This is a genomic window from Gilvimarinus sp. 1_MG-2023 (genome assembly GCF_030548285.1).
In genome coordinates this window covers 1-57,671 of sequence record NZ_JAUOSC010000006.1, presented here as the reverse complement: position 1 = coordinate 57,671, position 57,671 = coordinate 1, and the positions used below count along the sequence as shown (strand labels likewise).

Genomic DNA, 57,671 nt, shown 5'->3' with positions numbered 1-57,671 from the left:
ACTAGGGTGATCTTATTGGCGACAATTATAATCTATGCGTATTTAAGAGTATCGCTATCTGTGCGCTCAGGGGGTGAACATGCTTATTGTGGCACAGTAGTGAGTCTGTAAAGCGCTTATACCTAGTTACACCATATCACCGAAATTACACCATATCACCGACACTCTAGCCTCATTGTTTGAGCACCACCAACCATTAAGTTTACGGTTTATGGGTTGAATCTAAGCTGGAAGTATCAAGTCATAAAGGGTCTCTCTCTTCTCCTTTTGGGGCATCACCTTCCGAGCTGTTTGTCGGGGGCATTATCTACGGTTTGTATTGGCCTGGCTTTTGCTCTTCTCTATACAAAACCGTATCTAGCCCCATATTGCTCGAAGTGTGCGCCGCTTTTGTGCGTTGCCGCTATATATTGCACGGAAAGTGACGATCTAGTGTTCTGGCGATTTGTGAAGTTCGGTGCATGGGGCAGGGCGGTGAATTCTTTTAGCACCAAAAGGTGGCATTTTGACTGAAAAGAAGCAAAGCCTTGTGATTGTAGGCAACGGTATGGCGACCGGACGCCTGTTGGACGAGCTGATCAAGCGCGATGTATCGCGCTTCAATATTACGGTGATCGGTGACGAGCGCCAGGGCAGTTACAACCGTATTATGCTCTCGCCGGTACTGGCCGGTGAAACCGATGTGCCCGCCATTATTGGCAAACCCTCGGCATGGTATCGCGACCGGGGTATTCGCTTTGTCAGTGGCGTTCAGGTAAAGGCGATTGAGCGCGAGCAAAAGTGTGTAGTCACCACCGAGGGTAACCGCCTGCGCTACGATCACTTAGTGCTGGCGGTGGGGTCGCGCCCGGCTAAAATTCCCGCCGAAAATCAAGCGCTGGAAAAAATCTACAGCTTTCGTACCTTGCGCGATGTGGATCGCCTGCTCAATGTGGCGCGCTTTCACGATCGCGATGCCCGCCCAACGGACACCGATGCCCTGGTGATTGGCGGCGGGCTGCTCGGGCTAGAGGCCGCCTACGGCTTGGCATTAAAAGGCTTACGGGTAACTCTGGTACACCGCTCTGGATGGCTGCTCAACCGCCAGCTGGATAAAACCGCCGCGGGCTATTTGCAAAAAGTGGTGGAAGCGAAAAATATCCAATTTATCTTGAGCGATGAAGTGGTGCGCTTTACCGGCTCGCACGAATTAAAAGCGGCGGAGTTTAAATCTGGCCGCACACTCAGTTGTAAGCTCTGCGTGATTGCCACCGGCATTACGCCTAACAAAGAGTTGGGCTTGCAGGCGGGCTTAAAAGGCAGTCGCGGGGTAGCGGTCGATGCCTATATGGCCACCTCCGACAATAGCATTAGCGCTATCGGCGAGTGTGTCGAGTTTAAAGGGGCCACCTTTGGCTTGGTAGAGCCTATCTGGCATCAGTGCACCACACTGGCCGAGCGCCTTTGTTATAACCTTAAATTGCCTTTTGAAAATAGCGCCGTTCCCACCAAGCTTAAAGTTTCGGGGGTGAATTTATTTTCCGCCGGTGATTTTCTAACCTCTGACGAGCACCGCGAGTTGCTTTACTGCGATGATAATGCCGGCATCTACCGAAAAATTTTGCTGCGCGATGACCGCATCGTCGGCGCGGTACTGTTTGGCGATACCCGCGACGGGCAAGACTATTTTGCCATGTTACAAAGCAAGCGCGATGTCAGTGATATTGCACCTTTTTTATTAATGGGGCGCGCCTTTTACGGCACCGAGCCCGATCAAACCGCAGCCGCTTAAATCTATGACTTTATCCGCTCAACTGATTGTGTCAGACGCCGACGCCGAACCTAGCCAAACGGTCAACACCACCTGCTGTTATTGCGGTGTGGGCTGCGGTGTTAGTGCCGAGGTAAAAAACAACCAAGTGGTAAGCGTGGCGGGCAATCAGTCGCACCCGGCCAACCTGGGGCGGCTGTGTGTCAAAGGCTCGTCGCTGCACGAAACTCAGGCCTCGCCCGATCGTTTATTAACCCCCATGTTGCACGGCAAGCCCAGCGATTGGGACAGCGCACTGGGTTACGCCGCGCAAAAATTTCAGGCCATTATCGATGAACACGGGCCGGATGCGGTTGCCTTTTATTTGTCCGGCCAGCTGCTGACCGAAGACTATTACATCGCCAATAAATTGATGAAAGGGTTTATCGGCACCGCCAATATCGACACCAATTCGCGCCTGTGCATGGCCTCGGCTGTGGTGGCGCACAAGCGCGCCTTTGGCGCCGATACAGTGCCCGGTTGCTACCAAGATTTAGAGCAAACCGATGTATTGATTTTAGTCGGCTCCAATACCGCTTTCGCCCACCCGGTGGTGTATCAGCGCATTGTTAAGGCCAAAGAGTTGCGCCCCGAGATGAAAATCATCGTGCTTGACCCACGGCGTACGGCCACCTGCGAAATAGCCGATATTCACCTGCCGTTAAAACCGGGCTCCGATGCCTTCTTTTTTAATGGTCTGCTGCAATACTTGCATCAACAGGGCCACACCCATCACGATTACATCACCGCGCACTGCAACGGTTTTGAAGACGCCTTGGCCGCCGCGGCAGAACAGGTGCCGAGCACACAAGTGGCGGCGGATATTTGCCAGCTGCCCGCCGACGATGTCGAGCAGGTGTACCGATTGTTTGCCGAGCACGACAAGGTAGTCACTGTTTTTTCTCAGGGGGTTAACCAGTCATCCTCCGGGGTAGATAAAGGCAATGCCCTGATCAATTGCCACCTGGCGACCGGCAAAATCGGCAAGCCGGGGGCCACACCTTTTTCCATTACCGGCCAGCCCAATGCCATGGGCGGGCGCGAGGTGGGCGGCCTTGCCAATCAGTTGGCCGCGCACATGGGCTACGACAGTGCCGAGAGTGTTAAGCGCGTAGAGCAATTTTGGCAGGCGCCGAACATGGCGCAAAGCGAAGGCTTAAAAGCGGTGGATATGTTCGACGCTATCGCCGAGGGCAAAATCAAAGCCGTATGGGTTATGGCCACCAACCCCGCGGTGACCATGCCCGATGCAGGCAAGGTGCGCGCTGCACTGCAGCAATGTGATTTATTAATGGTCAGCGATTGCATAGGCAATACCGATACCGCCAAGCTGGCCGATGTGGTCTTACCGGCGTCTACCTGGAGTGAAAAAAACGGCACAGTCACTAATTCCGAGCGCTGTATTTCCCTACAGAAAGGTTTTTTAGCGCCCCCGGGCGAGGCACTGCACGACTGGCAAATCATCGCGCGCTTTGCCGCTAAGCTCGGCTATGGGGCGGCGTTTAACTACCGGCACCCGGTAGAGATATTTCGCGAACACGCGGCACTGTCGGCGCTGGGTAACAACCCCGGCGCCGGGCGGCGCGGGTTTAATATCGCCGCCATGGCCAACATCAGTGAGCAGGCTTACCAATCGCTCGCGCCCATTCAGTGGCCCGTAACCGACGCGGCACCCACCGGCACCAAACGCCTGTTTGCCGATGGCAAGTTCTTCACCCCCGATCAGCGCGCGCGTTTTATTCCCGTTAGCGCCCGCTTGCCTGTGCAAGCGCCCGCGCCGGATCAGGTCATCATGAACACCGGTCGCATACGCGATCAGTGGCACACCATGTCGCGCACCGGCACAGCCGCTAAATTGCTCGGTCATGTGGATGAACCTTATATCGACATTCATCCCGCCGATATCGAGCGCTTTGGACTTGTGGCCGGTGATTTGGCCGTGCTGAAAAATCGCGGCAGTGTTTTCTATGGTCGGGTTAAACCCGCAGACACCCAGCGCCCGGGCGAGGTGTTTGTGCCTATGCACTGGAACGGCAAATACGCCTCCGCCAGTTGCGCCGACGCTCTGGTCAATCCGTTTGTCGACCCTATTTGTGGGCAACCGGAATTTAAGCATACCCCGGTAAACATCAAGCCGTTTCGCCAGCGCTGGAACGGTTTTTTACTGACCAGCCAAGACCTTGAGCCCAGGGCCGAGTACTGGGTCAAAATTACCCTGGGTGGCGGTTTTAAATTTCGTCTGGCTGACGGCGAAGTACCGGCCGATTGGTTTGCTTGGCTCAAACCGCAATTCCCGCATATTACCGACTGGGTAAAAGTGCAGGACTCCGGCCAGCAGTTTTTCCGCGCGGCGGGTTTTATCGACGGCGTACTCGCCGTTGTGCTCAGCACCGCCACCGATAAAAAATCCGCCCCTGAAATGCGCTGGCTGGAAGATCAGTTAAACACCGAGGTGGACGCCAATGCCCGCTTTGCCATCTTGGCCGGTACACCCGGCGCCGGGGTGGAGGACGAGGGCAATATTATTTGTTCGTGTTTTTCTGTGGGAGAAAACACAATCAAAAAAGCCATTGCCAACGGTTGTGGTGACGTAGAAGCCCTGGGGAAAAAGCTGCAATGCGGGACCAATTGTGGGTCTTGTATTCCGGAGTTGAAGGGGTTGTTGCGGTAGGTTTGGTTTTTTTGGTTGGACTTTTTTACTTTTGCCGGATTTCGCCCGGCGGGCGATTCATTCCTTCCCCTTATGATTGTGCTGAGTGTAAGTCAATGGTAGTGGTTGAGCGCACAGGACGTGTGCGAAAGGCATAAGCGCGCATGGAAGCGCGATTTAGGCCGACCGCTAGTATTGGCGGTAGCGAAGGTAGCCCGCAGGGCCCAATCTTCGGGCGCGTTTTGACGTGAATGGATTCACTAATGTCGTGGGCGCATGGATGCGCTGGAGCGACCTTGATTCCTTCTTGTCGCGTTACAAGAAGGAATTCGCCTGCCCGGCGACAGAGGGCATCTAAGTTAAATGTTTCGACCTGTTAAAGGAATTAATTTTTCTGTAAATCAGTATCAGCCGCTCCTACGCATGTGCCGGATTTCGCCCGGCAGGCGAGGTACTTCTTTGGTGAGCAAAGAAGTACCCAAGAAACTCACCCCGCACATCGCAGCCCTTCGGGTTCCCGAATTCAAACCAATTTTGAGGGTCGGAAAAGATCGCTTCCCAGCGCTTTTCCTTAATTGCACGTCCATGTGCAATTAACCCACAAAATTAGCTCGAATTCGGCTGGATGTGATGGGGGGAGGGGACTTCGTAGCAGGTTTTGTTTTTGCATCAGACATCAGACGTCCGACCTCAGATGCTCACATCATCCATGTGCAATTAACCCACAAAATTAGCTCGAATTCGGCTGGATGAGAAGGGGAATGGAAACTTCGTAGCGAGCTTGGCTTTTGCGTCAGACACCAGACGTCGGACCTCAGACTGTCTTACCCACTAAAATCAACCTCCACTCGGCGCAGTGGCATGGAGGAGGGTGGCTTCGTAGTCTATGTTTGTGTGGCATCAGACATCAGACATCAGACATCCGCCTTCAGGCTGCAACTACGCCAAATTCAATGCTGAACATGAGACGGCTTACTTTCTGATCCTCGATTTCTAACCATATTTTCGATTTTTCTCTGCTTTTTCATGGGTTTAAGAGCCTAAGTTCACGAGACTTAATAAACATGATACATTGCCGATTGCTGTTCAAATTGGCTTCTTTACCTTTCTGTAAAAATGCGCCAATTTAAAGGAAATAATATAAAATACAGTGAGTTGTAGCGAGTTTCTAAAAGCAATCTAGACGGAATACATTGCCAGGCGCATTTTTCAATTCGCACATTAATAAGCTGTTAGGCATACAGGAAGCAAAATGGAATTGAATCCTATCGAAAGAGAAGCAATAGGTTTATGCATAAGCTTAGAGGCTCTGAACGATATAGTGAATCATGCTCTACTTGATGTAAGGAAAAGCACAAGATCTCCAGGTGAAGCTGAAGTCTATTTTAAGGATTTTGTACATCGCTCATTATTTGTAATTCGATTTTTAGACTTTGCTAAAGAAGCTGGCGATAGCAAGTTAACCGGAGTCTCTGGTTCCTGCATAAATGTTCTTGATGAGGCATGCCAAAGTAAAAGCTTTGATGTGGGCGGTAGTGTAGAACGGCTCGAAGTGGCGCTAGAGGATTTACGAAGCTGGCTTGACTTCAAGTCACCGTTAAAGCTTTGGCTACCAACACTTGATATCGAGGCAAAGATTGAGGTTTCAAGGATGGAGTTCTTGAAGATCTCTGGCAACCATTCCAAACATAATATCTCTAGATTGACTGGGGTATCGAAGGGTATCCATACAATCCTTCTAGAACACAAATATGAGGTGCCAATAGAAGCTATACCGCTCGCTCTCGAAGATTTCCAAGAACACCTAGATGAAAACTATTTTATCTATTATGGAACTTGGATGGCTCAGCTATTAAACGATGTTCGATGGGGAATTCAAAGATATCTAGAACCAGTTTATATTTCATGCTTTAGAAAAGGCAGTGATGACTTTTCATATAGATATGAATATCCCGCAGGGTTTGAGAATGAAGTATCAAAACAATGGTTTTGGCGTCTAATGAATCATATACGCTCTGCCCCGTATGTGGAAAAATTCTCGGCCAATAGAATTTTCAAAGAGCAAAGCTCATTAGAATGGGACGTACAGTGAAAATGCCTAACAAGCGCATTTTGTCGGGGCAAGATCACTGGTTTTCCGCTACGCTCCAAACCAGCCGCAAATGCGGGCGTTATACGGCCAAGTTACCCACGAATAGTAGACACCCTGTATAGTTATATTAGCCCTATATGGAGGTGTCCAAAATGGCACGTAAAAAGCATCAGCATTACACTGAAGAGTTTCGCAAAGAGGCCATCAAACGGTCTGAAAAGCCAGGAGTAACGCAGGCGCAAGTGGCGAAGGAGCTGGGTATTAGTGCTCAGCAAATTTCAAACTGGAAACGCCAATTCAACCGTCTTTCGGATAAGCAGTTTAATACCGTAGATGGTGTTGATTACTCCAAGAAAGAAAGTGAAGAGGTTCGTCGTCTAAGGCGTGAGAATAAGCGTCTTCAAGAGGAGATGGAATTTCTAAAAAAGGTTTCTGCGTACTTCGCGAAAGACCAAGAGTGAAGTACGCGTTAATTTTAGAATACGTGGGCCATTACAGCATCTGTTTGATGTGCGACGTTTTGGGTGTGCACCGATCGGGTTTCTATCGGTGGCGAGATGCTCCACAAAGCAAGCGTGAGGCCCGCAAAGAGCAGGTAACTTCATTGGTTAAAGATACCTTTGAAGCGTTTGAGGCTGCCTATGGCGCTCCCAGGATAGCGCAGGAGCTTAATGCGCTTGGCTACAAATGTTCCGTTAACTTCATCGCTAAAATTATGCAGGAACAGGGTATATTGGCGCGAAACGGTAAAGCGTTTAACTACGGTGGCCACGCCCTAACGATGCACAACGTTGCGGACAACTTGCTGTGGAGAGATTTTTCGACGGATCGCCCCAATCAGAAATGGGTCAAGGATATTACCTATGTATGGGTTCGAAATCAGTGGCTGTACCTGGCGACGGTGATGGACCTCTATTCTCGCCGTATTATTGGCTGGAGCCTCGATACGAGCATGACGGAAACGCTGATTACGCAAGCAATGCAAATAGCCATTGATGCTCGCGGGGTAACCTCAGGGTTGATCGTTCATTCAGATCGGGGCACGCAGTATCGCTCAAACAGCTACGTTAGCTTTCTCGAGAGGCGCAAGATAACACGCAGCATGAGCAGGAAGGGGAATTGCTGGGACAATGCCGTAATGGAATCCTTCTATGCTCGGCTTAAGGTTGAACTCATTTATGCCAAGTGCTATCAGTCGATTGACGAGGCAAGATCAGGTATATTTGGCTACATTGAAGTCTTTTATAATCGCAAAAGAAGGCATTCTGCAAACGACGGGGTAAGCCCTGTTGAGTTTGAAGAGAAGGCAGCGATTGCTGCATAAGTAAGGTGTCTATTTTTCGAGGGGAACACCAACGGTACCGAAATAGTGCTCGTTTTCAACCCAAAGCGAACACAAGGCTAACTCTGAATTAATTCAACCATCAGAATGCAAAGGGATTTTAGAATGCACCTACACAATGTTCATATTAAAAATATAAAGCAAGCTAATGAAAACGATAGATTAGCTATATTTGTCGGTGCAGGTATATCAAAAAGCTCTGATACTGATTATATAAGCCTACCTTTGTGGAGTGATTTAATAACTGAGCTAAAGTCAGATTTAGCAATAATTGAAGAACTAGATTATTTAAAATTAGCTCAACTGTATTATCTTGAGTTTGGCGAGCAGGCATACAACCAAACATTGAGGAAATATTTTCCTGAGGACATCACGCCATCGAGTTTACATCGTACGATTTTGAAGGTAAGCCCTCGCGTAATAATAACTACGAACTGGGACTGCATCATTGAAAATGCAATAGAGCAGGAAGGCTATTTATACGATAATATATGCACGGACAAGGATTTAGTCAGTTCAACCAGTCCGAATAAATTTATTAAAATCCATGGGGATTTCAAAAGCTACAATATAGTTTTCAAAGAAGATGATTATCTCAATTATTCAAGAAATTTCCCGCTAATAGAAAACTACATCAAGTCAATATTTTCAACACATACAGTTCTGTTTTTAGGGTATTCCTATAACGACATTAACCTTAAACACATACTGAAATGGATGCAAAGTCATTCCAGTTCAGCTCCTCCGATGTATTTGGTAAATTTTAAAACAAACAAGTCTCAAGAAAGCTACTTGAGAAATCATGGGATCACCACATTATTGCTAGATAGCGACAGCTATTCTATTGATGAAATTCAGCATTTAGAGAAAAGGTCAGCGCTGACTCAATCATTTTTAACATCTATCATTCAAGATGATAGAGCAGTAGACCCGAATGATGATCAGGAAGTTATCAGTTTCATATACGAACGTATAAAGCACCTAAAACAGCTAAGCTCAATAACTCATAATCAAATACGGGGAGCGATAACAAACTGTGGGTTTCTGTACGATGACGATAGCTTAAATATATTAGAGTTGTTCAAGCCCCAAGGAGTCTTGACTACGGACTACAGTGACACCACCAGGTCACTTCACGAAAAATTCCTGGAGATTCTATCTCGTCTAGAATCGTTTGGTGAAGATGAAAAAGAGAATTTTTATCTAAGAAATCCAACGTTTAAGGACATTCTTTCTATCTTAGCTCTAGCTCATATCAAAGGTATCGTTTTACCCAACGATAATGAAAGTGGCAAAACCATATACTTTGTTAACGAGAAAATCGATTCAGCTCAAGACCTAGAAAAGCAAGAGCGAGAACACATATCTTTTTCAGCATGTGAATGCAAAAGCAATGATTTTATAAAATCTTTGTCATCAGAATCTTATGAGAGCTATAAATATGGCAAGTACGAGTTAGCAATTAAGAAAAATTCTGAACTGATTCAGGCCTGTAAAAAGCATCGAATATATTCGATCCTATTGATTGCGCTATTTAACAAAAATGCGATTTTATGGGTGCTCAAATACTCTTTGTCTACTGAACAGAGAAATGAGTTTGAAAAGGAAGAGGAAGTAGAGCTTCAAGGTGAATTTTTTAAATTTCCAAAGTCGGAGATAAAAAAGAATCAAGCCCTGTATGATTTTTTGTCCTTGCACTCCGTTCATCAGAAAGCAAATGAGTGCACAAAAAAATTACTTGATATCACCAAAGCCGTTGAAACTATAAAAGCTGGAGGAATAAGCATAAACAACAATGCAGATGAGCCAGCCTCTACACACATAAACCTATTAATGTTCGCATTGAAAAACCACATAATGATTGATCAGTGCTCACCATACAAGGCGGCTATGAGAGACTTCGTTAAGATTTCTATGCTCCGTCAATCAGTAAAAGAAAGAGTAAAACTCAATCAATACGAATTTTACTCTGCCATCCAATTCTACTCATCAAAAGAACTTAAATCAGAGCTTAGCGTATTTATTAAAAATGAAGATTCTACTCAACTTCGTCTAGACGCGAGTGATGATTGTTCTGAATGGATTATTTCTACTGTTTTGCCAAACTTAACAGATCGATTAATACAAGATCGAAGTTTATTCACTAGCCATGAAGCTAAGTTTGAAAACACCGTGCGATTACTTGCATTTATCGATTTGAGTGACACTCATATTTCAAAAGTTATGAGCGAGTTTTCCCGATTGATTACTAGTAGTTCAACAACTATCGGGACTTATGAAGCAATAAACGAATTTTTAGCACACCAACATAATTTATTTGGTCGAGAGATCGAAACCGCCGTTTTGATAAAGATATTAAACACCTTAATCGACAAAATCACTTCTCAAACAGCCCATGGTTGGGACCAGCATGCGATACTCAATGGATCTATAAACAATTTATACGGTTATATTGGGGTAGTAAAAGGCGAATACACTGATAATGGCAGGGTCCGCCGACTGGTGTCTGAACTTGAAACCTACAAACCAGAAGAGCAGCGTAGGTTTTCAAGATCTCTGCTTTACAGCATCTTTAACATCTCGAACGCTAATGTTCAAAATATTATTAAGAGATTCATTGAAGGCGTCATTTCTCAACCTAAAACGAAAGGCATAGATGATTGGGAGTTTGAACTTTGGTCAGTCGCAGTGAGCTTTAAAGATTTTGAGGAAGAAGCTGTTGCGAAGCTAGATGAATATTTGGAACAGTTTCGTGATGGAAAAATATTTTCATCGCAGCTATATTCACTCAAAAGCTTAACTCAATATTTGGTAGATAAGAAAGGAATTGACGCGATAGAAGAGCTAAGCAAAGAGTTGGGCGATTTAATACAACAGTACGGGGAGCGTCCAAACATTTCATCAATTTGAGTATGCGCAGAAATAGAAAAATGGTTAAAACTTAGATTCTCGACGTAGTCTAGGTTCGGACAGAGGGAGATGGGTTAAAATGCCGTATAACAAGCGACTGTGATTAAAGTCAAGCTTTCGGCAACGTTATCTTTGGCTAATTTATGCCTCCATCCATGGCTGATTATCACGAACCATGGCGTTTAATATTGTCATCATTTTTCGCATGCAGGCTGTTAGCGAAACTTTTTTATGTTTACCATTAGCGACTAGCCGATTGTAAAACTCTTTCATTGGGAGTTTCGGGGAATTCCAAGTCCCCGGAATTCCCCGAGCGTTAGGTGCACAGAGTGAAGCCTCCGACACTAGTAACAACATCATGTGTATTGTTCGCTCTGACGATACTAGCAGCAGACATTGTCTGGTTTCTTTCTACCTATGAGGAGTTTTCGGTGGTAGTGTCGTTGCCGGTACGCTTAGCTTTTCATTTTGCTTGGCTGGTAGTCGCCGGGTGGCTGGTTTACCTAGCGTGGATTGGAAATTCGTGGGTGAGATATTTAGTCTGCGCCAACGCTTTAGTTACTCCGTATTTTTTTGTAGACACCATGCCATTGCTGTATGCGGTTCTTCTGTCATCTTTGCCGGTAGCGGCAATTATTTTAAATTGGTTGCCAGTATCGTCAAGTTACTACCGAAGTCACAGTAACAATGGATCAAGTAGCACCTAACCAGCAGTTGTAGTAAGTTCCGTCATTCGGTATTCACCGGACGGCCCGCCGCTGAACAATGGCGTTAGCGGTTATTGCGCCGCCCTTGATTATCTCTATTAAAAAACCCTGGGTATCCATATGCCCATGGTTGCCCCAAAAATGCCTAGGGCCATTAATAACGTAGTGATGATAAGGCTTACTGAAAAAAGGTAACGTGCCAGTGGCTTTGTGTTTTTTACGCGAAAATATGCCTCTAAAATAAGCAAGGGAAGTATGTAAACACTGACCGCTAACACGGTAAGAAACGGGCCGGAAAAGGTTTTCGGGTCAAAACCTACTGGTTTTTGGAAAATAACTAACCAGCACATTAAGCCTACGCGAACCAGCCATACACCGCTAACCGCCCAAAATAAACGGAGTGCCCAGCGTCTATGCTGTATAAAGTTTTTCGCTATGGCGTAACGGATGGTGAGTGCCGCGGCGCAAATAATGATGAGGGCGTTAATGGTTATTGCCAAATACTGAGTGTAGTCACCGACCAGTTTGCGTCCGGAAAGTATTAAGTAGAGGCCGCTGGTGGCCATAATGAAGGCGGTAATTATATATACGCGGCCACTTATTCTATGAAATCTTGGCGCGTGAGATCTTAGGTAGGGTACTAGTTGCAAGCTGCCTAGCGCGCTAATGGTCGCGGCCAATACTAAATGCGCGCCCAGTATGACATTGCCGGTAAGGTTATTCTTTTCATAACCATGGGGCAGCACTTGGTTCCAATCCGTAAAGTCGCCCCTTAAACCGGAAATAACGTATAACCCCACTATATAAAGCACAAACAACCATTGCCCTGCCGCGACTACAAGCCAGCTGAATACCGCAGATCCAGTGTAGAGCTTCGCTGATAAATCCTTCTTACTGTCCATATTTAATAATCCTTAACTTGTAATAGCTGACGGGTAATTATGGTGATATATCCAACTATAACAGCATATTGGTGGTAATCAAATCTTTCTTCGGGGGCTTACAAGGTGGGGTAGGTGGCGGAGTCGATGCTATTTAGGGCTCGGACTGCTTTTGAGTTTTATTCGGGGCGGCTATGATGGCGCATACCAAGTACGGCAAGTGCTGGCGTTAGGGGCTATTTCCCGCTTTGATTTTTGAGCGAAAGTGGGTATCTGGCTCTAGGTTATCCGCTGTTGCATGCGCTGAATGGTTTTACGCATACGGCGACAAACGACTGATGCTTGCGTATAAATGGATGGGTTAAGTGAGGCTATATGCACGAAGAGGCGGTTAGGATTCAGTCGGGCGATATTGAGTTGGCTGGTACGCTTTGCCTTCCCGGTAAGGCGGGGAGGTTTCCCGCTGTGCTTATGGTCCACGGTAGTGGGGCCCTGGATCGCAATGAGAATACCAGGGGGCAGAGTCTCAATACCTTTAATGCAATTGCCCACGCGCTGGCCGATGCCGGTGTTGCCAGTCTTCGCTATGACAAGCGCGGGTGTGGCAGTAGTTCGGGTAGTTTTATACACGCCGGCCACAGGGATTTGGTGCAGGATGCCACAGAGTGTTTGCATGCGCTGGCCGGGTTTTCGAACGTCTCGGCAGATGAGCTTTATATTCTCGGACACAGTGAGGGTTGTATTATTGCCCCGCAAGTGGTCCGCCAGCGCCCGTTCGTTGCCGGGCTGATTTTGTTGTGCCCGTTTTTGGAGGATATGGCGTCCATACTCAAGCGGCAGGCTGCACAGCTTGAGCGAGAGCTAGCATCGCTGCGCGGCATTGCCGGGTTGTTCTATAAACTGTTATTTGCTGTTACCGGTAGTCCCAGTGCCTCGCAGCGCCGGTTGATACAAAAAGTACTGCAAACCCAAGACCCTGTGGTTCGCAGTGGTTTGGCTCGCTTTCCCGCCAAGTGGTTGCGCGAGCTTTTGGCGCTGGATGCTAAGGCTGTGTTTTCCGGTACCACCACGCCGATGATCCTCGTCGGCGCTGAGAAAGACTTGTAATGTAACCCCGGTGATATAAATAAAATCGCGGCGATTACTCAGGGCCCTTCAGTGACCCTACTGGTAAAAAACATGACTCATATACTGCGGTTGGACCAGAGCCCGGCCAGTATTCTCGGCTCGGCACGCTTAATCGGCCAGCCGGTAGCGCGGGAGGTAACGGACAGCATTATTCAGTGGGTGCAAGCGCAGTCCGGGTAGAATTTTATGATCGCTTTACCTGGCAATAAACCTCAGGTTTGCCCACTCTAAGGTTACCGTCTCAGTTTAGTTCGCATTGTGGTTGATTGCTGCCCGGCCTGGAACCAAAAACGCCGCCACTTTGGCAAAATGGCGGCGTTTTTACGGGTGGGTTTTATAAGCGATTAAAAGGCTACCCGTGCGCCTAGGGCAATGGATTCGCCGTCGCTGGACAGGCCGGTATCCAAGGTGGCGGACACAACGGGGGTTATCCAGTAATTGGCACCGAGGTTGAGTTGAGTGGTGTCACTGTAAACCGTGTGGTGGGCGAGTTCGGCTTTGCCTTCGAGCTTTTGTAAGATCCAACCGCGTGCACCTACGGCGGCCACTAAGCCGGTGTCACTGCTGCCGTAGTCGGGGTCGGTGCGCTCTACGCTCAGGGTGCCGTAAAGGTCCCAGCCGGGGTGTAGAGGCGTGTGATAACCGGCACCGGCGCGCAGGGTGGTGGAGCCACAACCGTTGTCGCCACTGACGTCGGTTACGCTGCCCGTGGCAAACCAGTTGCTGTCAATGGCGTAGTTGCCGTAGGCGCTTAGCCCGTCTTGGTTGCAATCGTAGTCGTCTAAATCTTGCTCGATGTATCTGAGCCCGGCGTGGTTGTAGTTCACCGCCGTTGTACTGTTAGATTGTGCGAAAACCGAGCTGGCGCTAATGACGGAGATAAGGCCGAGTGACAATCCCAGTGCGTTATAGGGTTTAAGCATGAATAAGCTCCTTCGTTGTGTATTATTAAGTTGCTCACTTTATTGCAAAAGCTGATCCAGCCGCGGCAAATGACGCGGAACTTGTGAGCTTGGTCACGTTGCTGCCTGACAGCTGAGCGAATTGAGTGTTTTGTCGGCAGAGCGGGGCTTTGAGACTTGTAGTTTTTACTCGCTATTTTGGTGAAGTCTACAAAAGGCGATGTCTAATGGGTTAACCGCCGACGCTTGATTTGATGACTTGTGGTTTAATGCCATAAGTGTGAGTTGGATGCGGCATCGGGATTTTTTATTTTGAGTGAGCAGGAGCATAGCGTGAATAATACTCAGTACCCTATCGAAGGTTCTTGCCAGTGTGGCCAGGTTCGCTATCAGTTATTGGCCGCTCCCAAAGTGGTGGTGGCTTGCCATTGCAAAGAGTGCCAAAAACTTTCGACCAGTGCCTTTAGCATTACTGCCATGGTCAATGCCGATGACCTTGTGTTTTACGGTGAAATGAAAGATTGGCGTCGTGTGGCCGACAGCGGTAAAACCAGCGCCGCTAAGTTTTGCCCGCAATGTGGCAACCGGTTGTATCACTACGATCCGCAAGAGCCGAATAATATTAAACTCAAACCCAGTAATTTATCGGACACCAGTATTATTCAACCCACTATGCATGTTTGGGTCAGTGAAAAGCAGAACTGGTATGTCATCCCCGATGGAGTGAAGGTGTTTAGTCAACAGCCGTAAGCTTTGCTGTTTAAGTGGGGCTGAGTTTATTCAGGTGACGCCATTTCTGGTTGCCAGGTATGGCCAAAATCATAGCCCTGTTGTCAGCGATTAAGCCGCAAACATCAGAAACTCGCTATACTCGTTAAAGTCCTTATTTTTGAAAGAGCTGTGAATTATGGCCAATGCATCCACGCGGGCAGATTTAGTCCGCCGCCACTTGCCGGAAAATATTGCCCTTCGATTATCGCAGGGGCCAACAGCAAATTATCTGCGCGATTTTGTTTACGGTGCAATCGATGGCTTGGTGACCACGTTTGCTATTGTGGCTGGTGTGGCCGGGGCGGGGTTGTCATCGACGGTGGTGATTATTTTAGGGTTGGCAAATTTACTGGCCGATGGGTTTAGCATGGGCGCCAGTAACTATTTGGGGGTGCGGGCCGATAATCAGCTGAAGTCTAAGACGCGTCAGCAGGAGTTTGAAGAAATTCGCCTGTATCCAGAAGGGGAGGCAGAGGAAGTTCGCCAGATATTCGCTGCCAAAGGGTTTGCCGGTACTCAGCTGGAGGATATTGTCAGTACTATTACCAGTGATCGCACCTTGTGGGTGGACACCATGCTGCAAGATGAACACGGTTTGTCGTTACAAAATCAGGACCCGTTGCGTTCTGGAGCCGCGACCTTTGTCGCCTTTGTTGTGCTGGGGTCACTGCCTTTGCTGCCGTTTTTTATCGGCGCATTTTGGCAGGGTGCTTTTAGCCAGCCGTATTGGTGGAGCAGTGCGCTAACCGGCTTAGGGTTTGTGGTGGTCGGTGCCGCCAAAGGGGGCATAGTCAAAGCCCCTGTGCTCGGGTCTGCTCTGGAGACATTGGCCGTAGGCGGCGGTGCCGCCGCACTGGCTTTTATCGTAGGCCGCTTACTCGGCGGACTCTGATTCGGGTAAGTCTTCCAGTCGAATATCCACCGCCAGTTCATCGGCAATGGCATCGAGTTGGTCGTACAGCTCATCCATATTGACGCCCTTGGGCAGGTGAATAACGCCGGTGGCCTCAAACATCGGCTCGCCCGACCAGGGCATGCTGGAGGTGTCGGTCTCCAGCTCATCCACACTGATGCCGCGACTGGCAAAGGCCTGGGAAACCTCGTAGACAATTCCGCTGCGATCTGGCCCTACCACACTAAAGGCTAAAGCCTTAGGTTTGTCCTCGCCTGGGCTGCTGGCTTTTTCAGCCACAACCCGCAAACCTTGACCGGAGAGGGCGGTTAGCGCGGTTAATAGCGATTCGCAATGTTCCTCGGGCACCGCAACCTGTAGAATACCGGCAAATTGCCCGGCCAGGTGCGACATACGGCTTTCCAGCCAGTTGCCTTGGTTGTCGTGAATGGTTTTGGCGAGCTGTTGCACAACGCCCGGGCGGTCAGCACTGATGACGGTAAGTACGAGAATCTGATTCACGGGTTTTCCTATTATTTTCAGGTTGAGCGGTGGCTTCTGATGCGATCAGGCGCCACCCGATTCTTCCCCTAACGATAACACAGACTCGAATGATTATTCCCTATCAGCAAATACCCGAAGAGACTCTTACAGCGTTACTGGAAGAGTTTGTCACCCGCGAGGGTACGGATTATGGCGAGGTAGAAACGAGCCTGGCCGATAAAGTGGCAGGCCTTCGCCGTCAGCTTAAACATGGCGATATAGCCATTGTGTTCGACCCGGCTATGGAGACGACCTCGCTGGTGCCAGCACGGGATCTGCAAGGGTTTGAAGGTGCCTGATTTTCTGATTGACCGGGCTGTAGCGCCGCGCGCTGTTTTGGTGTTGGCCCACGGTGCAGGAGCGCCGATGGACAGCGATTTTATGCAGCAAGTGGCAGAGGGTTTTTGCCGCGCCGGTATTACGGTGTACCGCTTTGAGTTTCCCTATATGCGCGAGCGCCGTTTGCACGGTACGAAGCGCCCGCCCAACCGCCAACCGGAATTGATCAGCGCCTGGCAGCAAGCACTGATCGAGGTGACGGCGGCGGAAACCTTGCCGGTATTTATCGGGGGTAAGTCGATGGGTGGACGCATGGCGTGTATATTGGCAGGTGTGGAGGCGGTCAGCGCTGTTGTGTGTTTTGGCTATCCGTTTCACCCGCCGGGCAAGCCGGATAAAACGCGCCTGACGCCACTGCAACAGAGCCGATGCCCAGTCTTTATCGCTCAGGGCAGCCGCGACAAACTCGGCAGCGCCGAGGATATCGCCGATTATCAGTTGGGCAATCAGGTGACCCTGCATTGGCTGGAGGATGGCGATCACGATCTTAAGCCGCGGGTGCGCTCTGGCTTCACCCACGATCAACATATTCAAGGTGCCTTGCGTGCCGCCACAGGTTTTATTGATACTTACTTATGAATCATTTATATCTCCACTGTCGTCCGGGCTTTGAAAAAGAGTGCGCCGCTGAAATTACCGAGTTGGCCACCGCAGCCGAAATCTTTGGATACAGTAAAACCAAAGAGGGGCAGGCGCTGGTGACCTATGTCACTCACGAGCAGGACGGCGCGTTACAGTTATTGAATAAGTTGTCGTTTAAGCGTTTGATTTTTGTTCGCCAGTGGTTTGCCGGGCCGGCGCCGGTGAATAACATGGACCCCACCGATCGTTTGTCGCCACTGTTGCAAGCGCTCAAAGATTTGCCGCGCCCCGCCGAGTGGTGGACAGAAACCTGCGACACCAACGATGGTAAAGCTCTGTCTGGTTTGGCTAAAAAGTTTTCAGGGCCCTTCGAGCGAGCGCTGCAAAAAAACCGCTTGTTGGACAAAAAAAGCCCCTGGCGTTTGCATCTGTTGTTTTTAGCCGGTACGACGGCTTTGTTGGGCGTTGCCCCACTTAATAACAGTGCCGCCTGGTCAATGGGCATTGCCCGCCTGCGACAGCCTTCGGCCGCGCCCAGCCGTGCCACCTTAAAACTGGAAGAGGCGTGGCACCATTTCATTCCCGCTGAGCAGTGGGAGGAGCGCTTAGCGGGCAGTATGCGCGGAGTAGATTTAGGTGCGGCCCCCGGCGGTTGGACCTGGCAGCTGGTTAAACGGGGGATGTTTGTCGAGGCGGTGGATAATGGCCCGATGGCGCAATCGCTAATGGATTCGGGTCAGGTTACCCATCATGCGGTGGACGGTTTTGTGTTCGAACCCAAGCGCTCGGTTCATTGGTTGGTGTGTGATATTGCCGATAAGCCGGCGCGAGTGGCGAATATGATCGGTCACTGGGCCGAGAACCTGTGGTTTGAAGAGGCGGTGTTTAATCTTAAGTTGCCTATGAAACAGCGCTACGCCGAGGTGAAAAAGCTGGAGCAGCGCCTGTGGGAGCGATTAAAATCATTGCCCTGCAAAGCAGAGCTTTCTTTTAAACAGCTTTACCATGATCGCGAAGAGGTGACCGGCCACATTCGCTTATACCGTTAGGCCGGTTATTTTTTTAGCAGCGTTATCTTTTCAAAATCAGCCAGCGTTGGACTGAGCTGGTTTAACGTCTCGTGGCGGGCGTCGCTGTAGTACCACTGTTTCCAATCGTGCAAAGAGCGCCACTTAGATAATAAATAACGATGGTTGGTACGCTGAAGATCCTCCAGCGTTTCGCCGTTGATAAAGCCGGGCGCCCGGGTTGCTGCTTCTAATGCTTGTTGTGCAACCACATCGTAGGTGCTTTCCATACCCTCGGCAATGTGTCTTTCGACCAGTACATAAATCATGGCAAACCTTAAACACTGGTATTAATTGTAAAATGTTGTTGTGGCGATTGATGCATTATCAAAACGCTCTTTATTATTGTAACGCATATTGAGCCTTTGCGAATGCTCTTTTGTCCTCGGCTAATAGCAGTAGGCGCCTTAACCGTCAGAGGTTTGTAAAACCAACCACTCGCCAAGCTCAATCCATTGCTGCAAAATATTGTGCAAGCCATGGAGGGATTCGCTCTTGTCATTGGGGGCGGCCAGCCACACATTACCTATATCGGTGAGCGCCGAGATGATCTTGCCGATTGTAACCGCCCCCAAACTGTTTAATAAGCTGGCGGCGGCAATGGACCCTTGCGGCGAGTTTGGTTCGCTGGCGTTCACAGCCTTCAGGCTATTTAATAAATCGCCTAAATGAGCCGATAAGTGGGGTTGGTGCTCACGCAGCAGTACTTGCGTAAGGTGCAGGGTCTGGCTGCGAAAGTGCGGTGATGGCGGTGGTACATCAACGATTGAGTGATACAGCTGCGGCATGAATGCATACTCCGGCACGGCTGTGCGTGCGCTTCATTAAACCGAGAACCCAAGGTCGTCGCGGTGCCACTGACTTGTCAAATAAAACAGTTGCTGCGCGGTGGCGGGAAAGGAAAGGCTGGCACCTAGTGACTGGACTCTTTACACTTTAAGTTTAGGCAAAGAACGCTTAGCGTGCCGAACCATTTATAGATGATATAACGCTATGAATCAGCAAATTGATAATGTTTTAGACACTTGTGGGCTGATGTGCCCGGAACCGGTGATGATGTTGCACCAAGCGGTGCGATCTATGTCGCAAGGGGACGTTATTCAGGTGTTGGCGACCGACCCATCAACGACGCGGGATATTCCCAAGTTTTGTCTTTTTTTGGGGCACGAGTTGATGGCGCAAGATGAAACGGATGGTGTCATGACCTACACCATCCGTTTAGAGAGCTAGCCGACAGAGTTTGTTTACTGGCCTTCTTCTACCAGCATAGAGATAGCAGCCAGTGCCTCGGGGTCTTCCGCTTTAATTTTGTTGGCGATTTGGTGCTGGAAAAAATAGCGGAAATCATCGTGCTTTTGCGCCGCGTAAAGGCATTTATCGCCAGGTAATACCGGGGTATTAATGACCTTGTCGGCATCGGTGAGCATGCCGTAGATATTGCCGTCAAACTGCAGGCGCCAGCTGACCACCTCAACCAGTGTCAGTTGGTGAGTGCCCGCATTGGCCAATACGGCGTGAGTGCCGATGGTGTCGGGTAGTTCTTGCACAACATCGTCTTCGTTTTCGCACTCGAGCTCGTAGTACTCGGCTGAGGTTTCCAGCTCGATGACTTTGTGCATAGGGGCGTCAAAAAAGACCTCGTCGATACCGGCATCATAGTAACCTTCCCACTGGCCGTTGAGTGGGTCACATACTTCCGTGCACGACACAATATCGTTGAGCCAGGGTACTAATCCCACCACTTCGCCGTTGGCGCGTAGGCCCCAAGCAACGACTTTCAGGCTAAACAATTTCTCTGGGTTACTTTCGTTAGAGTAAAGCATTTCCAGCCCATCCAGCTCGGGTGCGAGTCGAATAAAGCGCTGATCGTGAAGCTCACTGAATGATTTGCCTGTGAAAAAGTCCACGACATTCTCACTGTTGTGGCTTTGCTCTGGGGTCTTCATAATACACCTCCCAAGTGAGGCCGATGACGGCACTGACAGTGCTGTCGGGGTTTTTTCGATGATATCGAGATAACCGAAAAAGTGCGCCGCAATTACTCGGCTATCACTATATAAGGTATATGCTTATTGTATTAAGCACAATACTTACTCCTAAAAAATTACGTTCTATTACCTTTGTGCTGTCTGTATAGTTGGCGCGCAAATAAGTTAGCGGGTCAGAGAGAATTGAATACTGCCATTAATGTCGCCCCCCATACCAGTGAACAATTGGTGACGCTGTTTAATCGCTGTTTTGAATCCACCGAAAACACCCGTTTGTTGGGCGGAGCAACCGAGCCTGAGTACCTGCCGGCTACCAGTGAGCGAGGTGCACAAATTCACTTTACTCAAGACTACTTTGCCAGCGCCCTACATGAAATTGCCCACTGGTGTGTAGCGGGTGTCGCGCGACGTGAGCTCCCCGATTACGGCTATTGGTATGCCCCCGATGGCCGCACCCCCGCGCAGCAGGCTGAGTTTGAGCGGGTAGAGGTACAGCCGCAAGCCTTGGAATGGCTGTTTTCGGTGGCAGCGAACTGGCGCTTTCGAGCCAGCGCTGACAATCTCGCTATGGGTCTGGGGCCTTCGGAGCACTTCAAAGACGCGATTTACCAGCGAGCGGTGTCTTTGACGGTCGATACGGTTAACCCGAGGGTTTATCAATTTAGCCGGGCGCTGTTGGCTCGGTTTCAGCCCGGGCAGAGTACGGCATGGCTATTTGCCCCTGAGCGTTTTGCGCGGGAGAGTTTGTGAGCATGGCGCCGGCCACTGCACCGGCACCTGTTTGTCTTATCGACGCGTCAATCTATATTTTCCGCTACTACTTTGCCATGCCCGCCCATTGGTTTAGTGAGCCCGAGGGCCACTCCACCGAGGCCGTTTACGGTTTTGCCGGTTTTCTCGTCCAGTTGTTAACCGAGCATTCGCCCAGCGCCGTGGCGGCGTGTTTTGATGAGAGTTTAGGCAGCGGCTTTCGCCACCGCTTGTCGCCAGATTATAAAAGTTCGCGGGTGTTGCCCGATGAGGCACTGGCTTTTCAGTTAAAGGCCTGCGTCCAGGTGGCGCAGCTGTTAGGGATAACCACCTTTGCCAGTGATGAGTATGAAGCCGATGACCTGCTGGCCAGCTTGTATCGTACTTGCAGCGGCGAGGCTACGCCGGTCGCGATCTTGTCACGGGATAAAGACTTGGCTCAGGTGCTCAAACGAGATCGCGACTACTTGTGGGATTTTAGTGCCGAGAAGCGTTATTATCGCCCCGATATTGCCGTTAAGTTTGGCGTGCAATGTGACCAGTTGGTGGATTATCAAGCCCTGGTGGGCGATGCCATAGACGATATACCCGGCGTGCCCGGCGTGGGCGCTAAAACCGCGGCGGCTCTGTTAAATCAGGGGTACAGTCTGGATGAATTATTGGATAGTCCCGAGCGCATCGCCCAGTTGCCCATTCGCGGCGCTAAGTCTCTTGCACAAAAACTTCCCGATTTGCGCGCGCAAATTGCTCTGTCGCGCCAGTTGGCGCGGTTGGTGAGCGATGTGGAGTTAATTCAATCCAGTAGTCAAATTCGTAGAAAAGAGGTCAATTGCGACCAATTAACCGATTTTTGTCAGAAAATGGGCTGGTCAGCTGGTATGATTCGCCGCCTTGTTTCGCCCTTTACCCCACGCTGAGGATACCGTCCCACTGCCATGAAAATCGTTGTCGATGAGAATATTCCCCTCGCGGGCGCCTTTTTTGAGTCCGCTGCTGAGTTGATTAGCTTGCCCGGACGGGCGTTAACCGCTGCCGATGTCAAAGACGCCGATGCCCTGCTAGTGCGCTCGGTCACTCGGGTGGATGAGGCGTTGCTGCAAGGCTCCAAAGTAAAATTCGTTGGCACCTGTACCATCGGTATGGACCATTTAGATCAGGCTTACCTACAGCGAGCGGGTATTGCCTACACCAATGCTCCGGGCTGTAATGCCAATTCGGTAGTGGAGTATGTCTACGCCGCGCTTAGCCACTTAAATGTTGACTGGCACCAGCGCTCGGTCGGGATTATTGGTTGTGGCAATGTGGGTGGTGCCCTGTACCGATCGCTTAGTTCGCAGGGCGTTGAGTGCCGCTGCTATGACCCATTTCTTACCCGCGAGCAAAACCCGGATTTAACCGATTTAGAAGAGGTGTTGCAGTGCGATATCGTCAGCATGCACACCCCCTTGACCACCACCGGCCAGCACCCGAGCCGCCATATGCTGGACTACACCCAATTGCGTAAGCTGCGCGACGATGTGGTGTTGCTCAATTGCGGCCGCGGCGCGGTGATCGATAACCGCGCGCTGCTGAAATTAATGCAAGAGCGCGACAATCATATTCAGGTGGTGTTGGATGTATGGGAGGGAGAGCCCGAAATCAGCGTCGATCTGCTCAATCGTGTACAACTTGGCTCGCCCCATATAGCCGGCTACAGTTTCGATGGCAAGCTCAAGGGCACTGCGATGATTTATCAGGCTTTTTGTCGCCACTTTGGCTTGACCGAGAAGGTACACCTGGCCGATGTGTTGCCTGTGACGCTCAATAACCGTCTCGCTATGCCAGAGGGGGATGCTTGGCAGGTGATTGGCCAACTGATTGAAAAGGTGTACGCCATTGAAGCCGACGATCGAGCCCTGCGAGAGATGGTGGCCGATGGTACCGAGCCGGTGGCGACGGGCTTTGATCGTTTACGCAAACAGTATCCGGTGCGCCGCGAGTTCAGCAACTATCGGGTTGCTGCCAGCGGCAATCCAGAAATAGATGCGCCCTTGGCGGCGCTTGGTTTTAATCTGGAGTCCTAGCCACTGTGTTAAAACTGGGGATTATTGTGAATCCGTACGCAGGGCTGGGCGGAAGTGTTGCTCTTAAGGGCAGCGACGGCTCCCATACGCGCGATCAAGCCATGCGGCTGGGAGCCCAGCCCCGAGCTCTGGATCGTATGCATCGCGCCTTAGCGCCCCTGCAGGGGGCTGCTGTCGAGCTGTATGGCTACGCCGGTGATATGGGGCAGGCAGCGGTGAGCGAGTTAACTCTGCCATTTCATGTCATAGGCGCGGCGGCCACAAATCCGAGTGGCGATGCCGACACTCGCCAACTGGCCGTTGCGTTACAAGCGCAGGGGGTGGATTTAATTGTCTTTGCCGGTGGCGACGGCACGGCTCGGATTGTGGCCGATGCAATTGGCACCCGTGTGCCGGTGATGGGTGTGCCCGCCGGAGTCAAAATTCACTCCGGGGTTTACGCTATAACACCTGAGGCGGCCGGTCGCGTACTGCTGAACCTAGCGCAGGGGCATTGGGCTCCCTTAGTGGATGCCGAAGTGCGCGATATTGATGAGGCGGCCTTTCGCCAGGGGCGGGTGCGTGCCCGCCATTACGCTGATATGCGGGTGCCGCTGGAGGATGATGCGATTCAGCAAGTGAAAAACGCCGGAGCCGCAGTAGACGAGCTGGCCCAGCTGGATGTGGCGGCTGAGGTGGTAGAGCGTATGGATGACGATACACTGTATTTGCTCGGCCCGGGTTCCACCACGCGCGCGGTGATGAGCGAGCTGGGTCTGGAGGCCACGCTTTTGGGGGTGGATATTGTTCACAGTGGCCAATGTATTGTGGCCGATGCCACCGAGCGCGACATTCTCAACGCTATGGCCTCGCACTCAGGGCCCACGGTTATGATAGTCACCGCGATTGGTGGCCAAGGGCATATTTTAGGCCGGGGCAATCAGCAGTTCTCGCCTCAGATCGTACGCCAAGTTGCCCGTCAGAATTTGTGGGTTATCGCCACGACAGAAAAATTGAAAACATTGGCAGGGCGGCCTTTGTGGGTGGATACCAACGACCCACAATTGGACATGCAGCTGGTGGGGCTGATGCCGGTTATTTGTGGCTATCATCAGGAAGTCTTGTACCCGGTTGGAGGTGAACATGTTGCTGGATAAACCGCGCCTGCAGGCTCTGCTGGATGCGGCCGCCGTCAGTGCCGCTCAAGGGCTGGACAGCCGTCGCCTGTTTCACGGCCGCGGCCAGTGCTACCCAGGGCGTGAGCATATTGTGGTGGATTTTTTTCAGCCGGTTTGTGTGATTATATTTTTTGCCGAGCCCGCTAATGGGGAGTTGCAACAACTGCTCAATGAGCTGACTCCCCTTATGCCCACCCCTGTGGATACTATTGTGGTGCAGCGCCGTTACCTTGAAGGCAGTCCGAGCGAAGTGCTGCGGGGGCAGATTCCCGATGTTTGGTGCGCCCAACGCGGCGAGCTGCGCTTTAGTTTGTCCCTCGACCGCCAGCAAAACCTTGGCTACTTTCTCGATATGGAGCCCGGTCGGGTGTGGCTGGAGTCGATTTGCGCGGGCAAAAAAGTGCTCAATTTATTTGCCTATACCTGTGCGTTTTCGGTGGTGGCGGTTGCCGCCAAAGCGGAGCAAGTGGTGAATGTGGATATGAGCAAAGCGGCTTTAGCGCGCGGCAGGCACAACCACCAAATCAATGACTTGGATAAACGCAACAGCGGCTTTTTGCCTGAGCAAATATTAAAATCCTGGAGTCGGGTTAAAAAGCCGGGCCCTTATGACATTGTGATTCTCGACCCGCCCAGCTTCCAAAAGGGCAGTTTTGTCGCCAGTCGCGATTACGCAAAACTGATTAAGCGCTTGCCTGAATTAATGCCCGCGGGGGGCGAGGTGTTGGCCTGTCTCAATGCACCTGAGTTGCCAGTGAATTTTTTGAGCGACTTATTCGCTCAATATTGCCCCGGGGCCAAGTTAATCGAGCGTTTGCCGGCCAGTAAAGATTTTCCCGATCGCCACCCGGACCGTCAACTGAAACTGACCCACTGGCGAGTAGAGGCGGCTTAACTCACCCTCTGGCAGTAGGTTGCTAGCGGGTGAGTAGGATTTGCATGATGGTGTCAATCGCGCTGGATGACTTCCCCTTGAGCGCTGCGCGCATTAAATCGATGGCGGGGGCAAAGTCACCGACTATGTCACCGGTGGCAGCCACAGGCTCTAGTTGCCCATTGATGTGAGTAGCATGGCTCGACAGCTGAGAGCGGCAGCTGATTAATCCACTGAGCAACGTAAACCCTTTGTGGGTCAGTGTGGCTTGGTCCACGGCCTCTTGCCGAATAGTATCGTCGTAGCGGATGTAATCTTCGTCAGCCAGCCAAAGCAGGGTGGCTAGGCACGCCATATGGCGCGGGCTATGTAGGCCGAACTCATCGGGGGAGTCCGGCCCGGCAATATCCTCAATAAAGACAGTTATTTTACGCGGGAAGTTGGAGTACAGCAGATTCAATGCGCGAGCGGCGTCTTTATGAAAGTCGCTGATGTGAATGTCGCCCATAAAATCCTCTATTGCGTGTAGCGTTCCAAAAAGTGGCCCAGCCGATCAATGGCACGGGTAAGCTCGTCTTCGCGGGGCAAAAAGACAATGCGCATGTGATCGCGATTGGGCCAGTTAAAGGCGGTGCCCTGTACCAGCAGAATTTTTTCCTGAATCAGGAAGTCCAGCACCATTTGCTGGTCATCCATAATTTTGTGGCGGTTTAAATCAATTTTAGGGAACAGATACATTGCCCCTTTGGGTTTAACGCAGCTGACGCCGGGTAGCTCGGCCAGTGCTGCCATTGCCGCATCGCGCTGATCGCGCAGGCGCCCACCAGGCATAATCAGTTCATTGACGCTCTGATAGCCACCGAGTGCGGTTTGCACAGCGTACATGGCCGGTACATTGGCGCACAGGCGCATTGAGGCGAGCATCTCAATACCCTGCACATATTCTTTGGCTTTGTGCTTGGCGCCACTGATCACCATCCAGCCCGAGCGAAAGCCTGCTAGCCGGTAGGATTTTGATAACCCGTTAAAGCTGATGCACAAGGTGTCGTGCACTAATCGCCCCAGCGGCACAAACTCGGCGTCGTCGTAGAGGATTTTGCTGTAGATTTCATCGGCAAAAATAATCAGGCCTTTTTCTTCGGCCAACCGCACCAACTGTTCCAGCACTTCTTGGCTGTAAACCGCCCCGGTGGGGTTGTTGGGATTGATCAGTACTATGCCGCGAGTTTTATCGGTGATCTTTTGTTTAATGTCTTCAATGTCGGGAAACCAGTCCGATTGCTCGTCGCACAGGTAATGTACGGCTTTGCCCCCAGCCAAATTCACCGCAGCGGTCCATAGCGGGTAATCGGGGGCAGGGATTAGCATTTCGTCGTTATTGTTGAGTAAAGCCTGCATGGACATGACGATTAATTCACTGACGCCGTTGCCGAGGAAAATATCGTCAATTTCGACGTCGGGCACACGCAAACGCTGGCACTCTTGCATAATGGCTTTGCGCGCTGCAAATAAACCGCGCGAGGCGACATAGCCCTCGGCGTTAGGCAGGTTGTAAATCACATCCTGAATAATTTCATCCGGGGCGGAAAATCCGAAAGTGGCTGGGTTGCCGATATTAAGCTTTAGAATTCGGTGCCCTTCTTCCTCGAGCCGGTAGGCGTGCTCGAGTACCGGGCCGCGTATGTCGTAGCAAACCCCGTTTAGCTTTTCGGATTTTTTAATCGTTTCCATTTACAGTAAACTGCCTTTAAGTCGAATCTGTCTGTTGGGTTTAATACCTAGAGTGCTATGGTTAAACCACACAAGTAGTCAATCATCCGGTTTGCTGGCCCAATGTGTCAAGGAGTTGTTGATGTCGCAAAACAAAAAATTCAGTGATGCTTATTTTCGCGATCGTTTAACCCCCGATCAATACACAGTTTGTCGGGAAAAAGGCACAGAAAGGCCGTTTTCTGGCCAGTACTGGGATGTTTTTCGCGACGGCACTTATCACTGTCGAGGCTGTGGTGAGCCACTGTTTAAATCGGACGCAAAGTTTGATGCCGGCTGTGGTTGGCCCAGTTTTTTTGCCCCTGCAACCGATGGGGTGATACGCGAAGAATTTGATGCAAGTCACGGTATGCGTCGCACCGAGGTTTTATGTGAACGCTGCGGTTGTCACTTAGGGCATGTCTTTGCCGATGGCCCAGAGCCTACAGGTATGCGCTACTGTATTAACTCAGCTTCGATTGAGCTGGATGAAAAAAGCGATTAATCGTAAATTTGTTTTTTCTTCCAGCTGTCGTCGTCCTCCAGCTTGTCCCAGGATTTTTCTACCTCTTCTGGCGCAGACTTTTTAGTAGGGTTCTGCGCGGTGTATTCCTGTTCGTATTTTTCGATAATAGCGCTTAGCTGGGCAATCTGTTTTTGGTAGCCCTGCTTGGCGTTTTCTTTGAGCAAGAGCTTGCGGGCCAGCGTGTAGTGATGAATGGTCAAGCGCAGCTTGCCCTCGGCCTGGGCTTTTTTGGCCTGCTGAATGTACGTATCGACGGACGATTGCAGAAGCAGACGCCGCAAGTGCAGCATTAAATTTTTGGCGCTGGCTTGGGTTAAACTGCCAGATTGGGCTTGGTTGGTGATGTACTGACCAAGTTCGCGCAGTAGGGCGTTCGCAGATTCGGTTTTCTCTGTGGGAATTTTAACTTTACCGCCTTGGACGGGCAGTGTTTCTAGCTGTTTGCTGTAAACCTGAAATTCGTCACTATGGCCATCGTTCGGGGCCAATTTGGCCAGTTGTTCGCAGGTGTTGAGTAGCACCCGATAGACGTATTGAGCTAATTCGGTGGGTAGGTAACCGGGGGGGAGCTCTGCGACAATTATTTTAAAAAGCTGCTGGCGTTGCTTCAGGGCTTTTAAAATACGCGCCTGCTGTTTTTTCTTTTTAGCGATATGCTGGGTAATGAACACATAGCACACCAAGGCTGTCGCCAAAATGATGAGTGCGGCAATGGCCAGTACAGATGTCATAAACGCCTCTGTGTAAACCCTCAGGCATGGACCGGAAGGGGGGAGATAAACTCATTAGTTCTCAACAGATTATAGCATTTTGGCCTATAAAGCAGCATTGTTCGGGCTGATGGTGAAATATTAGCCTGCCGACTTTCTAAATTGACGACTTTCAGAGCAGATTGGTGAAACCTTATTCAGTTTGCTTGCTGTAATTGCTGCCCGCTGTAAGTTGTTGTTTCGCCCCATAAAAAAAACACACAACAAAGTGTTGACAGGTGCCCAAGGCGTGCTTAGAATGCGCCCCTCTTTTGAGAGACACGGTCCCCTTCGTCTAGAGGCCTAGGACACCGCCCTTTCACGGCGGTAACAGGGGTTCGACTCCCCTAGGGGACGCCAAGCGGAAATAGCTCAGTTGGTAGAGCACAACCTTGCCAAGGTTGGGGTCGGGAGTTCGAGCCTCCTTTTCCGCTCCATTTCCCCCTTTTTTATGGGGAAGGATTGTGTCAATTTAAAGAGAAGTCCTGTGTCCCCTTCGTCTAGAGGCCTAGGACACCGCCCTTTCACGGCGGTAACAGGGGTTCGACTCCCCTAGGGGACGCCATGCGGAAATAGCTCAGTTGGTAGAGCACAACCTTGCCAAGGTTGGGGTCGGGAGTTCGAGCCTCCTTTTCCGCTCCAAATTTAAAGGGTCAGCGCTAGCGCTGGCCCTTTTTTGGTTTTACTGCGTTATTTTTTTGCTTTGTGGTGGACCTGTACCATCGAGCCCACCTTAAGCTGTTCAGCATTCAGCATTCAGCATTCAGCATTCAGCATTCAGCATTCAGCATTCAGCTGATATACTCCACAGCCTAGCCATACACTCTAGTGTAGTCCCAGTATGCGCGCCCGTTCTTTGGAGTAATCAAAGGCTTCGCCTGCGCTTACGGCTTGATGAAATTGCTCATCTAACCGCTGGAACTTTTCAATTTCTTCATCGGGCATATAATGCAGGCAGTCGCCGCCAAAGTGCCAGAGTAAGTCTCGCGGTAAGAGCGGTGTTAGGTGTGCGAAGCTGGCAATGGTTTGTGTTAGTAAGCGTTGGCCTTGCTCAGAGTACTCGATACCCTGCAGCGAGGGTAAACTCTCCAATTGGCTTAAATACTCCAATGCTTGCTCATCGGCCTGATCGTTTACGAATGGCGGTTGCTGCTGGGTGGCGTGTATAAATTGCGTCAGTAGGTTGCGATGAAAATCGCGATAGGCGGTTTCGGCGTCGGATCCCGACATGGTTCTGTCTCCACAAAAAAACGATGTACTGAGCCACTCAGGTGGCAAATATTAGAGGCCATTATGACAGCTGCGCTCTCGATTAAAAATCTCCATAAAGTGTACGACAATAAGTTTGAAGCGCTGAAAGGCATTTCATTGGAAGTTCAGCCCGGCGATTTTTACGCGGTGCTTGGTCCCAACGGGGCAGGCAAGTCGACTACCATCGGCATTATCAGCTCTCTAGTGCGTAAAACTTCGGGCGAAATTAAAGTCTTTGAGCACGATATTGATAAAGACTTCTCGGCGGCTAAGCAAGAGCTGGGTATCGTGCCGCAAGAATTTAATTTCAGCCAGTTTGAAAAAGTGCGCGATATTGTTCTGCAGCAAGCGGGCTATTATGGCCTGCCGCGCGCTCAGGCGGCTGAACAAGCCGATAAGTACTTAAAGCGGCTGGGGCTTTGGGATAAGCGCGATACGCCAGCACGTATGCTTTCAGGCGGCATGAAGCGCCGTTTAATGATTGCTCGCGCGCTGGTACACGAGCCGCGTATTTTGATTTTGGACGAGCCTACCGCTGGGGTGGATATTGAGTTGCGCCGCTCAATGTGGGAGTTTCTACAAGACATTAATGCCCAAGGCACCACCATTATTCTCACCACCCACTACCTAGAAGAAGCCGAGAGTTTGTGCCGCAATGTGGCCATTATTGACCGCGGTGAAATTGTGCAAAACACCAGTATGCGCGAGCTGCTGACACGTTTAAACCAAGAGGTGTTTGTGTTTGATGTGGCGGGTGCTTTATCTGTCGCGCCCAGCTTAGCGGGGCATAAGGTCGCGTTGGTGGATGAACACAGTTTTGAGGTAGAGGTGGAAAAGGGCCAATGCCTCAATCAGTTGTTTGCCCAGCTGACTGAGCAAAAAATAGAAGTGGTCAGTATGCGCAATAAGGCCAATCGGCTGGAAGAGTTGTTTGTGTCACTGGTGGGTAAGCCATTGGCTGGGGAGGAAAAACCGTGAATATCAATGGTCAGTGGGTCGCGCTCTCAACCTTGGTGCGCAAAGAGGTGCGGCGATTTACCCGTATTTGGGTGCAAACGTTGTTGCCGCCGGTTATCACCATGTCTTTGTACTTTGTAATATTCGGCAAATTGATCGGTTCTCGGGTCGGTACTATGGACGGTATTAGCTATATGCAATTTGTAGTGCCGGGGCTGATTATGATGGCGGTGCTGACCAACTCGTATTCCAATGTTGTGTCTTCGTTTTTCAGTGCAAAATTTCAGCGCTCGATTGAAGAGCTGTTGGTATCGCCAACACCCAACGTCATTATTCTGCTCGGATACTGTACCGGCGGCATGGTGCGCGGGCTATTGGTGGGCGCTCTGGTGACAGGGGTGGCGTTATTTTTTACCGAGATTCAGGTGCATAGCTGGCCGCTGACGGTGACCATTATTTTGTTAACCTCGCTATTCTTTTCACTGGCGGGGTTTCTCAATGCCGTATTTGCCAATACCTTTGATGATATCTCCATTGTGCCCACCTTTATTCTCACCCCGTTGACTTACCTCGGGGGGGTATTTTATTCGGTTAGCGTGCTGCCCGATTTTTGGCGTTACGCCTCACAGCTAAATCCTATTTTGCATATGGTTGAAGCCTTTCGTTATGGGTTGCTAGGGGTAGGGGGGGAGCATGTTTATTGGGCCTTTGCGGGTTTGATTGTGTGCACCGCTATATTGTTTTTTATTGGTTTATATTTGCTTAAAAATGGCAAGCGGCTGCGAGCTTAGGGGTGGTGGATGACAGAAGTAACGGATAGCCCGCTGGGCAAAAGCAGTGAATATACCTCCGAGTACGATCCCGCTTTGCTGTACCCCATCGCCCGTGTGCAGTCGCGCCAAGTGTTGGGTCTGTCACAGGCCCCGCTGCCCTTCACGGGGGAGGACGTCTGGACTGGTTTTGAGTTGTCTTGGCTAAACCTAAAAGGCTTGCCGCAAGTGGCGCTGATTGAGTTTAGCTTGCCCTGCGAGAGCCCCAATATTATTGAATCCAAGTCCATTAAGCTGTACTTGAATTCGTATAACCAGACTCGGCTGGCCAGTGTGGGTGAGGTGGCTGAACGTATTGCGCGCGATTTCACCGCCGCCGCCGGTACTAGCGTTACTGTCCATGTGTCGGCCTTATCGGATTATCAAGCGGTCGGTAGCTTTGACCAAGCGCCTTGGCGGGCCGAGTGTATCGACGGGCAGGATGTCACTATTAGCGAGTATTCTCCCAATGCCGAGCTTCTGAGTGCGGCGACTGATGCGTGTGTAGAGGAGAGCCTCTATAGCGATTTGTTGAAATCAAACTGTCCGGTCACCGGTCAGCCCGACTGGGCCAGTGTTTGGATTCGCTATCGGGGGAATAAATTAGATCGGGCGGGCTTGTTAAAGTATATCGTCTCGTTTCGCGAGCATCAGGACTTTCACGAGCACTGTGTGGAGCGTATCTATTGCGATATTATGGCTCGCTGCCAGCCTCAGTCACTTGAGGTCTACGCGCGCTATACCCGGCGTGGTGGGTTGGATATTAACCCTTACCGCAGCAGTGAGTCGAAGCCATTACCTGCAGTACGGTTAGTCAGACAATAATCTTATCACTCAATTTCTCGGCGGCTTTTTTCAGGGCCGCCAGGACATTTTCTTTGTCGTAATTGCGCACTTTTTCCAGGTCGAGGTACATCGAAAAGCCCTCGGTACGGTCTTCAAAATAGGTTTGATTGCGACCTAGGTCTTTGCGCAGTCCGGCTACCTCGTACACCTTAACCGGGGCGCTAAAGCCTTTCACCTTTATCTCGCCTTTATCGCGGCATAATACCGAGTCTTTAACCAGTGACCAGGTTTCGTGAGAGATTAATATTTCATCGGGAGAGGCGGCCGACTCTAAACGGCTTGCCAGGTTCACATGAGTGCCGAGCACGGTGTAATCGAGGTGACTCGAGGTGCCAAATGTACCGACGGTGCAGTAGCCGGTGTTGATGCCCATACGGATTTGCAGCGGGCGCTTAATACCTTGATTCCACCATTCTTGCTGGAGTGATTTCATGCGTTTTTTCATGGCAATCGACATGTGCAAGCAGCGCAGGCAGTCTTCTTTTACACCCTTGCTTTCACTATCACCGAACAGCACCATTACCCCATCACCCATAAACTTATCAATGGTGCCGCCGAAGTGAGAGACGATTTTAGTCATTTCGGTGAGGTATTGATTGAGCAGTTCGGTTAAGGATTCGGATTCCATCTCCTCGGAGAACTGGCTGAAGTCTTTAATATCTGAGAAAAAGACGGTGATTTTTTTCCGTTCGGCCTGTAGGGTTTCATCGCGCCCCTGATTAATCGCTTGCCACACCGCCGGTGCTAAATAGCGCGAAAGCTTGTAGGCGCGGATTTTGTGCCATTTTTGTTCGTTTAATAGTTTACTGTTGGAGATTTTCAGAGCGTGGAAGCGCTGGTGCATATAAAGCGCGTAAGCTAAAAAGTAGGTGATAATGCCAATTAAGCTGACCGCACTGATTTGAATATCGCTGGCAAAAATAAGCTGAGGCTGGTGAATTAATAAGCTGGCGCCAACGCCACATGCTAAGGCTGTGTTATCTTCCAGCCAGCGCCGCAGGCCACCATTGAGTAAGGCGTTGAACTGGATCATGGCTAGGAATAAGATACAAGGCAGCAGGGAAAAGCTAATAAGGTTAAGTACCACCCCAACGAGAGCTGCGTCGGAGTAAGACAGCCAGCGATTTACCTTCTGGATGTTGTCTTCAGTTTGTCGACTGGTATAAATATACGCGCCGTAGGCGTAAATCAATAAAAATACAATGGCACCCAGATACAGCCAGTCTAGCGCTTTCCAGTCCATCATGGCTGCCAGTGTGCCGCCTGTGGCGAAACACATCAGGGTGCGAAAATAATACTGCTGCAGTACGCTTTCGTCTTTCTTTTGTTTTGTCGTTTGTTCTTCAGTGGTCTTGGTCATTATGCATAATGTCTTGTGAATTCGGCTTGCTCAGTTAGTTAAAGAATAAGGCGCCTTAACTTTTAAGCCTTTCTCTCATATTAATCGGGTTGGTACGGCGAGTCTATGATTTAAACCTGCCGGTTTATTTCATGCGCAGATCTAAATACTTTTCTTCTAGTTCGGCGTACTGTGCCTCCAGAGTGGTGTAACTCTCTTTGAGGGTTTCTAACTGATCGGCCAGACCGGCATCATCTCCATAAACGGGGTCAGCGGTGTTGCCCTTAAGTTGCTGATTTTCGGTCTCCAGCATATTTATGTGAATAACCAGCTCTTTGGCCTCAGAGGCGTACTGCTGCAAAGTGGTGCGCATTTCGGTTATTTCTTGCTGTGCGTGGTTGGCATCTTGTGCCTTGGCTTCGTATATATTGAGTTTGTTGAGGGCGGTATCCAACTCACTTTCCAGCAGTTGAACACAGGTTTCGGACTCTTTAACGTAGCGTTCCTGCTGGCTGAGTTGGTTTTGCAGCTCGTTAATCAGCACTTCTTTTTGTTCGGCGCTCTCGGCGTCTTGCAGTTGCTTTTGCAGTTTATTGATTAGGCGGTGCTGATCGGCGGCCACATTGCGCAAAGTGTTGAGCTGGTCGTTAGTGCGCGGATCGGGCTTGGTTAAAGTAATGGATTCGGTGCGCACAGTTTGCGAGATATTATTGCCACTAGCAGCCTCAATGGTTTGGCTGATGTCATCGTAAACGGCATTATATCGAGCGAGAATGGCGCTGAATTCATCTTTATTTTCCATGCCTTCACTCAGCTCAGACAGCTGATCGTGGTAGCCTTGGGCTTCATCTCGTGCAGCATCCCACTTGCTTTCCATCTCAAAAAAGAGTTTTTTAAATTTCTCTAGGTTTTCAATGCGCTTCTGCGCATTTTCTAGTGCCTGGGTGAGGTCTTCACTGCCATCCCCATTCTCGCTAGAGGTTGGGGACAGCGCCGCGAGCAGTTCTCCAATTTGAGTCCAGTGCTCACTACCTAAGCCGCTGCCGTCACCGTCCAGCTCTAGACATAGAATGGCATGTCGAATGGCGGCGGCACGAGCAACAGTAGACAGAGCGTCGGCTTGAGGGGCATCGATATCGGATTCTGGTGCTTCGCTTAAAAATACAGCTTGAGTGCTGGCAAGCTGTGCTTCCAGATAGGCTTGAGGGGCTGTATCAGGGGAGGGCGGTGGCTCGGGTGTTGCTTGAGCCGGTTTTTGTATCGCCTGGCGCAGCTGATCTTGCTGGCGGGCGAGTAGCTGCTTTAATTTGCGGGCGTGCAACGCCAGTAGCAGGCATAGAATAATCACTGCCAGTACCGCCTCCAAGCCAATGATGAGCACTAGCCATGGTATGTGCATAAACTGCAAACCCTTATTTATGTTTTATCCGATTATGGAGCACTAGAGCCATTGATGCGAATTTTTGTGCCGTAAGAGTATATAAATGTTGTTAGAATTTGTCTTTTCATGGGTTTTAAAGACAAATGAGGCTGTTATGGACGCCATTGAAGCATTAACACACAGGGTTTCTACACCCAAATTACAGGCGCCGGGCCCGAGCTCCGAGCAGTGGAGGCAGCTGCTGCGGGCTGCTCAGCGCGCCGCCGACCACGGCCAGCTGCGCCCCTGGCGTTTTTTGACTATCGAAGGAGAGGCGCGCGAGCAGTTAGGCCAATTATTTTGCGACAGCGCACTGCGTGATAATCCGCAATTACCGGATACGTTTCAGCAAAAATTTAAAAATATGCCTCTTCGCGCACCTGCGCTATTGGTGGTGATTGCAAGCTGCCAGGATCATCCTAAAGTGCCACAGCAAGAGCAGGTAATTGCCGCCGGTGCCGCGGCGCAAAATGTAATCAACGCCGCTTTTGCACTGGGTGTGGGGGCTATGTGGCGCACGGGCGATATGGCTTATAACAGCCATGTTTGCCAGGGATTAGGTTTAGCCGAGAATGAAAAGCTGATTGGCTTTATCTATTTGGGAGCCCCCGCAAGTGCTTCTAAAAGCCTGCCGTCTATATCCGAGCCGGAAGAGGTGTGCCAGAGTTGGGGGGAGGTTCAGGCTTAGTAAGACAGCGGAGGAGGGGGCGGTGTCAGGGGTCGATACACTTGCCTCTGCGCCCGACCACTGCGCAACCACCTTCCAGGCAGGCATAAAAAAAGCCCACCCCGTTGGGGTAGGCTTTTCATATATGGCGCACTCGGGAGGATTCGAACCTCCGACCGCTCGGTTCGTAGCCGAGTACTCTATCCAGCTGAGCTACGAGTGCGTCGTTAGGAGGCGCGTATATTAGGGTTTCACTTGCCCCCCGTCAAGGGCTGATTTTAAAAAGATTCTATTTTTTTAGTGGGTTGATTAACTTCCAAACACCTTGTTGGAAAAATGTGCACAGCCACTGCTCCCCCGTTATATTTGACGGGCTTGCGTTGCAATTATTCGGGGGTTTGTGTAAATTAGCGCCCCCTTAGAGCAGAGGCCTAGATAAGTAGTGTCCTGGTTCTAAATTGGTGAGGTGGCCGAGTGGTCGAAGGCGCACGCCTGGAAAGTGTGTAACGGGCAACCGTTCGAGGGTTCGAATCCCTCCCTCACCGCCATAAACAAAGCCCAGCCGTAAGGTTGGGCTTTTTTTGTGCGCGATCGTTTTAAAAGGCACGTTACTGGGCCTTTTACGGGCTGAGATGATCTTTATATTGAGCATTTGTCGCTATTAGGCGTATAATAAACCCACAGACATCCAAAAATAATAAAAAAGCTCACCCGTAATCGGTGGGCTTTTTTGCGTTTTGGAATTGGTAATTTCCGCGTTGAGTGGATGAGATTCAGCAGTTCTCGAGGTATAGCAGATGAGCAAGGTGTCGCAGTACTTGTCTTTATCGGTGGTTTCATTTCGCACCATTCGGCGCGGTAAAATGGGCGCCTTTATGGGGGTTGAAGGCCTTCGTGGCAACCATTATTGGGTTTGAGTAATTCTCGTATGACCCCGGCACTGGTTAACAGTGCTTCTACACTCCTAGTTTAACCTCGCTCTGTCGAGGTTTTTTTATGTCTGTTGTTCAGGCATTATCCATCGAATTCGTGTTAACCAATATTGTAGGAGTCGGCATGCGCAAACTGATTGTTATATTCTGTCTATGGGTCAATGCCCCAATGGCCATAGCCGAAATGGCGGGCTATGCGCAAGTGACAGAGGATGGTCAGGCCGCGGTGGCAACCGTGCAACCGCGCGCGACTGAGGCGGCCATGGCAGTGCTTAATCGGGGAGGCAATGCGGTCGATGCGGCGGTTGCAGCGGCTTTGGCGCTGGGTGTAGTCGATGGGCATAACTCCGGTATTGGTGGCGGCAGTTTTGCCATTGTGCGTTGGGCTGACGGCACGGTGGAGGCATTAGATGGTCGCGAGCAGGCGCCCGCCAAGGCGCATCGAGATATGTTTGTCCAAAACGGCCAAGTTCAGCGCTCATTAAGCCGCACCGGAGCGCTAGCCTCAGGCATTCCGGGCTCGGTAGCGCTGTTTGATTATATGTTGGCCAAGGGTGGGGCTTTAACGCCCGAGCAAGTGTATGCGCCTGCGATTACTTTGGCCGAAGAAGGTTTTGCTATCGATCAAATCTATGCCGATCGTCTGGCGCGACACCAAGAGGTATTAACCCAGTTTCCGGCCAGTGCCGAGGTGTTGCTCGATGGTGAAGGTAACCCCTGGCCAGTAGGGCACAAGCTATTGCAGGAGGATTTAGCTAAAACCTACAAGCACTTGGCTAAGCAGGGGGCCGCCTACTTTTATCAGGGGGCATTTGCCCAGGCGGTTGAGAAGTGGATGATTGCCAACGATGGTTTGATTCGCGCCAAGGATTTTGCCAATTACCAAATGTTAGTGCGCCAGCCAGTGCACTCTCAGTACCGTGGGTATGAAGTGTTTGGTTTTGGGCCTCCCAGCTCCGGCGGTGTACATGTAGCGCAAATTCTTAATATTTTGCAATCATTTGAGTTGAGCGAATTGAGTGAGGTGCAGCGTTATCACGTAATCGCCGAGGCGATGAAATTAGCCTTTGCTGACCGGGCCTATTGGCTGGGGGATCCAGCCTTTACCGATGTTCCCAAGGGGTTGGTACGGTCCGATTACGCCAAGGCTTTGGCCGGTAAGGTCTCTCTCAAAAAGACGTTGGCCGAGGTCGAGCACGGCACGCCAGCCAAAGCGACCATCGACTTGTTCGATAAGCACACCACCCACATTGCTACCGCCGATAAGCAGGGCAACTGGGTGGCGATTACCACCACGGTGAATACCGATTTTGGCTCTAAGGTGATTATTCCGGGTACGGGGGTGGTGATGAACAATCAAATGGATGATTTTTCGGCCCAGCCTGGTGTGCCCAATATCTACGGCTTGGTCGGTACCGAGGCCAATGCTATTGCGCCGGGTAAGCGCCCGCTGTCGAGCATGAGCCCCACGCTATTGATGAAAAATAATAAGCCGGTGATGACGCTCGGCGCGGCCGGTGGACCGACGATTATCAGTCAGGTGGTGCAGGCGATAATCAATCATGTGGATTTAGGCTTGGGTCTGTACGATGCTATAGCGCTGCCCAGGGTGCACCATCAGTGGCGCCCACAAAAGCTTTATTTGGAGCCTGACGCCGGTGATGCCTTACACCAAGGGTTGCAGTCATTGGGGCACTCATTAAAAGCGCTCGGCCCCTATGGTTCTACCCAGGCAATTGAATTCAAAGACGGCCACTTTATTGCAGTGTCGGAGCCGCGCCTAGAGGAGCGCAATCGGCATTAATCATCTGTTGGCGCGAGTGCCAGTTGTTGTTGAAAGATCGTTTCAATCGCCTCTGGTGCGCGTTCTTTTTTGATGGTTTCAAAAAAATGATGGGCTTCCGGGTAAGCGGTGCGCAAATACATTAACCATTGCTTGACCCGATTGCCCGCGTATTTGATCGGGTAAATAGGCAAGCTGGTTTGATAGTATTGGTGTAGCTGCGCCAATGCCCAGTGCCAGGAGTTGAGTTGGTAGTCTTGCCCCCGCTGCACGGCTTTGATTTGCAGTGCCAAATCGGGGCGGGCCAGCAAGCCTCGCCCCAGCATAATATCGGTGCAGCCCGATTCGGCAATGCATCGATGGTAGTCATCCAAACTCCAAATCTCGCCGTTAGCCACAACGTTGATGGTCAGCGCTTGGCGAATCTCCCCGATGCAATCCCAGTAAGCGGGCGGCCGGTAGCCGTCGGCCTTTGAACGCCCGTGCACCACCAGCTCACTGGCACCACCTTCCTCACAGGCATGAGCACACTCCACATACCCAGTGCGGTTGTCAAAGCCGAGGCGTATTTTGGCACTGACAGGGATCTCTTTGGGTACCGCCTTGCGCACGGCAGAGATAATATCGTAAAGCCTGTTGGGGGTGCGCAACAGGCAGGCGCCGCCATCGCTTTTGTTGACAGTTTTGGCGGGGCAGCCAAAATTCAAATCAATCGACTGCGCACCCGCCTTAATGGCCCGGTGCGCATTTTCCGCCATAGCCGGGGCTTGCCCGCCCAGCAGTTGCAGCTTAACTGGTGTGTTTGATGGAGTGCGGCAGTGGTTGTCAAGCTCGGGGCAGAGTCTGCGAAAGACGCGCCGGGGGAGCGGTTGGTCAACCACCCGCACAAATTCGGTAACACAGTGGTCTACGCCGCCAATAGCAGTCATCTGGTCGCGAACCAAGTAGTCGACAACGCCCTCCATTGGGGCAAGATGAATTTTCATAGCCTGTTCGCCGCAAAAGGGGCGAATTCTACAGCTTTTATATTCGGTGTGCTTCAGTTTGGTTTGCTAAAATCAAGAAAATATAGGCGAAAAGCTGGAAAAATCGGGGAAAGAGCCATTAACGGGGCTGATGTGAGGCGAGTAAACCAAATGACATCTTGTAAGTTGATGAAAGATAAGAGAAAATGCTCGGCCGCTTGGAGGGTGCGTTTTGCCCTGAGCGGAGTTTCATACTAGAAGAAGGTAGGCGCTATGCAAGAAACATTGCTGCAGCAAGGCATTGATTTAATGATCTACGGCATGGGCACGGTCATTGTGTTTTTGACGTTGTTGGTTTTCGCTACCGGCATTATGTCTCGATTCATGCTGCGCTACTTTCCCGACCCGGTTGTGGTCGAGCCGAAAAAGAGCCGAGCCCCCGCCGCCAACGGCGCTGCAGTGGAGCCGCATATCCAACGCGTTATCGAAGAGGCTGTCCGCCAGCACCGTCAAGCGCGTCGATAAGTCGATAGTCGTTAACGTATTTTCAGATCAGTTTAACTTGGGGTTAGTACGCCATGAGCGAGGTTAAAAAACCACTGGGTATCACCGATGTGGTACTGCGCGATGCGCATCAGTCTCTGTTTGCCACCCGCATGCGTCTCGATGACATGTTGCCAATTGCACAAAAACTGGACGAAGTCGGTTTTTGGTCACTGGAAACTTGGGGCGGCGCGACCTTTGATAGTTGCATTCGCTACTTAGGTGAAGATCCCTGGCACCGTATTCGCGAGCTGAAAAAGGCGATGCCTAAAACGCCGATGCAAATGCTTTTGCGCGGCCAGAATCTTTTAGGTTATCGCCATTACGGTGATGATGTGGTGGATAAATTCGTCGAACGGGCCGCGGCCAATGGCGTTGATGTATTCCGTGTGTTCGATGCCATGAACGATATGCGCAATATTGAAGCGGCATTAAAAGCGGTTAAAAACCAAGGCAAGCACGCCCAAGGCACAATCTCTTATACCATTAGCCCGGTTCACACCCTTGAGGGATGGATCGAGCAGGGCAAGCGCATTGAAGACATGGGCGCCGACTCTATTGCTATTAAAGATATGGCTGGCCTGCTCAAGCCTTATGTGGGTTACGAGCTGGTTAGACGTCTAAAAGAAAGCTGTGACATCCCGATTCATATGCAAAGCCATGCCACTACCGGTTTAGCTCATGCGACTAACCTCAAGTGTGTAGAGGCGGGTATCGACAATGTAGATACCGCTATTTCTTCCATGTCCATGACCTATGGCCATAGCCCTACCGAAACATTGGTGGCGAGCTTGGAAGGTACCGAGCGTGACACGGGTCTTGATATTCACTTGCTGGAAGAAATTGCCGGTTATTTCCGCGAAGTGCGGAAAAAATACGCCAAGTTCGAAGGCGCATTAAAGGGCGTCGATTCGCGTATTCTGGTCGCTCAGGTGCCCGGCGGCATGCTGACCAATATGGAAAATCAGCTGCGTGAGCAAAACGCAACCGACAAGCTCGATGACGTATTGGCCGAAATCCCCAAAGTACGTGAAGATTTAGGCTTTATTCCACTGGTCACACCGACCTCACAAATTGTCGGCTCACAGGCCGTGCTTAACGTGCTGACCGGTGAGCGCTACAAAACCATTACCCGCGAAACAGAAGGCGTACTGAAAGGTGAGTACGGTTCGGCACCGGCTCCTGTTAATAAAGAGCTGCAGCAACGGGTACTGGGCGATGCAGACCCTGTAACTTGTCGCCCGGCCGACTTAATTGAGCCGGAGTTCGATAAGCTCACCGAGGAGTTGATCGCCCAAGCCAAAGAAAAAGGTATTGAGCTAAGCGCTGGTGATGGGCAGGTGGACGACGTTTTAACCTACGCACTTTTCCCTCAAGTGGGCTTAAAGTTCCTGCAAAATCGCAACAATCCCGACGCTTTCGAGCCCGTGCCAACCGGTAAAGAAGGTGCCGCAGCTACGACTGATGCCGGCGATGAGATTTACACGGTAGAAGTGGAAGGTAAAAAGTACACGGTTACTGTGGGTGAAGGTGGTGATCTTACTGGAATTGCCGCGGCTGGTGCGGCACCCGCTGGAGCCGCTCCGGCCGCCGGTGGCGGTGAGCCAGTTCCCGCACCCTTGGGTGGCACTATTGTGCGCTTGGTGGCTCAACCGGGCGATCAAGTTGCCGAGGGTGACACGTTGCTGATCTTGGAGGCCATGAAAATGGAGTCAGAGGTGAGCGCGCCCAAGGCAGGAACCGTAACCGCTATCAATGTGCAGGCAGGTGACGCGGTTGCCGCCGGCGATAATCTGCTGACTATAGGCTAATTCCCCGAGTTTAATTGAGAGAAGACCATGCAGAATTTTTTACGTCTTTGGCATGACTCGGGCATCTACCACCTGGACTTAGGTCAGGCGGCAATGATGTTGGTGGGTCTGCTGTTGTTATTTTTAGCCATTCGCAAAGGCTTTGAGCCATTGCTTCTGGTGCCCATAGGCTTTGGTTGTATTTTATCCAATATTCCCGGGGCCGGTCTGTCTATGTCGGCGGTGGAAAATGCCCTAGCATCGGGTTATCCCGATGTGATTGGCCCTATTGCTCAGTTGCTGGGTGAGCAGGCCGATGCCGGCATCAAGGTCATTGCCCAAGCCTATAAGCACGCCTCGGCCGGAGTCCAGGCAGACGCAAACCGTTTAGCGGCAGATTTAGGCTATGCCAACGGTATGCTGTACAACTTTTACAGTATTGCCATTGGCACTGGTGTAGCACCCTTGCTGATTTTTATGGGCGTTGGCGCCATGACTGATTTTGGCCCACTGCTGGCAAACCCTAAAACCTTATTCTTAGGTGCGGCAGCACAGTTTGGTATCTTTGCTACGGTAATGGGGGCGGTAGGTCTGTCTGTGACGGGTATTATCGACTTCTCTATTGCCGATGCCGCGGCGATTGGGATTATTGGCGGTGCCGATGGTCCAACCGCTATTTATGTGGCCAGTATACTGTCACCTGAACTGTTGGGCGCTATTGCGGTGGCCGCTTACTCTTATATGGCGTTGGTTCCGATGATTCAGCCACCTATTATGCGCTTGCTGACCAACGAAAAAGAGCGCCAAATCAAGATGGAGCAAATGCGCACCGTATCGCGCCGCGAGAAGATTGTTTTCCCGCTGATTCTGTTGATTATGGTGGCCTTGATACTGCCTAGTGCGGCCCCACTATTAGGAATGTTCTGTTTTGGTAATTTGATGCGCGAATGTGGCGTGGTCGAACGCCTAAGCGATACCGCCCAAAATGCCCTAATCAATATTGTGACTATCTTTTTGGGCTTGTCGGTCGGCTCTAAGTTGGCGGCCGATAAGTTTCTCGATCCCAAAACACTGGGAATTTTAGTGCTGGGCATTGTTGCATTTGGTATTGGTACCGCCATGGGCGTACTGACCGCCAAGTTTATGAACTTGTTTGTGAAACACAAAATCAATCCACTGATTGGTTCGGCGGGTGTGTCTGCGGTGCCTATGGCGGCGCGCGTGTCCAACAAGTTGGGCTTGGAGGCCAATCCGCAAAATTATTTATTAATGCATGCAATGGGGCCTAATGTGGCCGGGGTTATCGGTTCGGCAATTGCCGCCGGGGTGATGATCTCGATAGTGTCTTCTTTGACCTAATCCAATGTACACACGCTAATTGACTTTCCTTTCTTCTGTCGCCGCACCTAGAGTGCGGCGCTTTTTATGAGGCACCCTGTGGCCGACTTTCCTGGTTTTTCCGATATCGATCATCCCGTACTGTTACGCAACTTGCAGCGTATGGGGATAGAGCAGCCCACCGAAGTACAGGAGCGCACGATTGAAGCTGTGCTCGATGGTGAGGACTGTGTTGTTTCGGCGCCGACGGGTTCGGGTAAAACCCTGGCATTTTTGTTGCCGATTATGCAGGCGCTACATAGCCAAAAACGGAAAACCGCACGCATACGGGCATTGGTTTTGTCGCCTACCCGTGAGTTGGCTCGGCAAATCGTCGAGCATGGGCGCAAGCTCTGCGATCGCGATTCGGTTAATGTCGTCGCCCTAACCGGTGGTGACCACAAACAAACTCAAGCGACTTATTTACCCGAGGCAGATTTACTGGTCGCCACGCCTGGTCGTTTAGCGGAGTATGTAGGCGAGGCTCGTATTGATTTGTCGGCCTTAGAGTTTCTAGTGGTTGATGAAGCAGATCGCACTTTGGATATGGGTTTTTCCCATGAAGTGACCCAGATTGCGATGAACTGCAACCCCGAGCGACAAACCCTGTTATTTTCAGCAACGCTGCAGGGCGCAGGGCTGGAAGAGTTTATTACCGCGCTGACGGACCCACATAAACGGGCCGATATTCATGTGGCAAGCTCCATGGATAATCGCATTTTGCAAAAAGTGTTGGTGGATGATCGAGAGCACGTTGATCGTTTGCTGCCGGCTCTATTGCAAGAGCGCGAGTTTCGCCGTGCCATTGTGTTTGTTAACAAACGTGAGCAGGCCAATACCTTGAACGAAGTGCTGAAACAAGCCGGTTGCCGTTCAGCTTGTTTACACGGCGAAATGGATGCCGCAGTGCGTAAGCAAGTGCACAAATCTTTTACCGCCGGTGAGGTCAATATACTAGTGGCCACCGATCTTGCGGCGCGGGGCTTGGATATCTCTGGAGTAGATTTGGTAATAAACGCCGAACTGCCCTATAACGTACCGAGTTTTATCCATCGCGCGGGTAGAACAGGGCGAATGGGTAAGGCCGGTTGTGTTATCTCGCTGGTTAGTGCGCCGGCTTGGAATCGAATGGCGACGATTGAGCAGTTTCTCGGCGGGCCGGCCAAAACCACAACCGTGGCGGGGTTTGAAGCAAGGTACAAAGGCCCTAAAAAAGTCCGTTCGTCGGGAAAAGTGGCGGGGCGAAAAAAGCCAGCTGCCAAAAAAAGCTCGGGAAAATCTCGCGCTGACAAAGATAAGGGCAAGGTAAAAAATCGCCTGCGCGATCAAAAAAATAAAGGAAAACGGCGCAAGACGACCCCCAATCCCAGCCCCTCGGGGAGCAATGATTGATGTTTAATTGCTGGCGCCGCTGGCGTGATAATCGCATTGTTAACAACCACCCAATCGATGAGCGTGATTGGCAACAAGTGTTAGCTCGTTTGCCTATTTTGGCCGGCTTAAGCCAGGCCGAGCTCGATAAATTGCGTCGCATGGCTATCTTGTTTATTCAGCAAAAAGATTTTGTTGGTATTGGCGGACTGCAACTGACGGGTAATATGGCATTGCTAATTGCCCTGCAGGCGTGCCTTCCCATCCTTAACTTAGGGCTGCATTGGTATAAAGGCTGGAAATCCATCATTATTTATCCGGCGGCCTTCAAAGCTCGACAAACTCAATTCGATCAATACGGTGTTGCTCATGAAATGGAGCAGCACCTAGCTGGACAAGCCTGGGCGCGCGGCGGGGTTGTGCTGGCGTGGGATGAAACCGCCCAAGCTGGTGTGGTAGATGGCCACAATTTAGTGATTCACGAGTTTGTGCATAAATTGGATATGCTCAATGGTTCGGCCGATGGTTTCCCACCACTGCGCCCGGGTATGTCGGCGGCGGCATGGACTGAGGCATTTAGTGGTGCCTATGAAGATTTTTCTGGGCAAGTACACCGAGGTCGCAACACTGCTATTGATCAGTATGCGGCGACCAATCCCGCTGAATTTATTGCGGTAACCAGTGAGGTGTTTTTCGAGTTGCCCGCATTATTGGCTCAAACCTATCCCCAAGTCTTTGCTCAGTATGTTGAGTTTTATCAGCAGGATCCATCACAACGTTTGGCTTCATAATGGGGCGCATTCTTTGCTGGATATTAGGGCATTGTGTCAGCGTATCGATCGATTGTGACAAAATAATGTGCGCGCAGTGATGGGCTGTTCAAAATAGTAAAAAGCCATTGACCAACCCCACAAATTGGGCTTAGTATTATTTTCGAGGCCACATATTGTGTTTTACCCCTTAAGACGATGTGTCCGGATATTCATTCATCGACCACAGGAGTGATTTTTCTTCGCGTAATCAGGTAGGGCTCATCGCGAGCCAGAGTGAACCGGCTAAGCGATGCGCCAGTGTTAACTTTGACCGAAAGGGACAGTACCCATGGCGAAAAGATCTCACGCACGACGCAGTAATCATTACGGTATGGACGACGGCGGCTTTCAGTCCGGTAAAAAAGGGCGAGGTAAGTCGGCCCGCAAGCGAAAGGACGACGGCAATATTGTCGAAATGAAATCCCGCTCCCAGCAACTCGAAACAGCTTACAGCCCCCAGCGCACCTCCCAGCCTCTTCAAGCACAAACCTCCGCCCAGCAAGCTTACATCGATGCAATCAAACAAAACTGCCTCACCTTTGGTATCGGCCCGGCCGGTACGGGGAAAAGTTACTGTGCCGGAGCTCTGGCGGCAGAGGCGCTGGAGTCGGGCAGAATAGAGCGGATCATCTTGACGCGACCGGCTGTTGAGGCTGGTGAGCAGCTGGGTTTTTTACCTGGCGCGTTGGATGAGAAGTTTTCAGTCTACATCGATGCCTTCCGCGATATTTTGAATGAGCGATTAGGTGCCGGTACGGTGGACTATTGTTTGCGTCACGGTCGTATTGTGGCAGCACCTTTGGCTTTTATGCGTGGTAAAACGTTCAATAATCGCACCTTTGTGGTGCTGGATGAAGCACAAAATACCTCGATTGCGCAAATGAAGATGTTTCTTACGCGCATCGGAGAGGACTGCAAGGTGGTTATAAATGGCGATATCGAACAGAGCGATATCAAAGGTGCCAATGGACTGGCAGACGCTATCAATAAGTTGCGTGACTTAAACACCGTGCATGTACATCGCTTCGCGCGTGAGGATATCGTGCGCAGTGGTCTGGTGCGCGACATTATCGATCGCTACGAAACCGCCTAAACCATCCATCGTATCCTATACTTAAACCGTCTTCGTGCTTGCTGCGAAGACGGTTTTTTTGTTTTTATAATCGGCCTTGGATCAAAAACGGAGCAGTGGCGCCTTCGATAGCCTGAGTTTATCGCGATTGATTAAATAACATACTTTTTTTATACTAAAAAGATAGGTAATTCTTGATATCTATTACTAAGCTAAAGTAATATTGCCCCTGCTGTTGAATACAGTGTCAATAAGTGTGATGCGTGTCACGATATTTTATACTGAGTTAGCTTGAGCAAATATTTGTAATCGCGTAGAGCCCGCGGTGCGTATGTAGTTGCCAGACAATATTGGCAGAGCACCCAAGTTCAACTATATAACCGAGTGCCGTAATACACAAAATGAGGAAGATGCATGACAGCTCGCTTGTCTAAGTTACCATTAACTGCCGGAGTGTTGGGCTTAGCGGCCTTTCTATCGCTCACAGGAGCTGCGCAGGCACAAACCAGTCGGGATGCTGTTTTGCAGGCCTTAGAAACTAACCCTCAAGTTAAATCGGCCATGCACACCTATGAGGCTTCGCACTATTCAATGCGCAGCGCTAAAGGCGGCTACTACCCCTCTATTGATGTCACCGCTGGCACTGGTAAGGCGCGCCGTGATTATGATGATCGCGATGATTACACGACCAACCGGGCCGAGATTTCCCTTACGCAAATGTTATTCGACGGTTTTCGCACCAGTGGCGAGGTCAATCGGTTAGATCAGGCTCGCCAAGTTCGCTATTTAGAATTGCGCGATACGGTTGATAGCGTGGCGCTTGAGACCTTTGCGGTGGCTGAAGATATCGTGCGCTACCGCGCTTTGCTGGAGTTGGCTCGCTCCAACTATCAAGAGCATTTAGATGTTCAAGGCCAAATTAAAGAGCGTGTGGATCAGGGGGTGGGGCGCCGCGCAGACCTGGATCAAGTAGATGGTCGAGTAGCATTGGCTGAGTCCAACTTACTGACTGAAGCGTCCAATTTACACGATGTTACTGCTAAATACCTGCGTTTAGTCGGTAACTTGCCGCCTTCTTCACTCGCGCCAGTTGATCTTGTGGGAAGTGATATACCCACCTCAGTGGATCAATTGTTGAGTCTGGCTTACCAGGGAAATCCGGGCTTTCATGCGGCCATTAAAAATATAGCCTCGGCGCAGGCCGGGGTGAAATCACAAAAATCCAATTACTACCCAACGGTTCAGTTGCGCGCCAGTTACGGCACACAACAAAATTTAGGTGTGTTTGACGATCGCTTTGATGAGAGAGATTTCGGCGATGAGGCCGCAGTTGAATTGGCGTTTACTTACAACCTTTACAGCGGTGGCAGTGATCGGGCTGCCGTTAGCCAGTCCATGGCCGAGGTGGATACTGCCATAAGCCGGCGTGATGAAGCTTGTGTGAATCTGCGTCAAGACTCTCAAGTCGCCTATAATGATGTGAATCAGCTGACTGAACAGTTGGTATCGCTGCGTCGGCATCGCGATGCCAGTGATCGCGTGCGTGGCGCCTATACCGAACAGTTTCAAATTGGCCAGCGTACCTTGTTGGATATGTTGGATGCGGAAAATGAATACTATGAGTCGAGTCGAGCCCTGATTATTGCCCATCACGATTTAAATGTGGCTTATGCTCGTGTGCTGAATGCATCGGGCCAATTGGTATCAACTCTGGGTATTGTTAATGAAGAGCTACCAATGCTGGGCAGTATCGATGATGAGATGACCCAAATCAGTGTTGAGCCCTCAAGCGTTTGCCCGAGTGTCTCGCCGAAAGCCTATGGGCGTGCTGATTTGATTACCAATGTATTTAACCTGGAGATGAAGAATCTGTTTGACGGCCAAGAAACTGTTATTAACTCTCAGGCTAGACAGCGGCTTAAGCGCTTAGTTGAACAGTTCAGTGATGATGGCGCTGTGTCTGAGGTGCTCGTTCGTGCGCGTATGAAGCCAGCGGCCAGCAGCTTGCAGCAATCCGTTGCTCAAGCGCGTGTTAAAGCAGTGCGTGAATATTTGGTATTTCATGGTTTAGAATCAGCCAGCATTGTTGATTCGGAACACGACTCTGACAGCCCGCTGCAGCCAGCTACTAACCGTGTGCAAATTACTGTTCGCCATCTGGATGGATAAATAGCATACTGGCAGTTGTGTGCAGACAAGCTATCCTATGTTGCTGTGGGATAGTTTGAGATTGACTCGATGTGTTAGAAGGATGTAAGAGTCTATGAGTGAGCAAGCTGGCGGAGCCAAAAGAGCCTCGTTACGTGGCGGGCCTTTATCGGCTTGTCTTGTGGCCCTGACTAAGGCCCATGGTATTCGCACTACTGAATCGACATTGTTGGCTGGCCTGCCTTTACAGCAGGAACAGTTAACGCCATCTTTGTTTGAGCGCGCCGCTTCTCGGGCGGGTTTAACCTCGCAAATCGTGCATCGCCCCCTCGGTAGTATCAACCAAGCGTTACTCCCAGCGGTTCTTATCCTTAACGACAACAAAGCCTGCTTGTTGTTGGCGCTCGATTCCGACCGGGGAATGGCCGAGGTTGTGTTTCCTGAGCTGGGGCAGACCGCAAGCCAAATTTCTATTGAAGCTTTGCAAGAGCTCTACAGTGGGCGAGTGATTTACGCCCGCCCCAAAGTAAACTTCACTGCCCGCAACGCCGGCATACATGATGTCGTTAAAGGCCATTGGTTTTGGGATGTGATTAAATCCCACCGCAGCCTTTATCGCGATGTGATGATCGCGGCGCTGATGATTAATTTCTTCGCCCTCGCAATGCCCTTGTTTGTCATGAATGTGTATGACCGTGTTGTGCCTAATTTTGCCACTGAAACGCTGTGGGTACTGGCTATTGGGGTGGTGTTGGTGCTGGTTGCAGACCTCGTGTTAAAAATAGTTCGCGCTTGGTTTGTCGACTTGGCCGCGAGCCGTATCGATATTCGCCTTTCGGCCAATATCATGGCGCGCGTGCTAGGTATGAAGTTATCCGAACAGCCCAGTTCGGTCGGTTCGTTTGCATCGGGCTTACAGGCGTTTGAATCAGTTCGGGCTTTTATCGGGTCGAGCACTATTGTGGCGTTTATCGATTTACCTTTTGTGCTGCTTTTTATTCTGGTAATTGGCTTGTTGACCTCATGGTGGTTGGTGGTTCCAATTGTCATAGGGGCGGTTTTGTGCCTGTTATATGCCGCTTCCGTTCAGCGCCGTATGCACGAGCTTTCATTGCAAAGTATGGAGGCCAGTGGTCAGCGCAATTCGGTGTTGGTGGAGAGTCTTACCGGGCTAGAGTCGCTAAAGTTTCTTGCCGCCGAAGGTCGTATGCAACAGCTTTGGGAAAAAGCCACCGTATTTCTCTCGCGCACCAACACCAAAACTCGCCTGTTGTCGGGCTCGGTGACCGCCGGGTCACTTTGGATTCAACAAATGGTGGCGGTGTCGATTATTATCACCGGCGTTTATCTCATTATTAATGGCCAACTATCGCAGGGTGGTTTGATTGCTGCCTACATGATGTCATCGCGTATTATGGCGCCTATCGGGCAGAGTGCTGGCCTGATGATGCAATATCATCAAGCCGCAACAGCACTGGAAGGTGTTGAGCAGGTGATGAATAAACCGGTGGAGCGTCCCGCGGAAACCGATTGGGTCAATGTGCCCCGGGTGCAGGGGCGAATTGAATTTAAAAAAGTGTCTTTTCGTTATCCTAACGATGAGCGAGAAGTGCTTAAAGACGTCAGCTTTACGCTGGAGACGGGCGAGCGAGTCGCCGTTTTAGGGCGCAATGGTTCGGGGAAAACGACTCTGCAAAAACTGGTGGCTGGGTTGTACTCACCATCGGCGGGCAATATTTTGGTTGATAATGTTGATATTGGTCAACTCGACCCAGCGCAGTTGCGACACAATATTGGCTATGTGCCACAGGATGTAAATTTATTTTTAGGCACGCTGCGCGAAAACCTAACATTGTCACATCCACACGTCGACGATGCCCGATTAATGGAGGTCATTGAACTGTGTGGCTTGGCGGACTTTATTAATTCGCACCCGCAGGGCTTGGCGATGCAGGTAGGTGAGCGTGGTGGTCTACTGTCCGGTGGACAAAAACAGTGTGTGGCTGTTGCGCGAGCACTGATTGCCGATCCGCCCATTTTATTGTTGGATGAGCCGACCGGGTCAATGGACCACTCCAGTGAGGAGGCATTAAAGGCTAAGCTGGTTGCGCCCTGCGAGGGGAAAACCATGTTGGCGATCACTCATCGGACGTCTTTGTTGAGTTTGGTTGATCGAATCATCGTGGTTGACGCGGGTAAGATTGTCGCCGATGGTCCGAAGGATCAGGTGGTTGAGGCGCTGCGTCAAGGGCGTATCGGGAGAGCGGGCTGATGGCGACGCGAGAAGAGCAGCGATTCGGCCGAGTCGGTAAGGCGATTGACAAGATGTCGCGCCCTTTGTCGCGCTATGTGGATAAGCTTTGGCATCGCTGGATAGCGCCGTCTGCCGGTGTATCGCAAGATTGGCTGGAAGATGCCGATTGGGCTAAGGTTCAGCAGGAGCCAGTACGTGCGCGCGGTCTTTTATACGTTATGTTGCTGGTGATATTGGCCCTTATTACCTGGGCCAGCTTTGCTGAGTTGGATGAAGTGGCGCGCGGTGAGGGGACGGTGATCCCGTCTAAGCAAACACAGATAGTGCAATCATACGATGGTGGTGTGGTGCAAAAAATCTTGGTGCGCGAAGGCGAAGTCGTCGACCAAGGGGCGCTGTTAATGCAAATTGACCCGACGCGCTATATTTCATCGTATCGGGAAAACCGAGTGCAGTATTTATCGCTGTTAGCTCGTGCCGCTCGGCTTGAGGCTCTTGCCAAGGGTGAATCCTTGGTCATTCCGAGTGCGGTCAGCGAACAGGAGCCTGCATTAGCCGATAACGAGACCACTTTGTATTACTCCAACCTGGAAGAGTTAAAGCAGCAGGTGTCGCGCGCGGAGCAACAATTGTTACAGCGTGAGGAGGAATTACAAGAGGTCAATGCTAAACTTAAGCAAGTAACCCGAGCGGCAGAGCTGTCATCGCAGGAGCTTAAAGTGACTAAGCCTCTGCTGGGCAGCGGAGCCATCTCTGAGGTGGAAATTCTGCGCTTAGAGCGTGATCTCGCGAATGCCGAGGGTGAGCGCGACCAAGCCATTGCCCAGCGCGAAAGAATTATGTCTGCGATTATCGAGGCGCAAAACAAAATTGAAGAGGTTACGCTGGCGGCGCAAAACGAGTGGCGCTCGCAATTGTCGGAAACCTTGGCGTCCTTGTCGAGTTTGTCTGAGACGGGACTGGGTTTGGCCGATCGGGTGAAGTACGCCGATATTCGCGCACCGGTGCACGGCACGGTGCAACGATTGTTTATTAACACTGAGGGTGGTGTCGTGCAGCCAGGCAGCGAAGTGGTGGAGATGACCCCGCTGGACGATCAGCTGCTAATTGAGGCTAAAATCTCACCCAAAGATATTGCGTTTGTGCGCCCCGGACAAAAAGCGATGGTGAAGTTTACCGCTTATGATTTTACCGTGTACGGGGGCTTGTCCGGTGAGTTGGAGCATATAAGTGCCGACACCATCACCGACAAAGAAAACGATCAAACATATTATTTGGTTCGGGTGCGAACCGAGCGGGCAGGTTTTGATAAAGCTATGCCTATTATTCCGGGGATGACGGCTCAGATTGATATTATTACTGGTAAGAAAACGGTGATGTCTTATCTGCTGAAACCTATCCTTCGGGCGAAGCAAAACGCGTTGACAGAGCGATAATGCAGTCAGTTTTTATATCATCCGCCAATATCGATTCCAAACGCTGGCAGAGCGCCTTTAGCGATGCCTGTGTGTTTGTCGATTACCCGCCGGGACAGGTGAGTGTCGACACCAATACATTGGTGTGGCTGGTGATGGATGGGCCCTGGCGGGCACATTTACATGAGTGCAAAGCTGCGGGGGCCAAAATTGTCGCTCTTACCTTAAAGGAGACGGCCGCTGAGGCGCGAGAGCTCATTTCTTTAGGCTGCTCTGGCTACTTGCATGCGCTCGCGGCACCGGAACAGCTGGAGCGGGTAAAGACCGCGGTTGAATACGATGGTCTGTGGTTGGGGCGCGATTTGATGACTGCTCTCTTGTTCGAGCCCGCGTCGTCCACTAAGCCTGAATATTCACAGGCGAAAAGTAAGTTAAGTGGACGAGAGTTTGCCGTGGCCGAAGCTGTGGCCGAAGGGTTGAGTAATAAAGAGGTAGCTCATCGCCTGCACATTACCGAGCGTACGGTTAAGGCTCATCTCAGCGCCTGTTTTGAAAAACTTAACGTGCGGGACCGAATGCAGCTGACTTTACAGCTTCGTCCCGATCGTTAGTCCCTTCTTCTTATCTCTAGAATAGGTATATTTCGCCCGAATTATACCTATTAGATATATTGTACCAAGGTACAATTTATCTGGCGTCTATTTCCTTCTACACTCTAATTATGATCAATCCGTCTGTGCATTGGGCGTGTTAACAATTTCTGAAAATAAGGCATCGGCATATGAGTACTCAAGCGACAGATATCGTTTCCCTGCAAGGACAAGCCTGGGCAAAATCTGATAACGGCGCTCTGCGAGAGTTAAGCGTGGGCGATACGATTGCAGGTGACGAACAACTGATCACTCAAGCTGATACTCAAATTGTGCTCGATTTTGGCGACGGCAGTCCTGTTAGCTTAAGCGGTGCCCACGAAGTCGGTATGAGCCCCGAAATGTGGCCAGATACCGCCACTCAGGCCGATGCCGGTAGTCTACCAGCGGCCCAATTTGATGCCATCTTGGCTTCGTTGGAGCAGAACGATGAGTTGCTGCAAGAACAGCAATTCAGCGATATCTTGGCGACTCTGGATGAAAACGACGCCCTGCTGCAGGACAGTCGTTTTGAGGAAATGCTGGCTCAGCTCGATGCAAATGGCGGCGCTCTACAGGCCCAGCAAGTACAAGATATTCTCGCGTCACTGGATGAAAATGACGCCCTACTGCAAGACAGCCGCTTCGATGCCATGCTGGCCAAGTTAGACGAAAATGAAGGAGTGCTGCAAGTACAGCAAGTGCAAGATATCTTGGCGTCATTAGATGCTAATGATGGTGTTTTACAAGACGCCCAGTTTGACGTCATTCTCGCCTCTTTAGATGCCAACGAAGCGGCGCTGCAAGAGCACCAATTTAATGACATTTTAGCCTCACTGGATGTCAATGACGAACTGCTCCAGGGCAATGCTTTTAGTAGCATACTCGCGCAATTGGAACAAAATGGCGCCGATCTGCAAAACATTCAAATCCAATCTATTTTAGCTTCACTCGACGCTAATGACTCCTTGCTTATGGAGTCGCAATTTGACGATATTTTAACCTCGCTGGCACAAAATGAGCGCGATTTACGTCCCACGGATATTGATCTGATACTGGCTGAAATTAACCAGAATGACCCTATTTTACAGGATCAGTCCGCCCAAGATGCGCTGCTTAATGGCGAAGGCGATCTGTTGGATTTGGTGCAGGCACCTGCCGCAGGTGGTGGTGTCGGTGGTGGTGGCCACGATTTTGTTCGTGTGGATCGTATTCAGTTGCAAACCGAAGGTCAGGCATACAGTTTTAACCCTGCCGCGAACGGCCCAGCGGCACCATTAGAAAACCCAGACGTACCAAATCAGCCCCCGGTTGTCGAAAACCAAAGTGTCATTACCAGTGAAGACACACCTGTATCGGGCTTGGTTGAGGCCTCGGATTTGGAAAATGATCCGCTAAGCTACACCGTTGTTTCAGGCCCCAGCAACGGCACCATTGAGTTGGACCCCAGCACTGGTAGCTATACCTATACCCCGATTGATAACTACAACGGTGAAGATACCGTTGAGGTTGAGGTGTCCGATGGTGAAAATACCACTATTGGTACAATTGATATTGAAATTGTCTCGGTTAACGATGCGCCGACCGCTGACGACCAAATACTGACAACCCCCGAAGATACCCCCATCAGCAGCCAGGTGGATGCCACCGATGTTGATTTGCCCGATGGCGATGTGCTGACCTACACGCTCAACCAGGAGCCGAACAACGGCTCGGTTAGTTTGGATCCTGCTACCGGCGAGTTCGTTTACACACCTAATCCAGATTACTTTGGTACTGACCAGTTCACGGTCACCGTTACCGATAGCACTGGCGCTACGGATGTTGCAGTAATTGACCTAGTCGTTACGCCCGTCAACGATGCGCCTGTTGCCATCGATGACGGCCCTCTGGCCACTGCGGCCAATACGGTTACTACTGGCAATGCGCTGGACAATGACTTCGATATCGACAGTTCACCCATACTGGTACAAAGCTACATCGTTGATGGTGACGACACCGTCTACGGCCCAGGCGATACCGCCACCATGACGGGGGTGGGCAGCTTTACCCTGTTGGAAAATGGTGAGTTTAGTTTCACTCCATTGACCGGTTACAGCGGAGAAATTCCCGATGTTATCTACACTGTTACCGATGGTGAGCTAACCGATGACGCCGTCATTAGCTTTGACGGCATTCCGGGTGTTGGCCAGCCCGGCGGGCCGGTGCCACCGTCAGCCTCAATAGAGCTGGATGCTGACATTACCGCCGATGACATTATCGATGCGGCAGAGGCAAGTGCCGTTATCACCCTTACCGGCTCAACCGGTGGCGATGTGGTCGAAGGCGATACCGTTACCCTCACGATTAATAGCACCACCTATACCGGTTTGGTAGACAGCAACGGCAACTTCAGCATCGACGTTGCCGGCAGCGATCTGGCGGCCGATGGTGACACCACCATCGAAGCCAGTGTCACCACCAGCACCGGTGATGTAAACGGTGAAGCTACGGCTACTGACACCGAAGATTACAGTGTTGACCTTTCTGGTCCCGGCATTTCCATTAATGATGAAAACGGGGTGGAGTTGGGTGAGCAGTCTGTGGAAGAAGCAAGCGGCCTTCAAGTAAGTGGTAGTGCTACCGTTTCAGCCGTCGCTGGCATTGATAGTATCTCTATTGCAGGTCAGGACATCACAGGAGCCAGCGCAACTTCCACAGTGTCTATTAGCGGCGCCTATGGCACACTTTTAATTACAAGCTACGACTCCATCACTGGTGAAATTTCCTATACCTACACAGAAAACAGCACGGCTGAAAACCACAGCAGTGGTGATGAAAGTATTATCGATCAGTTTGCTATCAGTGTTACTGACAGTGCCAATAATACAGTCAGTGATGTACTGGATATTCTGATTACCGATACGGCGCCTACGGCGGTGGCCGATGCACGCACAGTGAGCGAAGACGACACAGGCATTACCGGCAACGTGATGACCGGTATCAACGCCAGTGCCGATACATTGGCGGCCGATGGCGGCACTGTTACTGGCGTACAGGCCGGCACAGCCACCGCTGCGATTGCCTCGGGTGCGGGCAGTGTCATTACGGGTACTTACGGCGATCTGACTATTAATGGCGACGGCGGTTACATTTACGTCACCAACTCGGCAGCGCAAGCGTTGAACGATGGTGACAGTGAGACCGATACATTCAGTTACACCGTGACCGACGGCGATGGTGACAGCAGTACGGTTACCGTGACGTTCACAATCAACGGTGCGAGCGAAGGTGTGCCGACCGTAACCATCCCAGGTGACGGCACAGGCGTTAGCGGCAGCGATGAGAGTGTGGTCGAAGACAGCTCTCTTATCGGCGCCACCTTTACGGTGCAAGCGCCGGACGGTCTGGCGAGTGTGACCATTGGCAGTACTACCATTACTCTGGCGGAGTTGAACAACGCAAGCAGCAGTAATGTGACGGTACCGGGCGCCAACGGCACCCTGACTGTGACCGACTACAATGCGTCGACGGGCGTGATTACCTACGATTACGATCCCACCGGTACCAGCACCGATCACAGCTCGGGCGATGTAATCGAATCGCTGTCTGTAACGGTGACCGATATTCACGGAGACACCAACTTAGGCACCTCTAGCCTAGACATATTGATCACCGATACAGCACCAACAGCGGTGGCCGATACACGCACAGTGAGCGAAGACGACACAGGCATTACCGGCAACGTGATGACCGGTATCAACGCCAGTGCCGATACTTTGGCGGCCGATGGCGGCACTGTTACTGGCGCACAGGCCGGCACAGCCACCGCTGCGATTACCTCGGGTGCGGGCAGTGTCATTACGGGTACTTACGGCGATCTGACTATTAATGGCGACGGCAGTTACATTTACGTCACCAACTCGGCAGCGCAAGCGTTGAACGATGGTGACAGTGAGACCGATACATTCAGTTACACCGTGACCGACGGCGATGGTGACAGCAGTACGGTTACCGTGACGTTCACAATCAACGGTGCGAGCGAAGGTGTGCCGACCGTAACCATCCCAGGTGACGGCACAGGCGTTAGCGGCAGCGATGAGAGTGTGGTCGAAGACAGCTCTCTTATCGGCGCCACCTTTACGGTGCAAGCGCCGGACGGTCTGGCGAGTGTGACCATTGGCAGTACTACCATTACTCTGGCGGAGTTGAACAACGCAAGCAGCAGTAATGTGACGGTACCGGGCGCCAACGGCACCCTGACTGTGACCGACTTCAATGCGTCGACGGGCGTGATTACCTACGATTACGATCCCACCGGTACCAGCACCGATCACAACTCGGGCGATGTAATCGAATCGCTGTCTGTAACGGTGACCGATATTCTGGGTGTTACCAATCCGAGCAGTCCGGCTCTGGATATTCTGATAACCGATACGGCACCAGCAGCGGTGGCCGATACACGCACAGTGAGCGAAGACGACACTGGCATTACCGGTAACGTGATCACTGGCACTAACGCCAACACTGACACTCTGGGTGCGGATGCGACGACTGTGACAGGCGTGAGCACGGGCGCAGCGAGTGGAGAGCTAACCGGTGGAGTTAATAGTGCCATCGCAGGCAGCTTCGGCACCTTAACCGTGAGTGCGGCTGGCCAGTACGAATATGTGCTTAACGCAGCAGCACAAGCGTTGGACGAAGGGGAAAGTGAAACCGATACGTTCAGCTATACCTTGAAAGACAGTGATGGTGATTACAGTACTGTTACCGTGACATTCACCATCAACGGCGCGGAAGATCCGTCGGAGATCACCGTTAATGAAGGCAATGGCGACAGTGACGAAGGTTCGGTGACCGA

General features: G+C 50.9%; 49 protein-coding genes, 6 tRNA genes and 1 pseudogene. 41 read left to right on the top strand and 15 right to left on the bottom strand.

What is annotated here, in order from left to right; genetic code table 11:
- The first annotated feature begins 505 nt into the window (after positions 1-505).
- The 6 genes from Q4563_RS09010 to Q4563_RS08985 all read left to right on the top strand — a co-directional run bounded on the left by Q4563_RS09010 (position 506) and on the right by Q4563_RS08985 (position 10,783).
- Positions 506-1,771, top strand: coding sequence for an NAD(P)/FAD-dependent oxidoreductase (locus tag Q4563_RS09010; protein WP_303604310.1), 1,266 nt, complete (start codon positions 506-508; stop codon positions 1,769-1,771).
- A 4-nt stretch (positions 1,772-1,775) separates the two neighbouring features.
- Positions 1,776-4,460 carry a nitrate reductase gene (locus Q4563_RS09005; RefSeq protein ID WP_303604309.1) on the top strand — a complete coding sequence of 895 codons (2,685 nt, stop codon included), beginning with the start codon at positions 1,776-1,778 and terminating at the stop codon, positions 4,458-4,460.
- A 1,231-nt stretch (positions 4,461-5,691) separates the two neighbouring features.
- Positions 5,692-6,531: a hypothetical protein gene (locus tag Q4563_RS09000; RefSeq protein WP_303604308.1), complete on the top strand. Its 840-nt coding sequence runs from the start codon at positions 5,692-5,694 to the stop codon at positions 6,529-6,531.
- A gap of 152 nt (positions 6,532-6,683) precedes the next feature.
- On the top strand, positions 6,684-6,992 hold the full coding sequence (locus Q4563_RS08995) for a transposase (protein ID WP_303604307.1): 309 nt from the start codon (positions 6,684-6,686) through the stop codon (positions 6,990-6,992).
- On the top strand, positions 6,989-7,855 hold the full coding sequence (locus Q4563_RS08990; RefSeq protein ID WP_303604306.1) for an IS3 family transposase: 867 nt from the start codon (positions 6,989-6,991) through the stop codon (positions 7,853-7,855). The genes Q4563_RS08995 and Q4563_RS08990 overlap by 4 nt, the downstream gene beginning before the upstream one ends.
- A gap of 123 nt (positions 7,856-7,978) precedes the next feature.
- Positions 7,979-10,783 carry an SIR2 family protein gene (locus Q4563_RS08985; protein ID WP_303604305.1) on the top strand — a complete coding sequence of 935 codons (2,805 nt, stop codon included), beginning with the start codon at positions 7,979-7,981 and terminating at the stop codon, positions 10,781-10,783.
- A gap of 141 nt (positions 10,784-10,924) precedes the next feature.
- Here the strand turns inward: Q4563_RS08985 and Q4563_RS08980 are convergent.
- Together Q4563_RS08980 and Q4563_RS08975 are read right to left on the bottom strand one after the other, a co-directional pair.
- Positions 10,925-11,056 (bottom strand): annotated as a pseudogene (locus Q4563_RS08980) (IS110 family transposase); the annotation flags it as partial.
- A gap of 532 nt (positions 11,057-11,588) precedes the next feature.
- Positions 11,589-12,392: a DUF2306 domain-containing protein gene (locus tag Q4563_RS08975; protein WP_303604304.1), complete on the bottom strand. Its 804-nt coding sequence runs from the start codon at positions 12,390-12,392 to the stop codon at positions 11,589-11,591.
- A gap of 354 nt (positions 12,393-12,746) precedes the next feature.
- Between Q4563_RS08975 and Q4563_RS08970 the strand changes: the two genes are divergently transcribed.
- Positions 12,747-13,478, top strand: coding sequence for an alpha/beta hydrolase (locus Q4563_RS08970; protein ID WP_303604303.1), 732 nt, complete (start codon positions 12,747-12,749; stop codon positions 13,476-13,478).
- A gap of 72 nt (positions 13,479-13,550) precedes the next feature.
- A complete protein-coding gene (locus Q4563_RS08965) occupies positions 13,551-13,679 on the top strand; it encodes a hypothetical protein (protein ID WP_303604302.1) in 129 nt (42 codons plus the stop codon).
- A gap of 164 nt (positions 13,680-13,843) precedes the next feature.
- On the opposite strand, the gene Q4563_RS08960 is transcribed toward Q4563_RS08965, so the two are convergent.
- Complete coding sequence (locus tag Q4563_RS08960; protein ID WP_303604301.1) at positions 13,844-14,422, bottom strand: outer membrane beta-barrel protein; 579 nt, start codon at positions 14,420-14,422, stop codon at positions 13,844-13,846.
- Positions 14,423-14,734: 312 nt separating this feature from the next.
- Between Q4563_RS08960 and Q4563_RS08955 the strand changes: the two genes are divergently transcribed.
- Both Q4563_RS08955 and Q4563_RS08950 read left to right on the top strand, forming a co-directional pair.
- Positions 14,735-15,151, top strand: a complete 417-nt coding sequence (locus Q4563_RS08955) for a GFA family protein (protein ID WP_303604300.1) — start codon at positions 14,735-14,737, stop codon at positions 15,149-15,151.
- A 157-nt stretch (positions 15,152-15,308) separates the two neighbouring features.
- Positions 15,309-16,064: a VIT1/CCC1 transporter family protein gene (locus tag Q4563_RS08950; RefSeq protein ID WP_303604299.1), complete on the top strand. Its 756-nt coding sequence runs from the start codon at positions 15,309-15,311 to the stop codon at positions 16,062-16,064.
- Here the strand turns inward: Q4563_RS08950 and Q4563_RS08945 are convergent.
- Positions 16,047-16,586, bottom strand: a complete 540-nt coding sequence (locus tag Q4563_RS08945) for a glycine cleavage system protein R (RefSeq protein ID WP_215977133.1) — start codon at positions 16,584-16,586, stop codon at positions 16,047-16,049. The two genes, Q4563_RS08950 and Q4563_RS08945, sit on opposite strands and share 18 nt — an antisense overlap.
- An 89-nt stretch (positions 16,587-16,675) precedes the next feature.
- Between Q4563_RS08945 and Q4563_RS08940 the strand changes: the two genes are divergently transcribed.
- From Q4563_RS08940 to rlmM, 3 genes are read left to right on the top strand one after another with little or no spacing between them, the layout of a single operon-like run.
- Positions 16,676-16,906 (top strand): YheU family protein, encoded by a 231-nt coding sequence (locus Q4563_RS08940; protein ID WP_215977134.1) that lies wholly within the window; start codon positions 16,676-16,678, stop codon positions 16,904-16,906.
- Positions 16,899-17,525 (top strand): alpha/beta family hydrolase, encoded by a 627-nt coding sequence (locus Q4563_RS08935; RefSeq protein ID WP_303604298.1) that lies wholly within the window; start codon positions 16,899-16,901, stop codon positions 17,523-17,525. Before Q4563_RS08940 ends, Q4563_RS08935 begins: the two co-directional genes overlap by 8 nt.
- Positions 17,522-18,577 carry a 23S rRNA (cytidine(2498)-2'-O)-methyltransferase RlmM gene (rlmM, locus tag Q4563_RS08930; protein ID WP_215977136.1) on the top strand — a complete coding sequence of 352 codons (1,056 nt, stop codon included), beginning with the start codon at positions 17,522-17,524 and terminating at the stop codon, positions 18,575-18,577. The genes Q4563_RS08935 and rlmM overlap by 4 nt, the downstream gene beginning before the upstream one ends.
- 5 nt (positions 18,578-18,582) lie before the next feature.
- Here the strand turns inward: rlmM and Q4563_RS08925 are convergent, their stop codons facing one another.
- Complete coding sequence (locus Q4563_RS08925; protein ID WP_215977137.1) at positions 18,583-18,864, bottom strand: antibiotic biosynthesis monooxygenase family protein; 282 nt, start codon at positions 18,862-18,864, stop codon at positions 18,583-18,585.
- Positions 18,865-19,002: 138 nt separating this feature from the next.
- Positions 19,003-19,383: a hypothetical protein gene (locus Q4563_RS08920; protein WP_215977138.1), complete on the bottom strand. Its 381-nt coding sequence runs from the start codon at positions 19,381-19,383 to the stop codon at positions 19,003-19,005.
- A 205-nt stretch (positions 19,384-19,588) separates the two neighbouring features.
- On the opposite strand from Q4563_RS08920, the gene tusA reads away from it, so the two are divergent.
- Positions 19,589-19,825, top strand: coding sequence for a sulfurtransferase TusA (tusA, locus tag Q4563_RS08915; protein WP_215977139.1), 237 nt, complete (start codon positions 19,589-19,591; stop codon positions 19,823-19,825).
- Between the two features lie 14 nt (positions 19,826-19,839).
- On the opposite strand, the gene Q4563_RS08910 is transcribed toward tusA, so the two are convergent.
- Positions 19,840-20,541: a hypothetical protein gene (locus Q4563_RS08910; RefSeq protein WP_215977140.1), complete on the bottom strand. Its 702-nt coding sequence runs from the start codon at positions 20,539-20,541 to the stop codon at positions 19,840-19,842.
- 225 nt (positions 20,542-20,766) lie between these two features.
- On the opposite strand from Q4563_RS08910, the gene Q4563_RS08905 reads away from it, so the two are divergent.
- The 5 genes from Q4563_RS08905 to Q4563_RS08885 are packed head-to-tail and all read left to right on the top strand — an operon-like array spanning position 20,767 to position 25,448.
- Positions 20,767-21,333, top strand: a complete 567-nt coding sequence (locus Q4563_RS08905; protein WP_303604297.1) for an elongation factor P hydroxylase — start codon at positions 20,767-20,769, stop codon at positions 21,331-21,333.
- 2 nt (positions 21,334-21,335) lie between these two features.
- Positions 21,336-22,250 carry a 5'-3' exonuclease gene (locus Q4563_RS08900; protein ID WP_303604371.1) on the top strand — a complete coding sequence of 305 codons (915 nt, stop codon included), beginning with the start codon at positions 21,336-21,338 and terminating at the stop codon, positions 22,248-22,250.
- An 18-nt stretch (positions 22,251-22,268) separates the two neighbouring features.
- The gene (locus Q4563_RS08895) at positions 22,269-23,396 is read left to right on the top strand and encodes a 4-phosphoerythronate dehydrogenase (RefSeq protein ID WP_303604296.1); all 1,128 of its coding nucleotides are present in this window, start codon (positions 22,269-22,271) and stop codon (positions 23,394-23,396) included.
- 26 nt (positions 23,397-23,422) lie between these two features.
- Entirely contained in the window at positions 23,423-24,532 is a 1,110-nt protein-coding gene (locus Q4563_RS08890) for an ATP-NAD kinase family protein (protein WP_303604295.1), read from the top strand.
- Positions 24,519-25,448: a class I SAM-dependent methyltransferase gene (locus tag Q4563_RS08885; RefSeq protein WP_303604294.1), complete on the top strand. Its 930-nt coding sequence runs from the start codon at positions 24,519-24,521 to the stop codon at positions 25,446-25,448. Before Q4563_RS08890 ends, Q4563_RS08885 begins: the two co-directional genes overlap by 14 nt.
- Positions 25,449-25,470: 22 nt before the next feature.
- Here Q4563_RS08885 and Q4563_RS08880 read toward each other — a convergent pair whose 3' ends face one another.
- Both Q4563_RS08880 and Q4563_RS08875 read right to left on the bottom strand, forming a co-directional pair.
- Positions 25,471-25,935, bottom strand: coding sequence for a hypothetical protein (locus Q4563_RS08880; protein ID WP_215977145.1), 465 nt, complete (start codon positions 25,933-25,935; stop codon positions 25,471-25,473).
- Between the two features lie 8 nt (positions 25,936-25,943).
- Entirely contained in the window at positions 25,944-27,158 is a 1,215-nt protein-coding gene (locus Q4563_RS08875; protein WP_215977146.1) for a pyridoxal phosphate-dependent aminotransferase, read from the bottom strand.
- Positions 27,159-27,279: 121 nt separating this feature from the next.
- Here Q4563_RS08875 and msrB point away from each other — a divergent pair, with 121 nt between their 5' ends.
- Positions 27,280-27,681: a peptide-methionine (R)-S-oxide reductase MsrB gene (msrB, locus tag Q4563_RS08870; RefSeq protein WP_215977147.1), complete on the top strand. Its 402-nt coding sequence runs from the start codon at positions 27,280-27,282 to the stop codon at positions 27,679-27,681.
- Here the strand turns inward: msrB and Q4563_RS08865 are convergent.
- Positions 27,678-28,433 (bottom strand): hypothetical protein, encoded by a 756-nt coding sequence (locus tag Q4563_RS08865; protein WP_303604293.1) that lies wholly within the window; start codon positions 28,431-28,433, stop codon positions 27,678-27,680. The two genes, msrB and Q4563_RS08865, sit on opposite strands and share 4 nt — an antisense overlap.
- A gap of 302 nt (positions 28,434-28,735) precedes the next feature.
- Between Q4563_RS08865 and Q4563_RS08860 the strand changes: the two genes are divergently transcribed.
- The 4 genes from Q4563_RS08860 (at position 28,736) to Q4563_RS08845 (ending at position 29,093) form a co-directional block, all read left to right on the top strand.
- Positions 28,736-28,811, top strand: a tRNA-Glu gene (locus tag Q4563_RS08860).
- A 1-nt stretch (position 28,812) separates the two neighbouring features.
- Positions 28,813-28,888: transfer RNA gene (locus Q4563_RS08855), tRNA-Gly, on the top strand.
- Positions 28,889-28,940: 52 nt separating this feature from the next.
- Positions 28,941-29,016: transfer RNA gene (locus tag Q4563_RS08850), tRNA-Glu, on the top strand.
- Between the two features lies 1 nt (position 29,017).
- Positions 29,018-29,093 (top strand) — tRNA-Gly (locus tag Q4563_RS08845).
- Positions 29,094-29,276: 183 nt separating this feature from the next.
- Here Q4563_RS08845 and Q4563_RS08840 read toward each other — a convergent pair.
- Positions 29,277-29,681, bottom strand: a complete 405-nt coding sequence (locus tag Q4563_RS08840) for a PA2817 family protein (RefSeq protein WP_303604292.1) — start codon at positions 29,679-29,681, stop codon at positions 29,277-29,279.
- 63 nt (positions 29,682-29,744) lie between these two features.
- Here Q4563_RS08840 and Q4563_RS08835 point away from each other — a divergent pair, with 63 nt between their 5' ends.
- From Q4563_RS08835 to queF, 3 genes are read left to right on the top strand one after another with little or no spacing between them, the layout of a single operon-like run.
- Positions 29,745-30,680: an ABC transporter ATP-binding protein gene (locus Q4563_RS08835; protein WP_215977150.1), complete on the top strand. Its 936-nt coding sequence runs from the start codon at positions 29,745-29,747 to the stop codon at positions 30,678-30,680.
- Positions 30,677-31,450, top strand: a complete 774-nt coding sequence (locus Q4563_RS08830; RefSeq protein WP_215977151.1) for an ABC transporter permease — start codon at positions 30,677-30,679, stop codon at positions 31,448-31,450. The genes Q4563_RS08835 and Q4563_RS08830 overlap by 4 nt, the downstream gene beginning before the upstream one ends.
- Positions 31,451-31,459: 9 nt before the next feature.
- Positions 31,460-32,293, top strand: a complete 834-nt coding sequence (gene queF, locus Q4563_RS08825; protein ID WP_303604291.1) for an NADPH-dependent 7-cyano-7-deazaguanine reductase QueF — start codon at positions 31,460-31,462, stop codon at positions 32,291-32,293.
- Here queF and Q4563_RS08820 read toward each other — a convergent pair.
- Together Q4563_RS08820 and Q4563_RS08815 are read right to left on the bottom strand one after the other, a co-directional pair.
- A complete protein-coding gene (locus Q4563_RS08820; protein WP_303604290.1) occupies positions 32,283-33,674 on the bottom strand; it encodes an adenylate/guanylate cyclase domain-containing protein in 1,392 nt (463 codons plus the stop codon). The genes queF and Q4563_RS08820 overlap by 11 nt on opposite strands.
- Positions 33,675-33,798: 124 nt before the next feature.
- Positions 33,799-35,052, bottom strand: coding sequence for a hypothetical protein (locus tag Q4563_RS08815; protein ID WP_303604289.1), 1,254 nt, complete (start codon positions 35,050-35,052; stop codon positions 33,799-33,801).
- Positions 35,053-35,188: 136 nt separating this feature from the next.
- Here Q4563_RS08815 and Q4563_RS08810 point away from each other — a divergent pair, with 136 nt between their 5' ends.
- Positions 35,189-35,761, top strand: coding sequence for a nitroreductase family protein (locus Q4563_RS08810; RefSeq protein WP_303604288.1), 573 nt, complete (start codon positions 35,189-35,191; stop codon positions 35,759-35,761).
- Positions 35,762-35,886: 125 nt separating this feature from the next.
- Here Q4563_RS08810 and Q4563_RS08805 read toward each other — a convergent pair.
- Positions 35,887-35,963: transfer RNA gene (locus tag Q4563_RS08805), tRNA-Arg, on the bottom strand.
- Between the two features lie 237 nt (positions 35,964-36,200).
- Here Q4563_RS08805 and Q4563_RS08800 point away from each other — a divergent pair.
- Both Q4563_RS08800 and ggt read left to right on the top strand, forming a co-directional pair.
- Positions 36,201-36,288 (top strand) — tRNA-Ser (locus Q4563_RS08800).
- Between the two features lie 508 nt (positions 36,289-36,796).
- Complete coding sequence (ggt, locus tag Q4563_RS08795) at positions 36,797-38,476, top strand: gamma-glutamyltransferase (protein WP_215977168.1); 1,680 nt, start codon at positions 36,797-36,799, stop codon at positions 38,474-38,476.
- Here the strand turns inward: ggt and Q4563_RS08790 are convergent.
- Entirely contained in the window at positions 38,473-39,441 is a 969-nt protein-coding gene (locus Q4563_RS08790) for a tRNA dihydrouridine synthase (RefSeq protein WP_303604287.1), read from the bottom strand. The two genes, ggt and Q4563_RS08790, sit on opposite strands and share 4 nt — an antisense overlap.
- A 252-nt stretch (positions 39,442-39,693) precedes the next feature.
- Here Q4563_RS08790 and Q4563_RS08785 point away from each other — a divergent pair, with 252 nt between their 5' ends.
- The 11 genes from Q4563_RS08785 to Q4563_RS08735 form a co-directional block, all read left to right on the top strand.
- Positions 39,694-39,945, top strand: a complete 252-nt coding sequence (locus Q4563_RS08785; RefSeq protein WP_215977157.1) for an OadG family protein — start codon at positions 39,694-39,696, stop codon at positions 39,943-39,945.
- Positions 39,946-39,998: 53 nt separating this feature from the next.
- Positions 39,999-41,774, top strand: coding sequence for a sodium-extruding oxaloacetate decarboxylase subunit alpha (gene oadA / locus Q4563_RS08780; protein WP_303604286.1), 1,776 nt, complete (start codon positions 39,999-40,001; stop codon positions 41,772-41,774).
- 27 nt (positions 41,775-41,801) lie between these two features.
- Positions 41,802-43,112 (top strand): sodium ion-translocating decarboxylase subunit beta, encoded by a 1,311-nt coding sequence (locus tag Q4563_RS08775; protein ID WP_215977159.1) that lies wholly within the window; start codon positions 41,802-41,804, stop codon positions 43,110-43,112.
- 78 nt (positions 43,113-43,190) lie between these two features.
- Positions 43,191-44,522, top strand: a complete 1,332-nt coding sequence (locus Q4563_RS08770) for a DEAD/DEAH box helicase (RefSeq protein WP_215977160.1) — start codon at positions 43,191-43,193, stop codon at positions 44,520-44,522.
- Entirely contained in the window at positions 44,522-45,292 is a 771-nt protein-coding gene (locus Q4563_RS08765) for a zinc-dependent peptidase (RefSeq protein WP_215977161.1), read from the top strand. The genes Q4563_RS08770 and Q4563_RS08765 overlap by 1 nt, the downstream gene beginning before the upstream one ends.
- 310 nt (positions 45,293-45,602) lie before the next feature.
- On the top strand, positions 45,603-46,406 hold the full coding sequence (locus Q4563_RS08760; RefSeq protein WP_303604285.1) for a PhoH family protein: 804 nt from the start codon (positions 45,603-45,605) through the stop codon (positions 46,404-46,406).
- Between the two features lie 393 nt (positions 46,407-46,799).
- The gene (locus Q4563_RS08755) at positions 46,800-48,554 is read left to right on the top strand and encodes a TolC family outer membrane protein (protein ID WP_215977163.1); all 1,755 of its coding nucleotides are present in this window, start codon (positions 46,800-46,802) and stop codon (positions 48,552-48,554) included.
- Between the two features lie 94 nt (positions 48,555-48,648).
- On the top strand, positions 48,649-50,805 hold the full coding sequence (locus tag Q4563_RS08750; protein ID WP_303604284.1) for a type I secretion system permease/ATPase: 2,157 nt from the start codon (positions 48,649-48,651) through the stop codon (positions 50,803-50,805).
- A complete protein-coding gene (locus tag Q4563_RS08745) occupies positions 50,805-52,223 on the top strand; it encodes an HlyD family type I secretion periplasmic adaptor subunit (RefSeq protein WP_303604283.1) in 1,419 nt (472 codons plus the stop codon). Before Q4563_RS08750 ends, Q4563_RS08745 begins: the two co-directional genes overlap by 1 nt.
- Positions 52,223-52,813, top strand: a complete 591-nt coding sequence (locus tag Q4563_RS08740) for a response regulator transcription factor (protein ID WP_215977165.1) — start codon at positions 52,223-52,225, stop codon at positions 52,811-52,813. The genes Q4563_RS08745 and Q4563_RS08740 overlap by 1 nt, the downstream gene beginning before the upstream one ends.
- A gap of 170 nt (positions 52,814-52,983) precedes the next feature.
- Positions 52,984-57,671: Ig-like domain-containing protein (locus tag Q4563_RS08735; RefSeq protein WP_303604282.1), on the top strand; the 4,688-nt coding region annotated here is incomplete at its 3' end.

What these genes read in the sequence shown, in the direction of transcription:
- Q4563_RS09005 (WP_303604309.1), top strand. Translation starts at nt 1,776, where the DNA reads ATGACTTTATCCGCTCAACTGATTGTGTCAGACGCCGACGCCGAACCT.
- Q4563_RS09000 (WP_303604308.1), top strand. Translation starts at nt 5,692, where the DNA reads ATGGAATTGAATCCTATCGAAAGAGAAGCAATAGGTTTATGCATAAGC.
- Q4563_RS08995 (WP_303604307.1), top strand. Translation starts at nt 6,684, where the DNA reads ATGGCACGTAAAAAGCATCAGCATTACACTGAAGAGTTTCGCAAAGAG.
- Q4563_RS08985 (WP_303604305.1), top strand. Translation starts at nt 7,979, where the DNA reads ATGCACCTACACAATGTTCATATTAAAAATATAAAGCAAGCTAATGAA.
- Q4563_RS08975 (WP_303604304.1), bottom strand. Translation starts at nt 12,392, where the DNA reads ATGGACAGTAAGAAGGATTTATCAGCGAAGCTCTACACTGGATCTGCG.
- Q4563_RS08970 (WP_303604303.1), top strand. Translation starts at nt 12,747, where the DNA reads ATGCACGAAGAGGCGGTTAGGATTCAGTCGGGCGATATTGAGTTGGCT.
- Q4563_RS08965 (WP_303604302.1), top strand. Translation starts at nt 13,551, where the DNA reads ATGACTCATATACTGCGGTTGGACCAGAGCCCGGCCAGTATTCTCGGC.
- Q4563_RS08960 (WP_303604301.1), bottom strand. Translation starts at nt 14,422, where the DNA reads ATGCTTAAACCCTATAACGCACTGGGATTGTCACTCGGCCTTATCTCC.
- Q4563_RS08950 (WP_303604299.1), top strand. Translation starts at nt 15,309, where the DNA reads ATGGCCAATGCATCCACGCGGGCAGATTTAGTCCGCCGCCACTTGCCG.
- Q4563_RS08940 (WP_215977134.1), top strand. Translation starts at nt 16,676, where the DNA reads ATGATTATTCCCTATCAGCAAATACCCGAAGAGACTCTTACAGCGTTA.
- rlmM (WP_215977136.1), top strand. Translation starts at nt 17,522, where the DNA reads ATGAATCATTTATATCTCCACTGTCGTCCGGGCTTTGAAAAAGAGTGC.
- Q4563_RS08925 (WP_215977137.1), bottom strand. Translation starts at nt 18,864, where the DNA reads ATGATTTATGTACTGGTCGAAAGACACATTGCCGAGGGTATGGAAAGC.
- Q4563_RS08920 (WP_215977138.1), bottom strand. Translation starts at nt 19,383, where the DNA reads ATGCCGCAGCTGTATCACTCAATCGTTGATGTACCACCGCCATCACCG.
- tusA (WP_215977139.1), top strand. Translation starts at nt 19,589, where the DNA reads ATGAATCAGCAAATTGATAATGTTTTAGACACTTGTGGGCTGATGTGC.
- Q4563_RS08910 (WP_215977140.1), bottom strand. Translation starts at nt 20,541, where the DNA reads ATGAAGACCCCAGAGCAAAGCCACAACAGTGAGAATGTCGTGGACTTT.
- Q4563_RS08900 (WP_303604371.1), top strand. Translation starts at nt 21,336, where the DNA reads ATGGCGCCGGCCACTGCACCGGCACCTGTTTGTCTTATCGACGCGTCA.
- Q4563_RS08895 (WP_303604296.1), top strand. Translation starts at nt 22,269, where the DNA reads ATGAAAATCGTTGTCGATGAGAATATTCCCCTCGCGGGCGCCTTTTTT.
- Q4563_RS08885 (WP_303604294.1), top strand. Translation starts at nt 24,519, where the DNA reads ATGTTGCTGGATAAACCGCGCCTGCAGGCTCTGCTGGATGCGGCCGCC.
- Q4563_RS08880 (WP_215977145.1), bottom strand. Translation starts at nt 25,935, where the DNA reads ATGGGCGACATTCACATCAGCGACTTTCATAAAGACGCCGCTCGCGCA.
- Q4563_RS08875 (WP_215977146.1), bottom strand. Translation starts at nt 27,158, where the DNA reads ATGGAAACGATTAAAAAATCCGAAAAGCTAAACGGGGTTTGCTACGAC.
- msrB (WP_215977147.1), top strand. Translation starts at nt 27,280, where the DNA reads ATGTCGCAAAACAAAAAATTCAGTGATGCTTATTTTCGCGATCGTTTA.
- Q4563_RS08865 (WP_303604293.1), bottom strand. Translation starts at nt 28,433, where the DNA reads ATGACATCTGTACTGGCCATTGCCGCACTCATCATTTTGGCGACAGCC.
- Q4563_RS08840 (WP_303604292.1), bottom strand. Translation starts at nt 29,681, where the DNA reads ATGTCGGGATCCGACGCCGAAACCGCCTATCGCGATTTTCATCGCAAC.
- Q4563_RS08835 (WP_215977150.1), top strand. Translation starts at nt 29,745, where the DNA reads ATGACAGCTGCGCTCTCGATTAAAAATCTCCATAAAGTGTACGACAAT.
- queF (WP_303604291.1), top strand. Translation starts at nt 31,460, where the DNA reads ATGACAGAAGTAACGGATAGCCCGCTGGGCAAAAGCAGTGAATATACC.
- Q4563_RS08820 (WP_303604290.1), bottom strand. Translation starts at nt 33,674, where the DNA reads ATGACCAAGACCACTGAAGAACAAACGACAAAACAAAAGAAAGACGAA.
- Q4563_RS08815 (WP_303604289.1), bottom strand. Translation starts at nt 35,052, where the DNA reads ATGCACATACCATGGCTAGTGCTCATCATTGGCTTGGAGGCGGTACTG.
- Q4563_RS08810 (WP_303604288.1), top strand. Translation starts at nt 35,189, where the DNA reads ATGGACGCCATTGAAGCATTAACACACAGGGTTTCTACACCCAAATTA.
- ggt (WP_215977168.1), top strand. Translation starts at nt 36,797, where the DNA reads ATGCGCAAACTGATTGTTATATTCTGTCTATGGGTCAATGCCCCAATG.
- Q4563_RS08790 (WP_303604287.1), bottom strand. Translation starts at nt 39,441, where the DNA reads ATGAAAATTCATCTTGCCCCAATGGAGGGCGTTGTCGACTACTTGGTT.
- Q4563_RS08785 (WP_215977157.1), top strand. Translation starts at nt 39,694, where the DNA reads ATGCAAGAAACATTGCTGCAGCAAGGCATTGATTTAATGATCTACGGC.
- oadA (WP_303604286.1), top strand. Translation starts at nt 39,999, where the DNA reads ATGAGCGAGGTTAAAAAACCACTGGGTATCACCGATGTGGTACTGCGC.
- Q4563_RS08775 (WP_215977159.1), top strand. Translation starts at nt 41,802, where the DNA reads ATGCAGAATTTTTTACGTCTTTGGCATGACTCGGGCATCTACCACCTG.
- Q4563_RS08765 (WP_215977161.1), top strand. Translation starts at nt 44,522, where the DNA reads ATGTTTAATTGCTGGCGCCGCTGGCGTGATAATCGCATTGTTAACAAC.
- Q4563_RS08760 (WP_303604285.1), top strand. Translation starts at nt 45,603, where the DNA reads ATGGCGAAAAGATCTCACGCACGACGCAGTAATCATTACGGTATGGAC.
- Q4563_RS08755 (WP_215977163.1), top strand. Translation starts at nt 46,800, where the DNA reads ATGACAGCTCGCTTGTCTAAGTTACCATTAACTGCCGGAGTGTTGGGC.
- Q4563_RS08750 (WP_303604284.1), top strand. Translation starts at nt 48,649, where the DNA reads ATGAGTGAGCAAGCTGGCGGAGCCAAAAGAGCCTCGTTACGTGGCGGG.
- Q4563_RS08745 (WP_303604283.1), top strand. Translation starts at nt 50,805, where the DNA reads ATGGCGACGCGAGAAGAGCAGCGATTCGGCCGAGTCGGTAAGGCGATT.
- Q4563_RS08740 (WP_215977165.1), top strand. Translation starts at nt 52,223, where the DNA reads ATGCAGTCAGTTTTTATATCATCCGCCAATATCGATTCCAAACGCTGG.